Source organism: Nocardiopsis tropica (assembly GCF_042660575.1).
Classification (GTDB): Bacteria; Actinomycetota; Actinomycetes; order Streptosporangiales; family Streptosporangiaceae; genus Nocardiopsis; species Nocardiopsis tropica.
In genome coordinates this window covers 172,198-229,162 of record NZ_JBHSUF010000011.1, presented here as the reverse complement: position 1 = coordinate 229,162, position 56,965 = coordinate 172,198, and the positions used below count along the sequence as shown (strand labels likewise).

50 protein-coding genes and 1 pseudogene (2 of these 51 running past the window's edge) are annotated in these 56,965 nt (G+C 72.1%); 30 read left to right on the top strand and 21 right to left on the bottom strand.

The features are described 5' to 3' along the window. The 4 genes from ACFQBR_RS19415 to ACFQBR_RS19400 all read right to left on the bottom strand — a co-directional run. Positions 1 to 412, bottom strand: partial view of an ABC transporter permease gene (locus tag ACFQBR_RS19415; RefSeq protein WP_267948056.1) — the 5' end (the start) only. 656 nt of this gene lie to the left of the window's left edge; only the first 412 of its 1,068 coding nucleotides appear in the window; its start codon is at positions 410 to 412; its stop codon lies beyond the left edge, outside the window. Continuing rightward, positions 409 to 1,482 carry an ABC transporter permease gene (locus ACFQBR_RS19410; RefSeq protein WP_344180036.1) on the bottom strand — a complete coding sequence of 358 codons (1,074 nt, stop codon included), beginning with the start codon at positions 1,480 to 1,482 and terminating at the stop codon, positions 409 to 411. Before ACFQBR_RS19410 ends, ACFQBR_RS19415 begins: the two co-directional genes overlap by 4 nt. Beyond that, positions 1,479 to 3,191: a sugar ABC transporter ATP-binding protein gene (locus ACFQBR_RS19405; protein WP_344180102.1), complete on the bottom strand. Its 1,713-nt coding sequence runs from the start codon at positions 3,189 to 3,191 to the stop codon at positions 1,479 to 1,481. The genes ACFQBR_RS19410 and ACFQBR_RS19405 overlap by 4 nt, the downstream gene beginning before the upstream one ends. Positions 3,192 to 3,262: 71 nt before the next feature. Next, the gene (locus ACFQBR_RS19400; RefSeq protein ID WP_344180104.1) at positions 3,263 to 4,405 is read right to left on the bottom strand and encodes a Gfo/Idh/MocA family protein; all 1,143 of its coding nucleotides are present in this window, start codon (positions 4,403 to 4,405) and stop codon (positions 3,263 to 3,265) included. A gap of 114 nt (positions 4,406 to 4,519) precedes the next feature. Here ACFQBR_RS19400 and ACFQBR_RS19395 point away from each other — a divergent pair, with 114 nt between their 5' ends. Further along, entirely contained in the window at positions 4,520 to 5,749 is a 1,230-nt protein-coding gene (locus ACFQBR_RS19395; RefSeq protein WP_344180038.1) for an ROK family transcriptional regulator, read from the top strand. A gap of 117 nt (positions 5,750 to 5,866) precedes the next feature. Here the strand turns inward: ACFQBR_RS19395 and ACFQBR_RS19390 are convergent, their stop codons facing one another. From ACFQBR_RS19390 to ACFQBR_RS19365, 6 genes are all read right to left on the bottom strand, one after another. Next, entirely contained in the window at positions 5,867 to 6,418 is a 552-nt protein-coding gene (locus ACFQBR_RS19390; protein WP_344180041.1) for a hypothetical protein, read from the bottom strand. 132 nt (positions 6,419 to 6,550) lie between these two features. After that, complete coding sequence (locus ACFQBR_RS19385; protein ID WP_344180044.1) at positions 6,551 to 7,315, bottom strand: immunity 49 family protein; 765 nt, start codon at positions 7,313 to 7,315, stop codon at positions 6,551 to 6,553. A 122-nt stretch (positions 7,316 to 7,437) separates the two neighbouring features. Further along, positions 7,438 to 10,740: a hypothetical protein gene (locus tag ACFQBR_RS19380; RefSeq protein WP_344180047.1), complete on the bottom strand. Its 3,303-nt coding sequence runs from the start codon at positions 10,738 to 10,740 to the stop codon at positions 7,438 to 7,440. A gap of 55 nt (positions 10,741 to 10,795) precedes the next feature. After that, on the bottom strand, positions 10,796 to 11,170 hold the full coding sequence (locus tag ACFQBR_RS19375; protein ID WP_267948061.1) for a DUF6507 family protein: 375 nt from the start codon (positions 11,168 to 11,170) through the stop codon (positions 10,796 to 10,798). Positions 11,171 to 11,189: 19 nt separating this feature from the next. After that, positions 11,190 to 11,510, bottom strand: coding sequence for a hypothetical protein (locus ACFQBR_RS19370; RefSeq protein WP_267948062.1), 321 nt, complete (start codon positions 11,508 to 11,510; stop codon positions 11,190 to 11,192). Positions 11,511 to 11,979: 469 nt separating this feature from the next. After that, entirely contained in the window at positions 11,980 to 12,708 is a 729-nt protein-coding gene (locus ACFQBR_RS19365; protein ID WP_267948063.1) for a DUF6069 family protein, read from the bottom strand. Positions 12,709 to 12,901: 193 nt separating this feature from the next. Here ACFQBR_RS19365 and alr point away from each other — a divergent pair, with 193 nt between their 5' ends. The 8 genes and pseudogenes from alr to ACFQBR_RS19325 all read left to right on the top strand — a co-directional run bounded on the left by alr (position 12,902) and on the right by ACFQBR_RS19325 (position 18,851). Next, positions 12,902 to 14,032 carry an alanine racemase gene (gene alr / locus ACFQBR_RS19360; RefSeq protein WP_267948064.1) on the top strand — a complete coding sequence of 377 codons (1,131 nt, stop codon included), beginning with the start codon at positions 12,902 to 12,904 and terminating at the stop codon, positions 14,030 to 14,032. 208 nt (positions 14,033 to 14,240) lie between these two features. Beyond that, positions 14,241 to 14,738: pseudogene (gene tsaE / locus ACFQBR_RS19355) on the top strand (tRNA (adenosine(37)-N6)-threonylcarbamoyltransferase complex ATPase subunit type 1 TsaE); the annotation flags it as partial. 135 nt (positions 14,739 to 14,873) lie between these two features. After that, positions 14,874 to 15,551 carry a tRNA (adenosine(37)-N6)-threonylcarbamoyltransferase complex dimerization subunit type 1 TsaB gene (gene tsaB / locus ACFQBR_RS19350; RefSeq protein WP_267948065.1) on the top strand — a complete coding sequence of 226 codons (678 nt, stop codon included), beginning with the start codon at positions 14,874 to 14,876 and terminating at the stop codon, positions 15,549 to 15,551. Between the two features lie 59 nt (positions 15,552 to 15,610). Next, positions 15,611 to 16,045: a ribosomal protein S18-alanine N-acetyltransferase gene (rimI, locus tag ACFQBR_RS19345; RefSeq protein ID WP_267950241.1), complete on the top strand. Its 435-nt coding sequence runs from the start codon at positions 15,611 to 15,613 to the stop codon at positions 16,043 to 16,045. After that, complete coding sequence (gene tsaD / locus ACFQBR_RS19340; protein ID WP_344180053.1) at positions 16,038 to 17,072, top strand: tRNA (adenosine(37)-N6)-threonylcarbamoyltransferase complex transferase subunit TsaD; 1,035 nt, start codon at positions 16,038 to 16,040, stop codon at positions 17,070 to 17,072. The genes rimI and tsaD overlap by 8 nt, the downstream gene beginning before the upstream one ends. 164 nt (positions 17,073 to 17,236) lie before the next feature. Further along, entirely contained in the window at positions 17,237 to 17,488 is a 252-nt protein-coding gene (locus ACFQBR_RS19335) for a type II toxin-antitoxin system prevent-host-death family antitoxin (RefSeq protein ID WP_344180055.1), read from the top strand. Then, positions 17,485 to 17,745 (top strand): Txe/YoeB family addiction module toxin, encoded by a 261-nt coding sequence (locus tag ACFQBR_RS19330; RefSeq protein ID WP_330156675.1) that lies wholly within the window; start codon positions 17,485 to 17,487, stop codon positions 17,743 to 17,745. The genes ACFQBR_RS19335 and ACFQBR_RS19330 overlap by 4 nt, the downstream gene beginning before the upstream one ends. A 275-nt stretch (positions 17,746 to 18,020) precedes the next feature. Beyond that, positions 18,021 to 18,851: an SDR family NAD(P)-dependent oxidoreductase gene (locus tag ACFQBR_RS19325; RefSeq protein ID WP_344180058.1), complete on the top strand. Its 831-nt coding sequence runs from the start codon at positions 18,021 to 18,023 to the stop codon at positions 18,849 to 18,851. 225 nt (positions 18,852 to 19,076) lie between these two features. On the opposite strand, the gene ACFQBR_RS19320 is transcribed toward ACFQBR_RS19325, so the two are convergent. The 4 genes from ACFQBR_RS19320 to ACFQBR_RS19305 form a co-directional block, all read right to left on the bottom strand. Further along, positions 19,077 to 19,556: an ATP-binding protein gene (locus ACFQBR_RS19320; protein WP_344180061.1), complete on the bottom strand. Its 480-nt coding sequence runs from the start codon at positions 19,554 to 19,556 to the stop codon at positions 19,077 to 19,079. Next, complete coding sequence (locus tag ACFQBR_RS19315) at positions 19,553 to 20,101, bottom strand: hypothetical protein (protein WP_344180063.1); 549 nt, start codon at positions 20,099 to 20,101, stop codon at positions 19,553 to 19,555. Before ACFQBR_RS19315 ends, ACFQBR_RS19320 begins: the two co-directional genes overlap by 4 nt. A 304-nt stretch (positions 20,102 to 20,405) precedes the next feature. Beyond that, the gene (locus ACFQBR_RS19310) at positions 20,406 to 20,588 is read right to left on the bottom strand and encodes a DUF397 domain-containing protein (protein WP_267948070.1); all 183 of its coding nucleotides are present in this window, start codon (positions 20,586 to 20,588) and stop codon (positions 20,406 to 20,408) included. Next, a complete protein-coding gene (locus ACFQBR_RS19305) occupies positions 20,585 to 21,391 on the bottom strand; it encodes a helix-turn-helix domain-containing protein (RefSeq protein WP_344180066.1) in 807 nt (268 codons plus the stop codon). Before ACFQBR_RS19305 ends, ACFQBR_RS19310 begins: the two co-directional genes overlap by 4 nt. Before the next feature lie 190 nt (positions 21,392 to 21,581). Between ACFQBR_RS19305 and ACFQBR_RS19300 the strand changes: the two genes are divergently transcribed. From ACFQBR_RS19300 to ACFQBR_RS19270, 7 genes are all read left to right on the top strand, one after another. Then, positions 21,582 to 22,133, top strand: coding sequence for an ATP-binding protein (locus tag ACFQBR_RS19300; protein ID WP_344180068.1), 552 nt, complete (start codon positions 21,582 to 21,584; stop codon positions 22,131 to 22,133). A 295-nt stretch (positions 22,134 to 22,428) separates the two neighbouring features. After that, complete coding sequence (locus tag ACFQBR_RS19295) at positions 22,429 to 22,731, top strand: hypothetical protein (RefSeq protein ID WP_352984205.1); 303 nt, start codon at positions 22,429 to 22,431, stop codon at positions 22,729 to 22,731. A gap of 98 nt (positions 22,732 to 22,829) precedes the next feature. Beyond that, positions 22,830 to 25,250 carry a TPR repeat domain-containing protein gene (locus ACFQBR_RS19290; RefSeq protein WP_344180072.1) on the top strand — a complete coding sequence of 807 codons (2,421 nt, stop codon included), beginning with the start codon at positions 22,830 to 22,832 and terminating at the stop codon, positions 25,248 to 25,250. Between the two features lie 150 nt (positions 25,251 to 25,400). Then, entirely contained in the window at positions 25,401 to 26,567 is a 1,167-nt protein-coding gene (locus ACFQBR_RS19285) for an outer membrane protein assembly factor BamB family protein (RefSeq protein WP_344180074.1), read from the top strand. Between the two features lie 185 nt (positions 26,568 to 26,752). Continuing rightward, a complete protein-coding gene (locus tag ACFQBR_RS19280) occupies positions 26,753 to 27,832 on the top strand; it encodes an outer membrane protein assembly factor BamB family protein (protein ID WP_344180076.1) in 1,080 nt (359 codons plus the stop codon). Positions 27,833 to 27,954: 122 nt separating this feature from the next. Beyond that, positions 27,955 to 29,202, top strand: a complete 1,248-nt coding sequence (locus ACFQBR_RS19275) for a PQQ-binding-like beta-propeller repeat protein (protein WP_344180078.1) — start codon at positions 27,955 to 27,957, stop codon at positions 29,200 to 29,202. A gap of 85 nt (positions 29,203 to 29,287) precedes the next feature. Continuing rightward, the gene (locus ACFQBR_RS19270; RefSeq protein WP_344180080.1) at positions 29,288 to 30,574 is read left to right on the top strand and encodes a PQQ-binding-like beta-propeller repeat protein; all 1,287 of its coding nucleotides are present in this window, start codon (positions 29,288 to 29,290) and stop codon (positions 30,572 to 30,574) included. A gap of 64 nt (positions 30,575 to 30,638) precedes the next feature. Here ACFQBR_RS19270 and ACFQBR_RS19265 read toward each other — a convergent pair whose 3' ends face one another. The 3 genes from ACFQBR_RS19265 to ACFQBR_RS19255 form a co-directional block, all read right to left on the bottom strand. Next, complete coding sequence (locus tag ACFQBR_RS19265; RefSeq protein WP_344180081.1) at positions 30,639 to 31,544, bottom strand: 5'-methylthioadenosine/S-adenosylhomocysteine nucleosidase family protein; 906 nt, start codon at positions 31,542 to 31,544, stop codon at positions 30,639 to 30,641. 140 nt (positions 31,545 to 31,684) lie between these two features. After that, positions 31,685 to 33,667 carry a hypothetical protein gene (locus ACFQBR_RS19260; protein WP_344180083.1) on the bottom strand — a complete coding sequence of 661 codons (1,983 nt, stop codon included), beginning with the start codon at positions 33,665 to 33,667 and terminating at the stop codon, positions 31,685 to 31,687. A gap of 109 nt (positions 33,668 to 33,776) precedes the next feature. Beyond that, entirely contained in the window at positions 33,777 to 34,559 is a 783-nt protein-coding gene (locus ACFQBR_RS19255) for a hypothetical protein (RefSeq protein WP_267948081.1), read from the bottom strand. 116 nt (positions 34,560 to 34,675) lie between these two features. On the opposite strand from ACFQBR_RS19255, the gene ACFQBR_RS19250 reads away from it, so the two are divergent. From ACFQBR_RS19250 to ACFQBR_RS19240, 3 genes are all read left to right on the top strand, one after another. After that, positions 34,676 to 35,428: an NUDIX hydrolase gene (locus tag ACFQBR_RS19250; RefSeq protein WP_344180084.1), complete on the top strand. Its 753-nt coding sequence runs from the start codon at positions 34,676 to 34,678 to the stop codon at positions 35,426 to 35,428. Between the two features lie 150 nt (positions 35,429 to 35,578). Next, positions 35,579 to 36,547, top strand: coding sequence for a zinc-binding dehydrogenase (locus tag ACFQBR_RS19245; protein ID WP_344180086.1), 969 nt, complete (start codon positions 35,579 to 35,581; stop codon positions 36,545 to 36,547). Positions 36,548 to 36,782: 235 nt separating this feature from the next. Next, a complete protein-coding gene (locus ACFQBR_RS19240) occupies positions 36,783 to 37,196 on the top strand; it encodes a VOC family protein (RefSeq protein ID WP_465264166.1) in 414 nt (137 codons plus the stop codon). A gap of 201 nt (positions 37,197 to 37,397) precedes the next feature. On the opposite strand, the gene ACFQBR_RS19235 is transcribed toward ACFQBR_RS19240, so the two are convergent. Both ACFQBR_RS19235 and ACFQBR_RS19230 read right to left on the bottom strand, forming a co-directional pair. Continuing rightward, entirely contained in the window at positions 37,398 to 39,635 is a 2,238-nt protein-coding gene (locus ACFQBR_RS19235) for a coiled-coil domain-containing protein (RefSeq protein WP_344180090.1), read from the bottom strand. A 381-nt stretch (positions 39,636 to 40,016) separates the two neighbouring features. Beyond that, positions 40,017 to 41,291 (bottom strand): class I SAM-dependent methyltransferase, encoded by a 1,275-nt coding sequence (locus ACFQBR_RS19230; protein WP_344180092.1) that lies wholly within the window; start codon positions 41,289 to 41,291, stop codon positions 40,017 to 40,019. A gap of 293 nt (positions 41,292 to 41,584) precedes the next feature. Here ACFQBR_RS19230 and groES point away from each other — a divergent pair, with 293 nt between their 5' ends. From groES to ACFQBR_RS19200, 6 genes are all read left to right on the top strand, one after another. Further along, positions 41,585 to 41,896 (top strand): co-chaperone GroES, encoded by a 312-nt coding sequence (groES, locus tag ACFQBR_RS19225; protein ID WP_267948087.1) that lies wholly within the window; start codon positions 41,585 to 41,587, stop codon positions 41,894 to 41,896. A gap of 114 nt (positions 41,897 to 42,010) precedes the next feature. Further along, the gene (gene groL, locus ACFQBR_RS19220; RefSeq protein WP_267948088.1) at positions 42,011 to 43,618 is read left to right on the top strand and encodes a chaperonin GroEL; all 1,608 of its coding nucleotides are present in this window, start codon (positions 42,011 to 42,013) and stop codon (positions 43,616 to 43,618) included. Between the two features lie 207 nt (positions 43,619 to 43,825). Next, a complete protein-coding gene (locus tag ACFQBR_RS19215; RefSeq protein WP_378553997.1) occupies positions 43,826 to 44,467 on the top strand; it encodes a sigma-70 family RNA polymerase sigma factor in 642 nt (213 codons plus the stop codon). A gap of 484 nt (positions 44,468 to 44,951) precedes the next feature. Continuing rightward, positions 44,952 to 46,442 (top strand): IMP dehydrogenase, encoded by a 1,491-nt coding sequence (guaB, locus tag ACFQBR_RS19210; RefSeq protein ID WP_344180094.1) that lies wholly within the window; start codon positions 44,952 to 44,954, stop codon positions 46,440 to 46,442. A gap of 365 nt (positions 46,443 to 46,807) precedes the next feature. Next, positions 46,808 to 47,914 (top strand): GuaB3 family IMP dehydrogenase-related protein, encoded by a 1,107-nt coding sequence (locus ACFQBR_RS19205; RefSeq protein ID WP_267950243.1) that lies wholly within the window; start codon positions 46,808 to 46,810, stop codon positions 47,912 to 47,914. A 296-nt stretch (positions 47,915 to 48,210) separates the two neighbouring features. Continuing rightward, positions 48,211 to 49,089: a lytic transglycosylase domain-containing protein gene (locus ACFQBR_RS19200; RefSeq protein WP_344180096.1), complete on the top strand. Its 879-nt coding sequence runs from the start codon at positions 48,211 to 48,213 to the stop codon at positions 49,087 to 49,089. 107 nt (positions 49,090 to 49,196) lie between these two features. Here ACFQBR_RS19200 and ACFQBR_RS19195 read toward each other — a convergent pair whose 3' ends face one another. Beyond that, on the bottom strand, positions 49,197 to 49,790 hold the full coding sequence (locus ACFQBR_RS19195) for a MarR family winged helix-turn-helix transcriptional regulator (protein WP_344180098.1): 594 nt from the start codon (positions 49,788 to 49,790) through the stop codon (positions 49,197 to 49,199). A gap of 106 nt (positions 49,791 to 49,896) precedes the next feature. Here ACFQBR_RS19195 and ACFQBR_RS19190 point away from each other — a divergent pair, with 106 nt between their 5' ends. The 4 genes from ACFQBR_RS19190 (at position 49,897) to ACFQBR_RS19175 (ending at position 55,691) form a co-directional block, all read left to right on the top strand. Continuing rightward, positions 49,897 to 51,399, top strand: a complete 1,503-nt coding sequence (locus ACFQBR_RS19190) for an MFS transporter (RefSeq protein WP_344180100.1) — start codon at positions 49,897 to 49,899, stop codon at positions 51,397 to 51,399. A 200-nt stretch (positions 51,400 to 51,599) separates the two neighbouring features. Then, positions 51,600 to 53,321, top strand: a complete 1,722-nt coding sequence (locus ACFQBR_RS19185; protein ID WP_267948093.1) for a glycerol-3-phosphate dehydrogenase/oxidase — start codon at positions 51,600 to 51,602, stop codon at positions 53,319 to 53,321. Between the two features lie 147 nt (positions 53,322 to 53,468). Continuing rightward, positions 53,469 to 54,251, top strand: coding sequence for a response regulator transcription factor (locus ACFQBR_RS19180; RefSeq protein ID WP_378553993.1), 783 nt, complete (start codon positions 53,469 to 53,471; stop codon positions 54,249 to 54,251). A gap of 30 nt (positions 54,252 to 54,281) precedes the next feature. Next, positions 54,282 to 55,691, top strand: coding sequence for a sensor histidine kinase (locus tag ACFQBR_RS19175; RefSeq protein WP_344186094.1), 1,410 nt, complete (start codon positions 54,282 to 54,284; stop codon positions 55,689 to 55,691). Here the strand turns inward: ACFQBR_RS19175 and ACFQBR_RS19170 are convergent. Beyond that, a complete protein-coding gene (locus tag ACFQBR_RS19170) occupies positions 55,603 to 56,730 on the bottom strand; it encodes a TAXI family TRAP transporter solute-binding subunit (protein ID WP_344186093.1) in 1,128 nt (375 codons plus the stop codon). The two genes, ACFQBR_RS19175 and ACFQBR_RS19170, sit on opposite strands and share 89 nt — an antisense overlap. 203 nt (positions 56,731 to 56,933) lie before the next feature. Here ACFQBR_RS19170 and ACFQBR_RS19165 point away from each other — a divergent pair, with 203 nt between their 5' ends. After that, positions 56,934 to 56,965: the 5' portion of a TAXI family TRAP transporter solute-binding subunit gene (locus tag ACFQBR_RS19165; RefSeq protein WP_267948097.1), read on the top strand. It continues 994 nt past the right edge of the window; the window shows 32 of its 1,026 coding nt (coding positions 1–32); the start codon lies at positions 56,934 to 56,936; its stop codon lies off the right edge, out of view.

Sequence of the window (56,965 nt, the reverse complement as noted above, 5' to 3'; positions counted from 1 at the left end):
TGATGATCGAGGGCACCCTCAGCAGGGTCGTGACGAGGCCGTTGACCAGGCCGACCAGCAGGCCGAAGGCCAGCATCACGCCGATCACCGGCAGGGTCATGGCCTCCTCCCCGTCGATGAGGCGGGCCGCGATCACCACCTGGGCCCCGACCAGCGAGCCGACCGAGAGGTCGAACTCGCCGGAGACGATCACGAGGTACTGGCCGATCGCGAGGATCACCAGCGGTGCGGCCTTCTTGGCGAACGCCATCAGCGGCGGGCCCTCGAAGAACGACGGGTTCTGGGTGGCGATGACCGCGAAGATCAGCGCCAGCAGCAGGGCGACGGTCGGGGCGCCTCCCCGGCCCAGCGCCGCGAGCGCGCCCGGGACGCGTCCGCGGGGTGCGGGGGGAGCGGTCGTGGGCGAGGTCATCGGCGGCCTCCCAGGGGTTCCGGCTCGGGTCGGGGCCCGGGATCGGGGGCGGGCGGCGGCGGGGCGCCGCCGGAGGGGAAGCGGACCCGGACGGCGGCACGCGAGTGCCTGCCCCGGGCGTAGACGGCGACGGCGGCGATGACGATCACGCCGCGCATCACGTCCTTGACGAACGGGTCGACGCCCAGGACGTTGAACACCGTGTCGAGCGTGGCGAGGATGAACACCCCGGCGATCGTCCCGGCCACGCCTCCCCGCCCGCCGAGCAGGTAGGTGCCGCCCAGGACGACGGCGGCGATGGCCTCCAGCTCGTAGCCGTTGCCGTAGACGGTGGCGCTGCCCGTGCCGAACCTGGCGGCCAGCAGCAGGCCCGCCACCCCGGCGGTGACGGAGCACACCACGTGCGCGGTGACGGTGGGGATCCCGGCGCGGACGCCGGAGAGCCGCGCGACCTCGGCGTCGCCGCCGACCGCGTACATGTGGTAGCCCGTGCGGGTGCGGTGCAGGAACAGCACGGCGGCCGCGGCGAGGCCCAGCATGACGAGGGTGGAGACCGGCAGGACGCCGATCCGCGTGTAGCCGAAGGTCTGGAAGGCGGCGGGGATCGCCCCGGCGGGGCCCTGGAAGTTGGTGTCCAGGTAGCCCTTGATGATCAACCCCATCCCCAGCGTGGTGATGAACGGGTTGACCCGCAGCCGGGTCACCACGAGGCCGTTGGCCAGGCCGATCAGCGCGGCCAGGCCCAGGGCCGCCCCGACGCCGAGCAGGATCCGGGAGGGGTCGCCCGCCATGGTGGTCGCCGCGACCACCGTGGAGAGCGCGGCGACGTAGCCGACCGACAGGTCGAGGGACCGGCACAGGATGACGAGGGTCTGGCCGATGGCCAGGAACCCGAGCAGGCTGCTGCGGGTGAACAGGTCGACCGTGTTGGCGGTGGTGAACAGGTTGCCGCCGCGCGTGGCGACGTAGACGGCGCTCGCCGCGAGCAGCAGCACCAGGGCCAGGTAGACCGGGCCCGTGGTGCCGAGCCGGGACCACAGGCCCCGGACGGAGGTGGTGGCGCGTGTCACGGTGCGGCCTCCTCGTGCCGTGCGGGGGAGCCGCCGCCGCTGTCGGGGCCGGGACCGCTGCCGCTGTCGGTGTGGCGCACGGCGCCGGGGGGAGGGCCGGAGCCGAGGTCGTTCTCGGGGCGGCGGCCGGGGCCGGCGGCCCGGCCGGCACCGTCGCCGGAGCGGGGATCGGCCGCGGCGCCGCCGGAGAGCGGGGCCGCGACGCGGGGGTCCCCGGCGGCCGGGGCGTCCGACCGCGGGTCGCCGTGGGAACCGGTGGCCATGGCCATCACGGCCTCCTCGGTCGACCCCCCGGGGAGCTCGCCCGCGATCCGCCCGTCCGCCAGGACGACCAGCCGGTCGGCCATCCCGATCAGCTCGGGGAGTTCGGAGGAGATCAGCAAGATCGCCGCCCCGGACGCCGCGAGCTCGCGCATCAGCCGGTAGACGGCCTGCTTGGCGCCCACGTCGATGCCGCGGGTGGGCTCGTCGAGGACGATCACGCCGGGTTCGGTGGCCAGCCACTTGGCCAGGACCACCTTCTGCTGGTTGCCCCCCGACAGGTACCGGACCTCCTGGTCGTTGCCGCCGCGCGTCACCAGCTCCAGGGAGGAGAGGATGCCGGGCAGCCGCCGGACCCGGCGGGCCGACCCGAACGGCAGGACCGCGTCCAGGACGAGGCGGCCGTTGGCGGTGACGGACTGGTTCAGCGCCAGTCCCTGCGCCTTGCGGTCCTCGGTCACCAGGACCAGCCCGGCGCGCACCGCCCGGCGCGGGGAGCGGGGATCGATCCGCCTGCCGTCCACGGCGACCTCGCCGCGGGTGAAGCGGGCGATGCCGAACAGGGCGTGGGCGACCTCGGTGCGGCCGCTGCCCTGGAGGCCCCCGAGCCCCAGGATCTCCCCGCCGCGCACCTCGAACCCGATCCCGTCCAGCTGGCTGTTGCCCCCGCCCCTGACCGAGAGCCTGACCTCGCCGACGCGGTCGCCGCGGGGCTCCAGGCGCTCGGGGAAGACCGACGACACCGGTCGGCCGACCATCCGGCGCACCAGCTCCGCGGGCCCGATCCCCTCCGCCGGGACCGTCTCCACCAGGTCGCCGTCCTTGAGGACGGTGATGGTGGCGGCCAGGTCGAAGATCTCCTTCATGCGGTGCGACACGTAGAGGACCGCCACGCCGCGCTCGCGCAGGCGGCCGATGATCCGGTACAGGACCTCCACCTCGTGGTCGGCCAGCGCCGCCGTCGGCTCGTCCATCGAGATGATGCGCGCGTCGTGCGACAGCGCCTTGACGATCTCCACGATCTGCTGCTCGGCCACCGACAGGGACCGGACCCTGGTCCAGGGGGCGATGCCCTCCAGGTCGAGGTCGGCGAGCAGCGCGGCGGTGGCCCGCTCCATGGCGCGGCCGTCCACGAGGCCCCTGCGGCGAGGCTCGCGGCCGAGGAACACGTTCTCGGCGACGGTGCGCTCGGGGAGGAGGTTGAACTCCTGGAAGACCGTGGCCACCCCGGCGCGCTGGGCCTGCACGGGGTGCTCGAAGGAGACGCGCGACCCGGCCAGCTCGACGGTGCCCGAGTCCGCCCGGTGCACCCCGGCCAGCACCTTCATCAGGGTGGACTTGCCGGCGCCGTTCTCCCCGACGAGGGCGTGCACCTCCCCCGGGTACAGGTCCAGGTCGATGCCGTGCAGCACGCGCACGCCGAGGAAGGACTTGGTGATCCCCCGCATCCGCAGGAGGGGTTCCGCGGGGGCCGGGGGAGGTGGAGCGGGGGACGCGGGGCCGGGCGGCGGGGAGGCGGTCATACCGCGTCCACCTCCGGGACGTCGACCCAGCGGCGCTCCCGCGCGGAGGCCATGACGGCCTCGGCGATGACGGCGGCGCGCAGGCCGTCGGCGAACACGGGAAGGCCCTCCGGGGCCTGCCCCGCGATGGCCGCGCCCGTGTCGCGGACGAGCGCGTTGAAGCAGTCCTGGTAGCCCTGGGGGTGGCCGACCGGGACGGTGACCAGGCGGGCGGCGTCGGCGCTCAGCGCCGGGTCGTCGCGGGTGATGGTCCCCGTGCGGCCGCGGCTGCCCGCCCAGAGGGTCTCCGGCCGCTCCTGGTCGAAGGCCAGGGAGCCCTCGGTGCCGGAGACCTCCAGGACCAGCTGGTTCTTGCGGCCGGGGGAGACCTGGCTGATCACCGCGCTGCCGATGGTGCCGCCGGCCGTGGAGAACTGGAAGGACACCAGGTCCTCGGTGGCGACGGGGCGGCCGTCCCGGGTGTCGTTGACGCGGGAGGTCTGGGCGCACACGGTCGCGATGCGGTCGCCGGTGACGAACTCCAGCATGTCGCACCAGTGCGAACCGATGTCGCCGAAGGCCCTGGTGGGCCCGCCGATCTCCGGGTCGACCCGCCAGTTGTCCTCCTCCGGGTAGAGGAGCCAGTCCTGGAGGTAGCCGCCGTGGGCGAGGCTGACGCGGCCGATCGACCCGGAGGCGACCAGGGCGCGGGCCTCGCGGGCCATGGGGTGGAAGCGGTAGGTGAAGGGCACCACGGCGACCCGGTCGGCCTCCCGCGCGGCGGCCACGAGGCTCTTCGCGGTGTCGGCGTCGGTGGCGAGGGGCTTCTCGCAGACGACGTGCTTCCCGGCGGCGAGGGCCGCCAGGCTCAGCGGGGCGTGGAGGTGGTTGGGGGTGCAGACGTGGACGACGTCCACGTCCTCGCGGTGGATGAGTTCGAGGGCGTCGGCGTGCGCGTGGGCGATGCCGTTGGCGAGCCGGAACCCCTCCGCCTTGGCCGGCGAGGAGCCCGCGACCCCGACGACCTCGCCGCCGGAGGCACGGACGGCGTGGGAGTGGACCCGTCCCATGAAGCCGGTGCCGATCACCGCGGCGCGGTAGGCGTTGGGCGTGGTCGTACCGGGTTCGACTGTCTCACCCAGGCTTGTGACCTTTCTCACTGACATGCGGCGAACAGTACGCCCGACTTATGTCGATCGTCAAGCAGAAGTTGACTGACGTGGGAACATTAGAGTCGGTCCGGGTGGCCCGGAGTCCTGTGCTTCACTGTTCGCATGACGGAAGACGCGCTCACTGACCCGGGGAGTCGAGGCGTGACGGACCTGCTCGCCGCTGCCGCCCCGACCGCCGCACCCGGTGCGGGAACCCTGCTCCGGCTCCTGCGGGACGGCCGGCCGCGCACCCGCTCGGAACTGGCCTCGGTGACCGGCCTGGCCCGCTCGACCGTCACCCAGCGCGTGGACGCCCTGCTCGCCAGCGGGCTCATCGGCCCCGCGGGCGAGGCCGTCTCGACCGGCGGCCGGCCCCCGACGACCTTCTCGTTCCGACCCGGGGCCCGCGTCGTCCTCGCCGCCGACCTCGGCGCCACCCACGCCCGCCTCGCGCTCACGGACATGTCGGGGACCGTGCTGGCCGAGGAGCGCGCCGACCTGGACATAGCGCTGGGGCCCGAGACCGTCCTGGACTGGGTCGTCGGCAACGGCAGGGACCTGCTCGAGGGGGCGGGCCGCGGGGTCGGCGAACTCCTCGGCCTGGGGATCGGCCTGCCCGGCCCCGTCCAGCACTCCACCGGGCGCGCCGTCAACCCGCCGATCATGCCGGGCTGGGACAACTTCGACGTGCCCGGCCACGTGCGCGGCCGGCTCGACGTGCCGGTCCTGGTGGACAACGACGTCAACATCATGGCGATCGGCGAGCACCACACCGCCTGGCCGGACGCCAGCCACCTCATGTTCGTCAAGGTCGCCACCGGCATCGGCTGCGGCATCGTCAGCGAGGGCAGCGTCTACCGGGGCGCACAGGGGGCCGCCGGGGACATGGGGCACATCCACGTGCCCAGCGGCGGCGACAAGCCCTGCCGCTGCGGCAACACCGGCTGCCTGGAGGCCGTCGCCAGCGGCGCGGCCCTGGCCGCCGCGCTCACCGGGGCGGGCGTCCCGGCGTCGGGGGCCCGCGACGTCGTGGAGCTCTCCCGCAACGGGTCGGTCCCCGCACTGCGCGCCCTGCGCCAGGCCGGGCGCGACATCGGAGAGGTCCTCGCCGCCTCCGTCAACATGTTCAACCCGTCGGTCATCGTGATCGGCGGCGCGCTCGCCCTCGCGGGCGACCACCTCCTCGCCGGGGTCCGCGAGATCATCTACCAGCGCTCACTGCCCCTGGCCACCGAGCACCTGAGCATCGTCTCCTCCCGGGCCGGGGAGGGCGCGGGCGTGGTCGGCGCGGCCGTCATGGTCATCGAGCACTGCCTGAGCCCCCGCCACGCCGACACCCTCGTCAACGGCTGACCGGAGGCCCGGCTCCGGGACGGGGATCGGTCCGGAGACGCCCGCAGCCGGTACGGGGGATCGTTCGGACGGTCGGGAGGAAATCTGTCCAGGTCCGGCCAAGAGCCTGGTCGGAGGTCAGCGCTGGGGCGGCTGTGCCGCGCGATCCGGCCAACCTTTTTCGTCTATCTCCTGGAGCGTTTTTTCGTCAAGGGAGGCCAGAGGTTTCCTCGTTGCGGCTTTTTCGACGCTCCCGAGGCGGAAGGAAAGGCCGTCGACCTCGATGAAGCCGGTCGAGTCCCGGTTGACCATCCCTCCCCTCGTGTACATGAGGAGGAGTGGAGTGAAGGGGTCGGGGATCTTGGTCGTGTCGAGCCCGTGGTCCTTCAGTGCGGAGAAGTGAAGCGACCACTTGACCGTGTGCAGCACAAAGTAGTTTCCTGCCCCTGACATGCTTTCGACGACTTCGTCAACAAGGGGCTCGGGGGCGCGAATGTCCGGATTGATGCGGTCTGCGATGTCGTAGAAGGGCCAGGGACCCGTCCGGAGCTCCAGGGTCCAGAGCGCTGATCGCCTAAGGTACTCCTGGACAAGACGGGCCTGTGATCTTCTTTCTGTACTCGAATTGCTCCATTGGATGAGCTTGATGGAATGTGATCGCTGTTCCAGGTTGCGCTTTTTCCTTGGCATCCGTCAGTGGGTGTCCGCTTTATCGGTTAATGATTGGTAACAGTTCGCGCCCGATGCGGGCGGGAATTGTCTGCGCAGGAGTGATGGCAGGGCTGTCCGAGCGGAGGCCATGTCCACGTGGTGTACAAGACTCTACGTGGGGAACTCGCCGTACCAGCTGCGCTGGACGAGGTGCTTGGGCAGGTACCCGGACTCGACCTCGAGCCGGAAGTCGGGGTCCTGTTCCGCGGTGTCGTAGGCCAGGCACGCCATGGCCAGGAGGCCGAGGGGGACCACGCCCTCGATGTCCTCGGCCCGTTCTGCGTCGGCCGTGTAGTAATCACCGTGCAGTGCCAGACCTTGGGCCAGGGCTTCGTTGAACTTGGCGCTGTCACGCTCCACCAGGCGGAGGAGGGCGTTCATGGGGGGGAAGACAAGTTTGTCGAGGCTCTCCGTGTCGCCGAAGTCGACCCGTTCGGGGGTGGACAGTTCCATGGCGGCCATGAGTTCTTCTCCCAGGCCAGGACGGTTAAGGACGAAATTCTGGAGAGCGGAGATCCAGTGGTAGGTGAAGGGGTTGTACCGGGTGCCCTTTCTCTCGCCTGCTTCACGAAGCAGGTCGACCGGTATCTCGCACAGTTCCCGGTAGCGCTTCTGGTCGCGGCACACCACGGCGAGGAAGAAGGCAGTCGTCCAATTGCTCGCATTTGTAGAGGTCTTGGGGCCGGTCGCCCTGGTCCGCCGAAGCCTATGGTTGACCATCAGCTCGAGTTCGGTGTCTCTAGGGTTGGTTTGCACTGCGAACAGGGCGTGGTGCATCTGCATGTCGGCGGTCCAGGTTTCCCAGGTCTCCAGGAGTGAGACCTCGGGGTCGACCGCGGTACTGAACATCACGTCGATGTGCAAGGTTCCCACCATGACGTCGACACCTGATGGTTTCGACTCGAGGAACAAAGAATACTTCTCACGTGTTGCTTTGCTTCTTTCCCGATGGCCTGGATCTGTTCGATGGGAGAGATCGTGGCTGGGGATGTGCACGGTCATTCTTCTTCCTCTCGGATGTCAAAGAATCTCATAGAATTCCCCCTGTATTTCCCGGATTTATCTGGATCGCCCTTCGCTTCTACATAGTGGAGTTTTTCCGGGCTCTCGATCATCATGTCCTGGATCTCCAGGGCGAGCTCTAGCTCCTCGCCTCCTCGTTTGATCATTCTCTTCAGGATATCGTTGAAGTACTCCCGCGTCCCCTGTTGGACCCGCTTGGGTCCGTCGGCAGTTTTGATGGTTCGTTCGTTGAGACCGGTGTCGAGGCTGCTCTTGGCCTCCACGATAACGAGCCCGCCGTCGGCGGTTCGCCAGATCTGGTCGAACTGGTGGTTGCCGTTCTTGGGGGCGTTATCGCTGACTGGAATGGGGTTCGGCCTTCCGGGCTTGCTTTCTGCCAGTTCCGGAAGAGTGCCCCGCCACGTGGTGGTGACCGCCTTGCCCTCGGAGTCCTTGACAGGTTTCCCGTCTGGATTCCTCAAGGGTTCTTCAAAAGTTACCTCGGATCCGTTGAAGGTGTCTCTCACCGCCTGTTCGGCGGACTTGTCGCCGAACCTCTCAGTGAGGCGGGTCCTCATCCTCCCCATGGGCTTCCGGATTTCACGAGCCCTTGCGAGTTCCTGGTTGACGGAACTTGAAGGGGTGTTCGCATACTTCGCCTTGAGTCCCTGGACGATCCTGTTCAGAGGGTTGTAAGCATCCAGGGAAATTTGACGGAGATTGGCAAACCTGTCCAGGTTCCGAAGGACTTGGATCGTTATGCCTGCTCGGGTGCCCTTAATCTCTCCAGGGAGATAGAAGGGAGGCTCGGGCGGAGGAAGGGCGTCCCTGGCGATCCATGGATCACCTGTGTCGGCCCTTGTGAGACTGGGGATCGGCTGCCCATTGATGCTGAGACCCTCCCTGTACCTGTGGCCGAGGGTGTTGTAGAAGGCCCTTTCCAGAAGCGCTCCGTACTTCTTGTCGTTGACGAGGTCGACGAAGTTGTCCCTGAAGTCGGTACCGGTGCCGAGGTCCATGGTGCCGAGGATCTCGCGGGCCCTCGCCTGTGCCTCCTCCCGTGTCTTGGGTACGGGAAGCGGCTCTTCCTGCCGACCATCCGGCCCATTATCAGCGGAGGACGAGCGTGAATCGGCATCGTTGCTGCCGTCGCTGCCGTCGCTGCCGTCGCGTTGGGGATCGGGAGAGTCGGGACCGGAGGCCGGGCGGGCGGACACACCGTCGTGCCCGTCGTTGTGCGTCCTGGAATCCGAGGACGACCCGTCCGTGTCGCTCCTGCCGCTCGGGTCCAGGGGGGACGTCCGGGCATCGATACGGGCGTCGACACGGTCCCCGCCGGAGGGGGTGCGCCTGGGCGGGTCGCCGCCGTCGGCGCTGTTGCGGACGTCCGGGGTCCGGTCCCGCATGTCGGCCCCGTGCCGGTCGTTCGGCGCGTCGCGCCGGTCCTCGGGGCCGTCCCCGTGCAGGTTCCGCGCATCCTGGTCGGTACGCGGGTCCCGTTCCCCCACCCGGTCGCCGTCGGATCCGCGGCCGGTGCTGTCGGCCAGGTTCACCGTCCGGTCGGGGGGCGACACGGGGACGTCGCGCCCGGCGGTCAGGGTGTCGTCGCCCCGCCCTCCCACACCGGCGGGGACCCGGTCGCCGGCGCCCTCGGGGCCGTCGAAGAGCTCGGCCGCGGTCCAGTGACCCTCCTCGGAGCCCCTGGGGCCGTTCGGGTCGGTCTGGGAATCCCGCGCGACCTCCACGATCCGCTGCCGGTTGTCCCGATCGGCCGCGCGGTCGACCTCGGCCAGCTCCGGCTGCTCCACGATGTCGAAGAACGCCTCGCTGTCGGCCAGCTGCTGGGCGGTGGGATCGACCGGCGGGGCCGGGTCCTGCCCGTCGCGGTCGTTCCTCGGCTGCGCGGGACGGCCCGGCGCACCGGGACGGCCGCCGGTCTCCGAGGACTCCCCGCCGCTGTCGGAGGCGGACGCCCACCGGTCCAGGTGGGTCTGGAGCTCCGTCCACTGCGCCGGGCTGTAGTCGCCCCGGTCGAAGGAGCTCGCGTCCAGGCTCGCGATCGGGGAGTGCGCGCCCCCGTAGTTGGGGATCCCTGGGGGCAGGTCCACGTCCACGTCCGTGCCCGAACCGGAGTCCGCGCCGCCGCCGCGTCCACCCATCCCGTCGACGATGGCCATACCGCGCCAGGCCATCAGCGGCACGCCCACGACCGAGCCCACGCCCGTCGCGGTCAGGGCGGCGCCGCCGACCATCGCGACGATGTTGAGCGCGGCGGTGCCGATGACGTACCCGGGGCGCTCACCCCACTCCTCCCAGGGCACCACCGAGTGGGCCAGGTCCTTCCACGCCGAGCCGAGCGCGTCCCCGCCGGCCCAGCCCCAGCTGTCGGACTCGCCGTCGTACATGCCCACCAGGGAGGCCACGGACTGGACGTTGCCCTCGTGGTACTCCCACAGGGCGTCGCCCCAGGACGCCTGGAACCACCCCTCGGAGCTGTGCATGCCCAGCATCGCCCCGGTGCCCTCGACCGCTCCGACCCCGAAGTCCCACACCGCTGCCCCGGCGTCGACCCACCAGTGCTCGTCGGTGGTGGCCCCGCCCATGTCCCACTCGGTGGCCAGGTCCGACAGGCTGTCCTCGTACCCGTGGTAGAACACGTCGGGGTCCAGCTCGCCGCCGCCGGAGGGCATCGCCTCGAACCCGGTGCGGTCGGGGACGTAGTGGTTGATCTGGTTGGCGCAGTCGCGCTCGGCCGCCTCGTAGTCCTCGATGATGCCGGTGCCCTCGCTGATGAGGCGGCTGTTCTCCTCCACGTCGGGGCTCTCGCCGATGCCGAAGAAACCGGCCACGCCTTCGGCGTCGCGCCAGTCGTCGCCCTTGGCGTCGATGCGGGCCCGGAACGCGTAGGCCTCGGTGCGCAGGGAGTTCCAGCGCCTCTTGATGCCGCGCAGGTCCTCGGCGAAGTTCTCCAGCGCGTTCGCGGCGTTGTTCAGACCGGTCAGGACATCGTCGCCGTCACGGGCCACGGGGCCCAGGACCGTGTAGAGCTCGTCCGCCTCGGGGGCCTTGTAGCTGGACGTGAGCGCGCCCCAGGACGAGTCGATGTCGTTCCCGGTGTCGGCCACCGACTGGCCGGCGGTGCGGAGGGCGGCGGCGAGGGTCTCGATGTAGCCGGGGGAGGCGGTGGGGACGGGGAAGGTCGCGGGGCTGATCTTGTCGTCCCCGTCCGTGAGCATGCTGACCTGCTCATCGGTGGTCAGGGGCGTGGTCGAGGTCGGCACGTCTGGTGCTGGGGGCACAGGTGTACTCCGGGGGAGGGGGTTCCGGGGAGGGGGAGGGCGGGACGGGTCGGGGTCAGACGAGCTGGGCGTTCCCCGGACCGGGCGGGGGCGGCGGCGGGTCGGGCACGACGCCCGCGTTCTGCTGGGCCTCCAGCGCCATCGTCCGGTTCCCCTCGACGTAGGCGGTGGTGGCCTCGCTGGTCTGCCGGACGGCGTTGGAGGTCAGGGCGAGCATGTCGCCCATGAGGCCGAAGTAGTGTCCGGCGAACTCGCCCAGGGCGATCCCGATGGGGGCGCTGTTGATGTGTGTGCTGAGGGAGGTGACACGCTGCTCGATCGTCTCCATGTCACCGAACAGGCCCTCGCCCCCTCCCTCCTCGCCGAGGTAGGACATGGTGGTGGTGAGCACGGCGCCGACCTCTGCCGGCTGAATGTTCCAAGCGGTCACGGTGTCCTCCGGTCACTGGTCACGGGGGCGGGGTCTGCGGGCGGGGACGGAAGCTCTCGGGACGGAACACCTCCGCGTCGGCGGCGTCGCCGGGGCCGGGCGGAGGGGCGGCCTGGGCCTGGGCGGCCTCGACGGCGTGGAGCAGCCGGTTCAGCGCCGGGCGGGTCCGCGCGAGGTCGGTGCGGGCGCGCAGGCGCATGTACTCGGAGGTCCGTTGGAGCCCGAGGACGTGGAGCGGTGCGGAGGGTTCCGCGGCCGGATCCTCGTCCCCTTCCCGTTCCCGTGCGCCCGGGGACGGCGTCCCGCCGTCGTGGTCGGGGGACACATGGGCGAACTTCACCGGGGTCCCCCTCCCGGAGGCGCCGCGACGACGGACACGGGCGGGTTGCGCGGGCTCCGGGGCGTCGGGAACGTCGTGCGTCTCACGGGGCGGTCGCCTCTCTCCAGGTGTGGGACAGCCTTCTCGCGGACCGGTCCGGCCACTGCGGTGAGCCTTCACCGTTCGACAGATGCGACGTACGGAATGTAGGCATAGTTCCTTTTTAGCGTGCTCCACCGACACCCGGGGGAGCGGGCGGGAGGGGACGATTCGCCCACGGATACGGGGTTGAGGGAACCCGGCCGGCATCGGCTCTGGTCAGGCGGGGGCCGACCGGCGGAAACCGGCCCGGGGACCCTCCTGGGACTGTGTCCCGGGCCACGCCGGTGTGGCCGGGAGCGGCCACGCGGAAGGGGCGGAGCCGGTCGGCTCCGCCCCTCGCGCACTGCTCGTCACCTGCGTGCCACACGTCCCTCTCGGGAGGAGGCGCCTACAGGGTCCTCGGGTCCTGGCGGGCCCGTTCCTCCCTGATCTGCTCCACCCTGGCCTGCTCCTCCTCCGCGTCCTGGTCCTGAGCACGCACCTGGGTGCGGTGGTACTCCTCCTGGCTCACGGAGGGCAGGATGCCCTCGTGCTTCAGGGCAGGCTCCTCGGGGTGGGCGGGAACCACGTGTTCCTGGTCCTCGCGGGGTCGCGGCGGGGTCTCCCCGATGGGGCTGACGGTCGCCCCGGGCGTCTGCGCGGCCTGCATGCTCTGGGCCGTCGTGGGCGCGCCGGGCCGTCGCCTGTTGAGCGTGGAGGTGCGCCCCACGCTCCGCAGCAGGGTGATGATCACGACGCCGGTGACCAGGTTGATCACCGCCGTCCCGCCCTGGCTGGCGGTCTCGTCGCCCTGGCTGAACGGGGCCACGGCCGCGATCGCGGTCGCCAGACCGACGATCCAGGCGAAGAAGGTCCCCGCCTTCGGGGCCGAGAGCAGCAGCAGGTGCATCAGAGCGGTGGCGAGCAGGGCCGCGACAGCGGCCATGAGCGCGTATGCGACGGTGCTCGCGTCGCCCAGGTTCCCCGCCTCCTCCGGTGCGAGCACCGGTACGTCGAACACCCCGCGGAAAACCAGGGCGCCCGCGAAGATCACCAGAGCCGCGACGACCGCGGTGGCGAGGCCACCCGACCAGAGACGCGTGGTGTTGACGGGTCGTTCTCTTCCGAACTCGGTCATGCCGGTACCCCCTGATACGGCTTCGAGGCCGGTCATACCCCGCATTCCCCCGTTTACTACGAGTGACCATGAAAAACGGCAAGTTACCTGGTCAACCGGCATGAATCAGCCTGCGGCCGAGGCGCCCGGCCCCGGGCGCGGACCACATACCCGCAGCTCCACACGGGTCTCCCACACGTGGAACACTGGGGACATGGCTCACTTCGCGCACGCCCGCGTCGACCTGGACGCGCTCACCTCCAACGCCCGCCTGCTCCGCGAGCACGCGGGCGGCACCCCGTTGATGGGTGTGGTCAAGGCCGACGGCTACGGGCACGGGATGCTCCCCGCCGCGCGGGCCCTGATCGCGGGCGGCGCGTCCTGGCTGGGCACGGCCCTCATCGGCGAGGCCCTCCAGCTCCGCCGGGCCGGGATCACCGTCCCGGTCCTGGCCTGGATCATCCCCCCGGGCGAACCCGTCGGAGAGGCCGTCGGTGCCGACATCGACCTCGGGGTGAGCGACCGCGCGGTCCTGGACGAGGTCGTCTCCGAGGCCCGCCGCCTCGGCCGCACCGCCCGCGTCCAGCTCAAGATCGACACCGGCCTCAACCGGGGCGGCGTGAGCGCGGCGGACTGGGCGGAGCTGACCGAGGCCGCGGCCCGCGCCGAGGACGACGGACACCTGCGCGTCTCCGGGATCTGGTCGCACTTCGCCTGCGCGGACGAGCCCGGCCACCCGTCGATCGGCCTCCAGCTCTCCAACTTCCACGAGGCGCTGGAGATCGCCGACAAGGTCGGCCTGGCCCCCGAGGTCCGGCACATCGCGAACTCGGCCGCGCTGCTCACCCTGCCCGAGACGCGCTTCGATCTCGTGCGCGGCGGGATCGCGAGTTACGGCCTGTCCCCAATCCCCGATTTCTCCTTGCCCGGATTGCGGCCCGCCATGACCCTGCGCTCCCGCGTCGCCCTCACCAAGCGCGTGGGGGCGGGGAGCGGGGTCTCCTACGGCCACCGCTACGTCACCGACCGCGAGACCACCCTGGCCCTGGTGCCGCTCGGCTACGCCGACGGGGTCCCCCGGGCCGCCACCAACAAGGGCCCCGTGCTCCTCGGGGACCGCGTCCGCACCATCGCGGGAACAGTCTGCATGGACCAGTTCGTTCTCGATGTGGGGGACGACAGGGTGGAGGCCGGCGAGTACGCGGTACTGTTCGGCGACCCGGGGGAGACCCCGGGGGTCCCGACGGCCCAGGACTGGGCCGCGGTCCTGGACACGATCCCGTACGAGATCGTCACCAGGGTGGGCGCCCGGGTTCCGCGCGAGTACGTCGGCGCGGGATCCTGACCGGTCGCCGAGAACCGGTCACAGACGCCCCCCACCCCGCCTAACCTGGGTGAAGAGGTCACTTCCGGCACGCCCCGACGCAGGGGCGCCCCGGCGGTCCCGAACCCGTGCGGGCGGCGCCCGCGGGCCGACACGTCCCCGGCGTGACGCCCCGGCCCGGCGCGCCCGGCCACCGACCGACCACATCCCACGACGAGCAGCGAGCCCGATGACAGACGTGACAGCAACCACCGTGTCCACCGTCCGCGAGGTCACCGCCGCCACGGACGACGCCATGCGCGCCCTGGGCCGCGACCTCGCGGCCCTCACACGCCCCGGCGACCTGCTGATCCTGTCCGGGCCGCTCGGAGCGGGGAAGACCACCCTCACCCAGGGCCTCGGCGCGGGCCTCGGCGTGCGCGGGTCGGTCACCTCCCCGACCTTCGTCATCTCCCGCGTCCACCCGTCCCTGGTGGGCGGCCCCGCCCTCGTGCACGTGGACGCCTACCGGCTCGGCGGGCCGGACGAGATCGACGACATCGACCTCGACATGACCCTGCCCGACTCCGTCACCGTGATCGAGTGGGGCGAGGGCGTCGCCGAGGAGCTGTCCGAGGACCGGCTGGAGATCCGGATCGAGCGGCACCGCGACGACTCCCGCACCGTGCACCTGCGCGCCGTCGGCCACCGGTGGGCCGGGGTCGAACTGCCCCGCGGGGAGGGCTCCGGTCCGACCCCCGCCCACGACGGGTCCCCCGGAGCCGCGGCTGCCGACGGCGCCGGCTCCGAGGAGGACACCCCGGCCGACGCTCCCATCGACCTGCCCGGCTCCGACGCCGGGCTCGGATAGGCGGAAAAACCCGTGCTGCTCCTGGCCTTCGACACCGCCACCCCGGCGGTCACCGCCGCGATCGGGGAGAGCGCCCCCGACGGGGCGTTCACCCTGCGTGCCGGCGCCTCCTCCGTGGACGCCCGCCGCCACGGTGAACTCCTCAGCCCCACCGTCCAGCGGCTGACCGAGGAGGCCGGGGTCACCCTGGCCGACCTCGACGCCATCGCGGTCGGCATCGGCCCCGGCCCCTACACGGGGCTGCGGGTCGGGCTGGCCACCGCGCACGCCCTGGCCGACGCCCTCGGCGTCCCCTGCCACGGCGTCACCACGCTGGACGCGCTCGCGTTCGCGACCGGGCGCACCGAGCCGTTCCTCGCGATGACCGACGCCCGCCGCAAGGAGGTGTTCTGGGCGCGCTACGACGACCGCCTCACCCGCGTGGGAGAGGTCGGGGTCGCCAGGCCCGCCGAACTGGACACCGGCGGCCTCCCTCTGGTCGGCGACGGGGCCCGGATGTACGCGGAGGTCCTCGGCGCGGGCACGGCCGACCCCGCGCCGCTCCACCCGGACGCCGCCGCCATGGCCGAACTGGCCCTGCTGCGCCTGTCCCGGGGCGTCGAGCTCCCCGCGCCCAACCCCCTCTACCTGCGCCGTCCGGACGCGGTCGTGCCCGGAGCCCCGAAGAAGGTGCGCCAGTGGGTGAAGTGAACGACGGCGCCGGCCGGGCCCCGAAAGCCGCGGGCCCGTCCGCCGTGCGCCTGCGCGCCATGACCGCCGACGACGTCCCGGCGGTCATCACGCTGGAGCGCGCCCTGTTCCCGCTCGACGCCTGGAGCGAGGACATGCTCCGCGACGAGCTGGCCGAGCCCACCCGCCACTACGTGGTCGCCGAGAGCGGCGACACCGTGGTGGGCTACGCGGGGCTGAGGTCCGTCCCGCCCGAGGGCGACGTGCAGACCATGGCCGTGTCCGAGCAGGTCTGGGGCCGGGGGATCGGGAGCGCGCTGCTCACCGAACTCCTCGACCGGGCCGCCGCCCGCGGCGTCACCCACATGTTCCTGGAGGTCCGCTCGGACAACCCGCGCGCCCAGGACCTGTACAAGAGGTTCGGCTTCGTGCAGATCGGTGTCCGCCGGGGCTATTACAACGGGGCCGACGCGTTCGTCATGCGACGCGTCGCGGAGAAGGGGACCCATGAGTGACCTGCCGCTGATCCTGGGGATCGAGTCGTCCTGCGACGAGACGGGCGTGGCCCTCGTCCGCGGCTGCGAACTGCTCGGCGACTCGGTCGCCTCCAGCGTGGACCAGCACGTCCGCTTCGGCGGGGTCGTGCCCGAGGTGGCCAGCCGCGCGCACCTGGAGGCGATGACCCCGACCGTCCGCCGGGCGCTGGACAGCGCCGGGGCCAAGCTGTCCGACGTGGACGCGATCGCGGTCACCGCGGGCCCCGGCCTGGCCGGAGCCCTGCTCGTGGGCGTGTCCGCCGCCAAGGCCTACTCGATGGCGCTCGGCAAGCCGCTCTACGGCGTCAACCACCTGGTGGGCCACGTGGCCGTGGACCAGCTGGAGCACGGGCCGCTGCCCAAGCCCGCCATCGCCCTGCTCGTCTCCGGCGGCCACACCTCGCTGCTGCTGGTCAACGACCTGGCCACCGACGTGGTGTCCCTCGGGGACACCGTGGACGACGCCGCGGGCGAGGCCTACGACAAGGTCGCGCGGCTCCTCGAACTGCCCTACCCCGGCGGCCCGCCCATCGACAAGGCCGCCCAGAGGGGCAACGCCAAGGCCATGCGGTTCCCGCGCGGCAAGTGGGGCGACGGCACCTACGACTTCTCGTTCTCCGGCCTCAAGACCGCCGTGGCCCGCCACGTCGAGGACGCCGACCGCCAGGGCCTGCCCCTGGTGGTCGCGGACATCGCCGCGGCCTTCCAGGAGTCGGTGGTGGACGTGCTGACCCGCAAGGCCGTGGACGCCTGCGTCGAGCACGGGGTGAGCACCCTGGTCATCAGCGGCGGCGTGGCGGCCAACTCCGCCCTGCGCGCGCTCGCGGAGCAGCGCTGCCGGGACGCCGGGATCGAGCTGCGCGTCCCGCGCCCCCGCCTGTGCACGGACAACGGCGCGATGATCGCCGCCCTGGGCGCGGAGGTGGTGGCCGCCGGGCTGCCGCCGTCGGCGCTCGACCTGGCCACGGACACGTCCCTGCCGGTGGAGTCCCCGCTGGCGACGTAGGCGGCCGGACGCATATCCGATCGCACATGGGGGGCGGGACGCACACGCGTCCCGTCCCCACGCATGTGCCGAGCTCCGGGAGAGGTTCTCCGTCCCTCGCCATTGCGTACGTGATTCTGTACAATGAGCTTTCGAGTACGTTGCACCGCCGGGAGGTTCGAACGATGAGAACGATGAGCTATTCGGAGTCCCGTGCCAACTACGCGGCAACGCTCGACTCCGTCGTGGACGACCGTGAAGAGGTGGTCATCACCCGAGCGGGGCACGAGCCCGTGGTGATGATGGCGCTGTCGGAGTACGAAACCCTCAGGGAGACCGCTTACCTGCTTCGCAGCCCGGAGAACGCGCGGCGCCTGGTCGATGCGATCGAGGAGTTGGAGTCCGACAGGGGTATCGAGAGGGAGCTGGCCGAGTGAGGCTGGTCTGGGCGCAGAGTGCGTGGGAGGACTACGTCTGGTGGCAGGGACAGGACCGCAAGATCCTGAAACGCATCAATGTCCTGCTCAAGGACGTCGAACGCAACGGGAACGACGGTATGGGCAAGCCGGAGCCCCTGAGGCACGGCTTCCAGGGCTACTGGTCGCGCCGCATCACCGACGAGCACCGTCTTGTGTACAAGATCAGCGGTGACGAGATTCGAATCGCCGCCTGTCGGTACCATTACGGGAAGTGATCACGGTCCCTGTGCCACCTCGGTGGAACAGGGACTTTCTGTTTCGGGAAGGGCCTCCTCCCTTGCGGTTGAAGGTACAGGGAGGCACGGACCGGGCGGAGAGGTGCGGACTCCCAGCGCGGGGGCGACAGCTCTCGATATTGGGTTCGATGCCTTATGGTGTCGCCTTGTGGGCACACGGCGGTCCGGGAGACGGCCCCGCCGACGAACGCACCGCCGTCCCCGCGCAGACGCCCCGCCCCCGCCGGTACCGCCAGCGAATCAGGAGATCCGCAGTGACCCGTTCCAGCACCGTCCTCATCACCGGCGCCACCGACGGCCTCGGCCTCGGCCTGGCCGAAGACCTGGCGGCCGACGGCGTCGACCTCGTCCTCCACGGGCGCAGCCGGGAGAGACTCGACCGGATCGCGGACCGGATCGGGTCGGGCGGCGCGGCCAGGCCGCGCACGGTGGTCGCGGACATGGCCGACCTCGGCCAGGTCCGCCGCATGGCCGCCGAGATCCGCGCGACGGAGAGCCGCCTCGACGTCCTGGTGAGCAACGCCGGTATCGGGTCCGGGGAGCCGGACGGGCGCGACCGCCGCACCAGCTCCGACGGACACGAGCTGCGCTTCGCCGTCAACTACCTCTCCGGTTTCCTGCTCACGCTCGAACTCCTGCCGCTGCTGCGCGCCTCCGCCCCGGCCCGTGTCGTCAACGTCGCCTCCCTCGGCCAGACCCCGCTCGACTTCGACGACCTGATGCTGGAGCGCGACTACACCGGGACCCGGGCGTACCGCCAGAGCAAGCTCGCCCAGATCATGTCCGGCTTCGCGCTGGCCGCGCGGCTGCCCGCCGACGAGGTCACGGTCAACAGCCTGCACCCCGCGACCTTCATGCCGACCAAGATCGTCCGGGACATGACCGACCACAGCGTCGACACCCTGGAGCAGGGGGTGGCCGCCACCCGCCGGCTCGTCACCGACCCGGAGCTGTCCGGGACCACGGGACTCTTCTTCAACGGCACCGAGGAGATGCGCGCCAACGGCCAGGCGTACGACGAGCAGGCCGTCCAGGACCTGTGGAAGGCGAGCCTGGAGCTGACCGGGGCCGAGAGCCCCTTCTGAGGGGCTGACCGGAACCGTTGCGTGTGGGGAGCGTGAGCCCCTTGCCCCCGATGATCTTGTACTTATAGCCGATCTCGACGCCGAACCTCGCTATAGGTACAAGATCACGGCGGAGGGGGCGGGGAGGAGGGACGGGGGCTGCGCACCCTTTCGGTCGGGCGGTCGCGGGGCCACTGCCCGCGACCGGGCCGGGCGGGGGCGCGCTCCCGCCCGGCCCGGAGCACGTCAGTCGCGGGTGAAGACGTAGGGGCGCAGGCCGGACGGGACGGCGTCCGGGTCCGCGTCGAACTCGGCCCACACACCGGTGCCCAGGTCGCCCCACGGCCCGAGCGGGTGGTGTCCCCACCTCCGCGACAGGTTCTCCACGAGCAGCAGGCCCCGCTGCCCCTCGGCCAGGCCCCACTCGTCGTCGCTGCGCCCGACCGGGATGCGCGGGACGCCGCCACCGCCGCCGGAGTCGCTGACGGAGAGGCGCAGCGTGGCGCGGTCGGGCATGGACAGGGCGCGCAGGACCTCCCCGTGCACGGTGCCGGAGTCGGTGTACTTGAGGGTGTTCGCGAACAGCTCCGACAGGCACAGCTGGAGGGTCCCGACCAGGTCCGGGTCGAACCCGGCGAGGTCGTGGGCGAGGTGCGCCCGGACCAGGGGGAGTTCGCGGAAGTCGCCGGAGTACATGCGGTGCTCCCAGTGGACGAGGGGCCTCATGCCGCCACGTCCTTGCGGGCCTGCTGGTCGAGCCAGACGCGGGTCAGGCGGGCGAAGGCGCGCCAGTCGTCGGGGTCCTCGCAGGCGGCCAGGGGCGCGCGCGGCGCGGGGACCGCGACCGGGGCCGGGACCGGGGCGAAGGGGGCCGTGGCGAGCAGGTCCCCGGGCGGAGGAGCGGCCCTGGCGGTCCAGCGGCGCAGGCGCGCGGCGGCCTCCTCCCGGACACGGTCGAGTGCGCGCTCGTGGGCATCGAAGTAGGGCCGGACGGGGGCGAGCTCGTCGGCGGGGAGCCGCTCGGGCGGAGGCGTCAGGCGGGGCGCGGGGAGGAGCGGATCCGAGGACCCGGCGACCGGGACGGCCTGCGGAGGCGAGACGGCCCCGACCGTCGCGGGGGCGGGAGCGGGGACGGGCGCGTAGCGGCGGACGCGGGTGGAGCGGCGGCGACGGCGCGCGGCGGCAGCGGAGTGGCGTCCGCGCGGGGGTGTGAGGAGGGCCGTGAGCGGGCCGAGGGCACGGCTCAGAAGGGCAGCGCTAAACTGGCGCATGCTGGCAATCCTTGTCTGTAAAAGTGTTGAAGTTGCTGGCCACGGCCCCGGGCGGTTCTATCCGTCGCGGGGCCATTTGTGGGTTGAGTTGTGTGTTCGAGGTCAGATTAGAGGGGGGTGGGGTGGGGGTGGGGGCTTTTCAGGGAAGAAAGGCGGGGGAAGTTGGCGGGGGGAATGTTATCCCAGGTGGGGGCGGGCGACAGAGCATTTCTCGCGAAAGTGGCGAATGGGTCTCTTGGGGTGTTGAACGCACAACGGCCCCCGTTCCCCGGAGGGAGCGGAGGCCGTCGTCGTGCGGGGTCGGCTAGCGGTCGCCCTTGACGGTCGCGAGGAACCCGGACCAGACGGGGCTGCCGAAGCTGAGGTGCCCGAGGTCGCGGTTCTGGGTGTCGCGGACCAGGGTGGCGGCCGGGCCCTCGGCGACCTCCACGCAGTTCTGGTGCGAGCCTCCGCTGTAGCTGCTCTTGTGCCACTGGACGTCACTCATGGCGGGAATCCCTCAATCGTCTCTTCGACCAGCCGCAGCGACCGCGTCGGGGACAACGCCGCTGCCTGCAGGCGGTGGAACCTCAGTTTGAACTCTCCCACGGCGTCGGCGTCGTGCACGAACTGGCCCTTGTGGGCCGACTCCGCGTACACGATCTCCCGGTCGGGGGAGGGGTCGAGCACGGTGAACGGGCCGACCAGCCCGGGATGCAGGGGTTCGTCCGTGATCTGCAAGGTTATCCGCTCGCTTCCGGCGAGAGCGTGGATGTGCTGGAGCTGCTCGCGCATGATCGGCCCGGCATCGACGGGCTCCATCAGAACCGCCCGGCCGATCACCACCATCATCACGGGGGTCTCCGCACTCTGGAAGCGCTCGCCCCGGGCGATGCGGTCACGCACGCTCGCCTCGGTCCTGGCCGGCGGCTCCCACGGCGTGACGGCGCGCATGACCGCCGTCGCGTAGCGCGTCGTCTGGAGCAGCGAGGGCACCAGGAACGGGTGGAACTCCAGGATGGAGGCGGCCTTCTTCTCCAGGTCCTCCATCTGGCCCAGCCACGGGATCTTGCCCGCCCTGGACAGGTCGTCCCACAGCCTCGCCAGCTCGTCACCCGTGCCCAGGGCCTCGTCCAGCGTCGCGAGGACGTCCTCGGTCGGGGAGGTCCGGCCGCACTCCAGGTTGGACACCGCCGAACCCTTCACGCCCAGGGCCCGGCCCAGCGTCTCCTGGGTCAGTCTGGCGGCGTCGCGACGCTCCTTGAGGATCGCGCCCCACCGCTCGCGGACATCCGTGATCGCCTTCGTCATGCCTGATATTTGCACACAAGAAAGGGACAAAACGGTACTACCGTGATTTCCGTTCACCCGATGGAGTTTCGCAAGAACTCCATCCGCGCGAATGGACTTTCGCGGAAACGCCACGGGAGGAGGCGGAGGACACGGCCCCTCGCCAAGCTGACCAAGGACGGCGAAGCCCAGGTCAAAAGGAGTGACGGCGATGAACAGCGGGCACGGGCGCGGCGGGGACCGGTGGCGGGCGGAACTCCCCCGGAGGATCGCGCCCCGCGTTCCGGGCGTCCGCACGGTCAGCTGGGGGCCGCTGCCGGAACAGGTGGCCTCCGCGCGCGCCTGGTGCCGGAACGGGACCAGGCTCAGCCACGACCGCGCCTACCCGCTGATGGCCGTCCTCTCCGAACTCCACACGAACGCCCTGCGACACAGCGCCTCGGGGCGGCCGTGCGGGCGGGTGCGCATGGAGATGTCGGAGAGCCGGGGCGTGTTCCGAGTCGCCGTGACCGACGACGGCGCCCCCGCGGGCGCGCCGCACAGCGTCCCCGAGGTGGGCGGCGGCTTCGGCCTGCGCCTGGTGGAACGGCTGGCCGCCGACTGGGGGTGGACCGGCGAACCCGGACACCCGCTCACCGTGTGGGCGCTCGTCGACCCGCGGGTTCCCCTTCCGGTGGACGAGGTGGAGGGGGCGGGGCCGCAGGGCACTCCGGGGGTAGGCGGACGCGCCGCCGGGGTTTCGGCCCGGCGCGGAGTCGGCTGACCACGGCCCGAGGACACCTGTGGGAGGGGAAGAGGAGACGGAGGGGAGGGCCGTGAGGGCGGCCCTCCCCTTCCGTGCTTGCACGCGACACGGGCCCCCACCATCCCCGTGGCCACTTCCGGCCACACCGTCAACCACGCCTCCGAACAGGGGACCGACCGCCCGAACCGCCTTCGGGGCTGGATATCTTGGGTTCCGATTATCGGCTGAATACGGCTGATACCTCCGGTTGTGCCGGAGCTTCTTCGCAAGTCAGAACAGGGAAGTGGGTGAGCCTGTGTCCGGTGGCACTGGTGTGAACGCGGACGACGCCTATGCGGGCGGCTCTGCCTCGGCGGACGCGGCGGCCCGGCTCAGGGATCTGCCGACCGACTTCGACGAGGCGGTCCAGGCGGCCAAGAGCGCGGTGAGCCCCGCGCCGGGGATCACGGGGTGGGGCTCCTTCGGGGAGGAGCACGCGCAGCACATGGTCGACGTCAAGGAGCACGCGAGGACCCTCGCCGAGAACATCCAGGACGGCGCCTACGAAGCCGCCGTGACGGACCTCGAAGCGGCCGAGGAGTACCACATCCCGATCAACGGAGCCCAGTTCTACTAGAAGCTCCGCGCCCCCGACCTCCGCTCCCCCTGTCCCCGGGGTTCCTCGGCCCCCCGTACCCCACATCCCTCCCGTACCCCCATCTCTTGGAGTCCCCCTTGTCCGCGCTCAGCTACACCGAATGCGAGATCGACCGAGGCGTCGTCGCGTCGGCCAGAAGCACCTTCGAGGAGTTGCACGCCACGATCAGCGGCCGATCCGGCGAGTACAACACCATCACCCAGCCGGTGAAGGGCGAGTTCTCCGACCAGATCGGCCAAGGCCTGAGCGATGCCGCCGAGGCGAACCATTCCGCCTGGAGCAGCTCCATGATGGCGTGCATCCACGCCTACGGCGTGCTCGACAAGATCAGCACGGACGTCCAGTGGTACGAGGACAGGATCGAGGAGATCAAGGGAAACCTCTCGACCGCGCTGGGCAACAACGCTGAGCCGGACAACCTGAACATCGTTCAGCAGATCGTCGACTCCCACAACCTGGAGGCCGAGCGCGCGTGGCGGGACCTGGAGACCCGCTGCGACGAGACCGAGGAAAGGCTGCGCGGCGGCCCGACCCCCGAGAACATCCGTGCCCTGGCCGAGGGCGGGCACCTCGGGGAAGACGGGCTCGTCGGCTTCTACACCACCAACGACCTGAACTACTTCTACGTCGACGAGGACAATGCCGAGGAGATCGCGAGCCACATCCGGGACGCGGTCCTGAGCGGTGACCGCGCAAGCATCGAGAAGCTGGAGGAGAATCCCGAGTTCCTCGCCCTCATCGGGAACGTGGTCGCGCGGGGGCAGACCGCCCAGCAGAACGGCGACCAGCTCATGGACGGCGAGATCGAGTTCCTGGAGACGCTTTTCGGGGACCTCAGCGCCGTCGACAGCGACGACCCCGGTTTCCTCGCCTTCATGGACCAGGTGAACTCCAGCGAGCACATCAGCGACTCGTTGCGCGGCGACATCAGCCGCAACCTGGCGAACTCCATGCTCGTGCTCTCCGACGAGAACATCGGCGGCGGCATGGACCGGCTTCCCCAGGACGTCGTCGACGTCCTGGACGTGCCGGACTTCCCCGATGTGAACACCCTCCACCACGACTCGGAACTCCCCGGCTTCATGGACGCCTACAGCGACTGGGGGAAGCCCTTCACGACGCTGAGCAACTTCCTCGACAGCGCCGGACCCGGGATGCAGGGCGGAACGGAGTTCTCCACCACGCTGATGGGGACCGTGGCCGCCACGCTCGACGTCCCCTACTTCGCCGCCGGCGAGCCCGGGGACGAGCACTTCCAGAACGTCATCGAGGTCGCCTCCCGCAACGACGAGGCGAACTACATCGTCCTGACGGGCGAGGACTTCGAGGGCAACGAGTTCCAGCACCACGAGAGCCACGGGGACCTCACCCCGGAGAAGATCCTGGAGACCTTCTACACCCACAACTGGCCGGACGACGGCGCCGCGGTGAGCGGCATCACCGACTGGATCGGCCAGAGCAGGGGCGTGGACGTCGGCGGGGTCACAGACGAGATCCGGGGGACCGCCCTCGCGAGCCTGATGGCGACGATGGAGGACCCCGCATTCCAGGAAGCCATCTTCGCGACCGGACATAACCTCGAAGAAATCGTCGGCGAGGGGGACTCCGAGGAGGAAGTTCTCTGGATGGACGTATCAGCTGGTTACCTGAACGGAGAACTAGCTGACGGGTTCGGGGATATCTTTATTTCCTATATGGATGAATTCTCGGATTCGGATGGGCTTCCGGGAAATAAGGATGTCTCTCATGGTTGGAATGACGAGCTTGATCGCGTTGAACTCTCGGCGGAGAGTCGATTGGCGTTCACTCAGTTCATCATGGGCGATCCGGATGCGGCTGCGCGGGTGTACGGAGAGGTTTCCATGCACACGGCGGAGCGGATGGAAGACTATGCCAACAGTAGTGGTGAGAGGGATCATACGCCCACGGTGCTCGCCGGGAGCCTGCAGGGGCTCGTCGATAATGCGCTCATGAACGAAAGCGCAATTCGTTCGGACGTCCACAATGATGCTGCTGCTTACCATAACAAGGTGACGGGTGCGGCAGTGGATGTCATTGGCGGCCTGGCTGGGGATGGAAATGTTTCCGGTTTCGTTGTGGAGATGGCAAAGTTTGCCGCCAAGGAGTCCCTGTCGATTCCTGAGAATCCGGAGGGGACCAGGGTTCCCGTTATTGAAGACTGGGCTCATGATGAGAAGCTGATGGGGTTTGCCATCTCCGCTGCGGCAAACGCTGATCCCGATCTCATGGACGAGCTAGTGGAGGCGGGAGCGGTTCAGGAGGACGATGGAGGGAACCGGTACGTTCCTCTAGACCATGCGCAGTGGGAGGGGAAGAATACAGACGGCACATTCCAGACTGTGTTCGACAGCTTGGACGAGCGACCCTGGCTGGACGGTGAGGGGAGTATGGCGAATGCGGTCCACAACTATCTGAGTGCGTTTGACAGGACTGGTGACAAATGGGAGTCGGTTTCTGTGTGGAGACCTGAAAACTGAGTGGATCAAGACATGGCTTGGCTTTATCGACCTGGAAGTTCCGTGCGAATTCGATTCTCTATTTTCTTTCTCCCGGTTTTCCTTGTCGGGTGTTCTTCTCAAGGGCATGAAGTCACGGAATCCGTCGTAGAGCTGGATCACCGGCCGGCCGTGAGCGAGGTCGCGTGGGACTGGACCGCGCCGGACGGCTCACGGTCGGCGGTGTTCCCGGTGCCCGGTGGTGTGGCGGTTCTGCAAGCAGCCGGAGTAGTCGTCCTGTCCGGTGAGACCGGTGAGGAGCTCTGGCAGTACCGGGTCTCCGAGGGGGAGGTTTCGGGAAACGTCTCCGACGACGGCCGCCACGTCGTGCTCCGGTCGGAGGGTGACACCGGGGCGGGCACGGGAGGGACGGAACTGACCGTTCTCGACTCGGGCACCGGCGAGATCGTGCACGAGTTCGACTCCAGCGGCGTCGAGGCTGTCGAACGCGTCGGCTTCGCCCCGCAGATCGGAGAGTCCCTCAGCGGTGTCACGGGCGACATCTGGGCCGTCCAGGACGAGGCCGGTGTGACCGCCCACCAGTGGGAGGACGGCGAAATCCTGTGGTCGTCGGCCACGGCAGATCTGGCGCGGTGCACGGACGTCGGCTCCGTCGACGACCTCGCGGTCCTCGACGACGTCGTGGTCGCCGCCTTCACCTGTTACGAGCAGCCAGAAGGTGAGGACCCGGTCGACATGACGGAGGGGCAGGAGTTCGTCTCAGGTCTGGTGGGGCTCGATCCCACCACCGGTGAGGAGCTGTGGCGGTCCGAGGACCAGCTCGGATTGTTCCCGGCAGACTCACACGGCAGGGTCCTGACGGTTCAGGACAGCGGTTTGATCGTCGTCGAATACCCCTACGCAGAGGTCCACCAGCTGGTCGACCCCTCCACCGGTGACGTGACGGATCTCGGGCGGAACGACGTCCTGTGGTCGAGTTCCGACGGCTCCACACTGGGGGTCTGGCACGCCGAGTCCAGGGACTACCGACACGAGGATCGTTCCGGTGAGGCTCTCACGAGCCTCGTGGAGGAGACCGGGGCCGTGCCCGAGCCCACCGTCAGCGGCGGTGGGTTCCTCGGTCTGGAGGACGGAGTCCTGTACCTGGCGGAGGAGGTCGCAGGAGGGGCGGATGCGCCGGTGCTGGCCTACTTCACCGGCTTCCAGGGTGCTTCCGAGATCACGATCGACCGGGACGCGCAGATGACGGAGGTCCACGACGCCGTGTCCGTACCGGGTGCCGTCGCGGTCTCCTACACCGACGACGAAGGACGGAGCGGTGTCATCGGACTGCGTTAGAGGACGGTCGAGGCGCTTGTGCCCTTGGAGCCAGATCTGCCTCAGCGGCCGTGCTCGCGGGCGTTGTCAGTGAGACCTGAGGTGAAGGCGTGACGCAGGTGCGACTGGTGGACCGGTGGGGATATGCGGCTGCCGGGCTTGCTGTGGTTCTGCTCGGAGCGGGGTGTGCGGCTCAGGGTGAGACGGTGGCGGATGCCGAGGTGGCCGACGACGCGCGAGGCGCGTTCACCATGGCCGAGGTGGGGGCGGTGGAGGAGTTCCTGGCGGACGATCCGCGAGGCCCTGCCACGGAGTTGCTGGCCACCGGCTCCGGTGTGCTCGCCCTGTTCGACGACCAGGTCGTCTCCTTCGGGGTGGACCCGGTGGCGGAGGCCTGGCGGCACGAGATCCCCGAGCCTGTGAGCGACGTTTCCGTGGAGAGCACCGGAGAGACCGTACTGGTGAGGTACGGGGCCGACGTGGGGCCCGTGTCCGGCGAGCAGGTCACTGTGCTGGACGCAGAGCGCGGCCGGGTCCTGGAGTCCTACACCGCCCGGGGCGAGGCGGTCCCGGGTGAGGGCCGATTGCTGGGTGATGTATGGGTGACGGCCGGCCCCGGGGGGACACTGACGGCCAGGCGGACCGCTGACGGCGAGGTCGCGTGGGAGCACAGCCTCACCGGTACGTGCTCCGGCGGGGACGCGGAGGACATCGATGTCGCTGCTGCCGGGATCCAGCTGCTGGTGGCCTATGCCTGCGGGGAGGACGGCACGGCGCACGCCGCGATGCTCGACGGCAGTACCGGGGAACCGTTCTGGGAGCAGACCTGGACGGGAGCCGAGGCGCCCCGGGTGAACGTGGTGCATGAGCACACGGTCCCGGGAGGCCCGGAGGACCCGGTCTTCCGGATGTTCGACGAAGAACTGAGCGGTGAGTTCCTCTTCGTGCACGGGAGCGAGACCAATGGCGTCGAGCCGTTCGTGCCCGAGCCCTGGCGGAGCGCGCCGGGGGTGGGCGAGTACGCGGCCCAACCCCTGGAGGACTTCGAGGCGGCCCCTCGAGAGCTCGTCCTGCACTCGGCCCCGCGGGGAAACATGCACGATCATGTGCTCCTGAGCGCGGTCGGATGGTTGGCCGAGGAGGACGGCGTTCCCTTCTCCGTGGAGGACATCGACGAATCTCTGTTGGTCGACGGCGAGGTCGTGCAGAACAGCCGCCAGTGGACGGTGGGGGCACCCGGTTATGTCTCGGCTCTGCTGGTCGAGGTCGAGGAGGCTTTCTCCTAGCGGTCTCGTGCCCTCGTGCTGTGCCAAAAATGCTCTTCGCGGAGAAAGGATGATCGGTGTCCCGTGGTGTGAATACGGTTTCCTCAGGCAGGAGGCCCTTTTTCGCCTCAGCCGCTGGCCCTGTGCTGATCTCCTTTTCTCTGCTCACCTGCTCCTGCTCCTTCCCCGGTGAAGCGGGCGGCGCGGAGGAGGTCTCAGAACCCTCGGCCGTCGCGTCGGTGAGCGGAATCGGCTGGGAGTGGGAGGCCCCCGAGGGCCGCACGATCGAGAGGGTGGAGCCGGTTCCGACCGGTGCTGCTGTCGTGCTGGACACCGGGATCGTGGTCCTGCACGGACAGAACGGCGAGGAGGTCTGGAGCCGTCTCGCCGCGGAGGGGGAGAGGTTCACGACCACCCGCACCGTGGACGGCTCGGCCTTCCTGGTCGCGCACGGTGCCGAGGACGCCGAGGTGCCGGAGGAGAGCCTGGTGCTCGACGCCGCCACCGGGGCGGAGGAAGGGGAGTTCCAGGTCCTGGAGGAGGCGGCCCCCTGGGGCCTGTGGCGCGTCAGCCGTGATGAGCGGGTGTCCCGCCCCGCCCGCGAGTCGGAGTCGTTCCGCCCGATCTCGGTCGCCGAGGTGGGAAGCGGTGAGCTCCGCTGGGAGCAGGAGGAGCCGCTGGAGTGCGAGGCCGCGCCAGGGCTTCCTGCCCAGCAGGTCGACGCGCTTCTTCACGAGTCGGTGCTCGCGGTCCTGGTCACGTGCAGTCCTGAGCGGTTCGAGGAGTCCATGGAGGTGACGACCGCGGTCGTCGGCCTGGACCTCGCGGACGGCGGAGAGCTCTGGCGAGAGGAGTTCACCCACGAGGCCTCGAGCCCCTTTCCCGCAGCCTCCGTCTCCCTCGACGGAGACATGATCGTCCTCCAGGGTGTCGAGCTTCCCGAGGCGCACGTCCTCAACGCCTCCGACGGGGATGTCGTCGCCAGTACGCCGCAGAACGTGGCGGGGGTGTTCGACGGCAGCGTCCTGGCGTGGGACGCAAGTGCCGGGGGTCGTCGCTATGACCTGCTCGGGATGGACCTGGAGACCGCGGAGTCCGTCGAGCTTTCCGAGCGTTCGGGCGGGTCGCTGCTGAGCGAAGAGGACGTTCTCCCTCTCGGTGACGGCCTGGTGAGCGTGGAGGTTCTGGAGGAGGACGGCGCCGCCTCCGGGCTGGCTCTGGGTTTCACACCGTGGGGTGGTGCTGAGACCGAGGTGCTCGACCCCGGTTTCCCGATCGAGGCCGGCGACTACTTCGACAGGTTCACGGGGCAGGTGGTCGAGGTTCCCGGCGCGGTGGTGCTGGTGGACGGAAGGTCCCCGGAGCCCACGCAGCTGGTCGCCTACCAGTGAGCGCACCCGATCGACCGTGCCGGGGACCGGCACAGGGAACCGGCCCTGCACCTGTGACATGAGAACTCCGAAAGGACACCCCTCCGTGAGATACGGGGCAGCCGTCGCCGTGGCGACCACTTTTCTCCTCACGTCCTGCGGTTCGGGCGACCCGGCCGGGACGGGCGGCGCGGAGGAGATACGGGACCTCGACCGTCCGGGCTCCGTCAGCGGTGTGGCGTGGACGTGGGAGGCGCCCGAGGGCGTCGCCGACCTCGCCGGCGTCCACGCGGTTCCCGGCGGAGTCGCCGCCCTCGTGGACGACGGGGTGATCGGGCTTTCCGGGGAGAACGGCGGAGTCATGTGGGAGCACCGGGTGCCTGGAAGCGAGGTGTTCGGTGCGGTGGCGGGCCAGGGGCGGTACTTCGTGCTCCAGGTCCTGGACCCCGACGACACGGAGGCGCCGCCGAGGATGGTCGTCGTCGACCTCTCCACGGGTGAGTCCGTCCACGACTACGAACTGCGGGACGGGGACAGCTCGTCCGGTCCGGTCAGGGGAGGCCTGGCCGGCGTCACCGGTGAGCACTGGATCACGGTGGAGGGCGACGAGGACCTGGTCGCCCATGAGCTGGGCAGCGACGAGCCCGCATGGTCCGTCCAGGGCGTCGCCGGGTGCGACGACGTCGGCAGCGTCGACCGGACCGCCGCGACGGACGACGTCCTGGTGGCTGCCTTCACGTGCTACGAGCAGCCCGAGGGCGAGGACCCGGTCGAGATGACCGAGGGGCAGGAGTTCGTGTCGGGTTTCGCGGGTTTCGATCCGGCGACGGGGGACGAGCTGTGGCGCAAGGAGGCGCCGGCGGGGATATTCCCCGGAGACGCCCACGAGCGCGACCTCACCGTGCACGAGAGCGGGATCGTCACCGCCTACTACCCCTATGAGCAGGTCGGACAGGTCGTCGACGCCGCCACGGGTGACGTCGAGGCACTGGAAGGGGGGGAAGTCCTCTGGGCCAGTGAGGACGGCTCCCTCGTGGGGGTGTGGGACGGGCGTACGCGCGGATACCGGATCCAGGAGATCGGCGCGGACGTGAGGGAGAGCCTGGGGGACGAGCGGGTCGGTGAGGGAACGGCGATCGTCAACGCGCTCCGGGGTGACGTCGAGACGGTCGGGCTGGAGGGCGGTGTACTCCACATGGGCGACCTCTTCGAAGGCGGGGCGGGGGAGACGGAACTGGCCGCCTTCGAGGGTTTCGAGGAGACCGTTCCGGTCATGTTCTCGTGGGACGCGGAAGCCTCGATGGAGGTGGACCAGACCGTCGTCGTGCCGGGAGCCGTCGCCGTCTCCTACATCGACCACTCCGGGAGCAGCGGGGTCATGGGCCTGCAGTAGGCCTGCCCGGCCCGGAACCGCCGGGCGCGGGGCGTGCACCCCGCACCCCGGCGTCGGGAGGGGCCTACCCCTCGGACCGGAAGAGGTCGAGGAACGCGGCGGCGAAGGCCGCCGCGTGGGCGGCGGCGACGGGCTGCCACCGGGTGTCGGAGTCCTCGTCCTTGCCGCTGAGCAGGTCGGAGACGCCCCGGATCACCAGGGAGTCGGTGCCCGAGGACAGGTAGGCGCTGCGCAGGAAGCCGTAGCCCTCCATCTCCACCGCGACCGCGTCCCCGCAGTGCTCGCGCAGCCGTTCGGCGGTGAGCGCGTCCCGGTCCGCGACGACCTTGTTCCCCGAGGCCACCGGCTTGACGAAGGCCCGGGGCGGCTGCGGGAGGCGGTCCGTCAGCACCCGCTCCGGCCACTCCTGCCGGAACACCACGTCCATGGCCCGCTGCACGGCGGCGTGGGACGGGGCCGCCGTCTTCGCCCTCGAACGGAAGTCCTCCGCGTCCTCCTTGCCCGTCTCGTAGTCGTAGATCGCGTCGGCCACCACCACGTCGCCGAGCCGCACGTCCTTGACGCCGCCGGCCACACCGACGAACAGGACGACCTCCGGCGCGAAGGCCGTGCGCGCCCTCTCCAGCGACACACCCGCGTCCACGTTGCCCGGCCCGACCTGGGCCAGGGCGACCCGGCGCGACCGCCGCTCCCCGCCGAGCGTGCCGATCCGGTAGAGGGTGCCGCTCTCGCCGTGCTCCTCGAACGGGCCGGTCAGGTGCGCCGCCACCGCCGCGTACTCGCTCGCGATGGCGGTGATCACCACCGCGTCCGCGAGCGTGCCGCGCCGGGCGTGCCGACCGGCGGACGGCGCCGCCGACGGTTCGGGGGCGGCGGGTCCCTTGTTGACGGTGGTGCTGCCGGGGCCGAAGTTCATGCCGTCGGCATTCTGCGTCCCGAACACCTGGTTGCCGTGGTTCGTGCCGTCCATGTCCTGCCTCCACACCTTCGTCCGTTGCCATGCCCTGCGCATGCGTCCGGGCCGCCGGGCCGCCGGACGGGCCGCGCGCCCGTGTCGCCGGGACCGCGACCGGGTCCTGCCCGGGGGCGACCGCCAGCGGCCCCGCGCGCCTACTTTCGGCCGGAGCCGTCCCCACCGGACCCGGCCCCGGCCCCCGGGCCGGTGGCGGGCACCGTGCTCCGGCCGCTCCCGCTCCCCGTTCCGGTTCCCTTGTCGACGGTGGTGCTGCCGGGGCCGAAGTTCATGCCGTCGGCGTTCTGCGTGCCGAACACCTGGTTGCCGTAGTTGTTGTTGACGTTGTTGATGATGCGGCGCACCTGTTCGGTGTCGTAGCCCGCCTCCCGCAACACGTCCCGGACGCAGATGAGCACCTTCTCCGGGATGGCGCGGGTGACGCGCTCGACGTCGTGGGCCTGGAACAGCTGCCTCAGGTCGGGTGCGGCGGACCGGTGCCGGACGCCCATCGTGGGGGAGTAGTCGAAGAACTCCCGGTTCGCCCGGGCCCAGGAGTACAGCCTCCTGTTCTCCAGGGCGGCGCTCCGGGACCTGACCGCGGCCACAGCCTCCGCCGGGTTCACCCTGAGGTCCTCCAGGACCCCGGTGAACGCCGCCCACAACAGCTGCGCGACCTCCGCCGGGTCGGAGCCGACCGGAAGGGGGCCCTCGGGGACCTGGTGGGCGGGGGAGACCGGAGGCATGACCAGCGTCTCGCCCTCGATGTTGAGCAGCCCGCCCTGGGTGGTCAGCCGGACGAAGAAGGTCACCACCACCTGGCTCTCCCACATGCTGACGCCGATCTCCACGAAGTGGCGGGCGCGCTCGTGGAAGGCGTCGATGAAGCCGCCCACCCACTCCTCCCGCAGCCGCCACCTCTGCTTGTCGATCAGTACCGGGGCCAACCGGGTGATGTCGTCCTGGCGCCGACCCGGCAGGAACACGCAGTCGGCCACCTCGACCTCGCGGCGTGTGCTCGTCCCCATGCCCTCGGTGCCGGTGAGCTGGGGGACCTCCGTGCGCAGCCGGTCATAGAGGCGTTCGATCAGCGCCGAGCCCGCCACGGCCGGGACGGCGTCCTCCGCCCCCGGACCGTTCCCCGGACCGGCCTCGGCGTCCGCGCCGGCGGGCACGCCCTCCGCGGACGCGTGCGCGGCGCCCGCCCCACCCGCCGCCCGGCTGACCGGGCGGCCGTCGGCAGCAGCCGCGGCACCCCCGGCGCCGTGCTCCGCCGCCTCCGCCCCGCCCCGGTCGGGGAAGAGCTTGAGCGTCACGGGCCAGGAGGCGTAGGGCTCGCCCACGCCGACGAAGGGGGTGCTGTCGTTGTAGAAGGCCACCGGCACGGTGCCCACACCGCTGTCCCTGCGCGGGTGCTCCGCCCGCATGCGGATGGCGTGGAGGGCGGCGTTGGTCCTCCGCCGGACCCAGAACCCGATGCCGACGGCGGCGCCGAGAAGGATCAGCAGCGCCGCCCAGAGGGGGAGGACGTCGCCGAGCCCGCCCGGGTCGGAGATCTGCGTCGGGCCTGAGCCGTACGGGTCCAGCCCCAGGAGGAACGCCGACTCGCTCAGGAGGAGGACCGGCAGGACGACGGTCACCAGGAGGAGCACGGTCACCGCGGTGGCCAGGAGGACCAGGCACCCCCCGCGTCGCCGCGAGGCGTCCTCGCCCTCACGGCGGCGGCGCGCAGCGGCGGCCAGGGCCCCGACCAGGACGAGGGCGGTGAGCGAGGCCAGGACGTTGAAGAGGGAGAGGACGGCGACGGAGCTCAGGAACAGCGCCCCCGCGGCGGCCCGGACGCGGCGGGCCCTCCGGCACTCCTCGGCGACGCGCACCGCGTCCAGGCCCGGCTCCCGTGGCACGGCGCGGTAGGGGTTCTCCACCCGCTCGCGCAGGACGTCGGCACGGAAGGCCGGGTCGTGCCAGGCCGCGGAGCTCAGGCGGGCGGTGGAGTCGTACTCGGGGGCGCCCGCCGCGTGCTCGACGCTCCACACGGCGGGGGCCGCGGCGAAGGGGGCGGCCGGGGCCGCTGTCGGCGGAGGGGGGACGCGGCCGGCGGGCCGACCGCTCCGGGTGTGCTGATCGCTCTGTTCGGTCACGACGAGCTCCTACTGATCGCGGACGCCCCGGGTCTCGGCGTCCGTTCTCGGATGGGGGACTGGCGGCGCGAAGGGCCGGGCGGGGGCTGCGGGTCTCTCCGGGGGCTCCCTACAGGTCGGGTGTCGTGGCGGGGGCGCCGCCGGGGACCCTGGCGGACTCCCACGCGGTGTCGAAGATCCGCAGCGCGAAGTCGTACAGGGCCCCGGACCGGTGGGCGACCACGCAGGGGGAGTGCCGCCCGTGCGCGTCGCCCTGGTACAGCGTGAGGAAGACGAGGTTGTCGGTGGCGATGACACGGTAGAGGTTCGGGAGGTCGTAGAAGCGGATTTCCGTGTTCTTCCGGTCCCGGGTGGCCTCGGACAGGTAGTGGAAGTTGGCCAGCACCTGCTCGGTGAGCAGGCCGCGGCCGAAACCGGGGTCGAGGGAGATGAGCTCCTCCTCCCTCCGCTCCAGCCAGGAACCCCCGCCCCCGGGGGCGCGGCCCGGGGCGGACCCGGCCCGGCTCCCGGCCGGGAGCCCCGCCGGACCCTCCCCCTCCGCCTCCGGGGAGGCGGTGGGGGAGGACCGGTCGGAGCCCGGGTCGGGCAGGAGCACCCGGACGAAGTCCGGCGGCCGTCCTCCGCCGTTCCACAGCGGCGCGAAGCCGTCCCGGGTGAGTTCGTTCCCCCGCCCGACCATGACGCGGAGCCAGCGCGCCCGGCTGATCTCGCCGGACAGCTCGGCCCTCGCGTCGTCCTGGTGCCGGTGGACCCGCAGCACTCCGAGCCCGCTCAGGCGGGCGACCGCTGCCAGGAGCCACCAGCGCAGACGTCGGGACAGCAGGCCCCCGAGCCCGACGGTGACGGCCGTGGCGGCCAGCGAACTGGTGACCCCGAGCATGAATTCCGTCAACGTGGGCTCCTCGTGGGGGTTCCGGACCGGCCCGACTCGGCAGGAGACTTTCTAGTCACCCTGACCATAATGGGTGATCTGTTTCAGGTCAAGGGGACCTTTAGTAGATTGGCCGGATGACGCACAGCGCTCCACCAGCGGTTCCCCGGTTCCCCGTCTCGGTGACGGTCGACCTCGTCATCTTCACGGTCCGGGACGACGCCCTCCACGTGCTCCTCGTCGAGCGGGGCAAGGAGCCCTTCCTCGGCGGCAGCGCCCTTCCCGGCGGCTACGTCCGCCCCGACGAGGGGCTGGACGAGGCCGCGCTGCGCGAACTGCGGGAGGAGACCGGTCTGGACGGCGGACGGCTCCACCTGGAGCAGCTGCGGTCCTACGGAGACCCCGGCCGCGATCCGAGGGGGCGCGTCATCACCGTCGCCTACCTGGCGCTGGGACCGGACCTCCCCGCTCCCGTGGCGGGGACCGACGCCGCCCGCGCCTTCTGGGCACCGGTGGGGGAGGCCCTGCGCGCGGACTTCGGCCTCTCCTTCGACCACGGGGCGATCCTGGCCGACGCGGTCGAGCGGGCCCGCTCCAAGCTGGAGTACACCACGGTGGCCACGAGCTTCTGCCGGGAGCCCTTCACGGTCAGCGACCTGCGGCACGTCTACGAGGTGATCTGGGGGATCGCGCTGGACCCCAGCAACTTCCGCCGCAAGGTCACGAGGACGGCGGGCTTCCTCGAACCCACCGGGGAGCGCCGGACCTCGGAGACCGGCCGCCCGGCCGCCCTGTACCGGTTCGGCGGGGCCGCCGTGATGTCCCCGCCGCTCCTGCGCTCCGGTGACATCGCCGGCCGGGGCGCCGGGGGCGGTTCCGGCCGCGGGTGAGGCGGACGGCGCGTCGTGCGACACCCGCGGCCGGGGGAGCGGCGCCCGGCGCCCCCGGAGCGGGCGGGGCGGGGGCCCGGGTCCCGACGCGCCAGGGTCCGCCCGGGCCCGGGGTGGAACGGGAAACGGACACCGTGGTTGGCTACGGACATGTTCGCTATCACCGCAGCACGCATCTCACCCGAGGACCCGCTCTCCGGCCTGGAGGCGGGTGAACGCCCCGACCCCGAACCCCGCGAGGGGTGGACCGTGGTCGACGTCAGGGCCGCCGCCCTCAACCACCACGACCTGTGGAGCCTGCGGGGCACGGCGCTCAGCGAGAAGCACCTGCCGATGGTCCTGGGCACCGACGCGGCCGGCACCGACGAGGACGGCAACGAGGTCATCGTGCACGGCGTCGTCGGCGACCCCGCGGCGGGCGGCGGCGACGAGACCCTCGACCCGCGCCGGTCGCTGTTCTCGGAGGTCTACGACGGCTGCCTCGCGGAGAAGATCGCCGTCCCGAGGCGCAACCTGGTGCCCAAGCCGCCGGAGCTGAGCTTCGAGGAGGCCGCCTGCCTGCCCACCGCGTGGCTCACCGCCTACAGCATGCTCTTCGGCAAGGCCGACCTCCGGCCCGGTTCCGCGGTGCTCGTGCAGGGCGCGGGCGGCGGGGTGTCGGCGGCCCTCATCCGGCTGGCGTCCCACGTGGGGCACCGCGTCTACACCACCAGCAGGAGCGGGGCCAAGAGGGAGCGGGCGCTCGCCCTGGGCGCCCACGCGGCGCTGCCCACGGGCGAGCGGCTGCCGGAGAGGGTCGACGCCGTCTTCGACTCGGTCGGCAAGGCCACCTGGGGCCACTCCCTGCGCTCCCTCAAGCCGGGCGGCTCGGTCATCACCTGCGGCGCCACCAGCGGCGACGCCCCCTCCGCCGAACTCAACCGCGTGTTCTTCCTCCAGCTGCGGGTCATCGGCTCCACCATGGGGACCCGGGAGGAACTGGACGCCCTGGCGCGGATGTGCGCCCGCACCGGCGTGCGCCCCGAGATCGACCGGGTGCTGCCCCTGGACCGGGCCCGGGAGGGGTTCCGGGCGATGCTCGACGGGGACCACTTCGGCAAGATCGTCTTCACGGTCTGACCCGCGTCCGCCGGCTCCGCCCGGGGCGGCGCGTGCCGTGGCCGTCCCGGGGGCCGCGCCCCCGGAGTCCCGTCCGGCGGGACCCTCCGCCGGACGGACCGCCCGACCGGTCCCGGGTCCCGGCGAGGGGTTGCGGAGTCGAGGACAGAGGATGACCGCCTCTTCCCGTAGCTTCGTCCCGGAGGCGCCGGGCGGGGTCCGGCCGAGGACACGGAGGCACACCATGCTGCGCGGAATGAGCACCATCAGCCTGTGGGCGGACGACGTCACCGAGGCCGTCGACTGGTACACGGAGGTCCTGGGCGTCGAACCGTACTTCGAGCGCCCGGGACAGGGGCTGCCGCCCGCCTACGTCGAGTTCCGGATCGGCGACCACCAGCACGAACTGGGCATCATCGACCGCAGGTACGCCCCGGCCCCCGCGAGGCCGGGCCCGGGCGGAGCGGTGGTGTTCTGGCACGTGGACGACGTGGAGGGAGCCGTCGGGCGCCTGCTCGGACTGGGCGCGACCGAGTACGAGCCGATCACGGAACGGGGCCCGGGTTTCGTCACCGCGTCGGTGGTCGACCCGTTCGGCAACGTGCTGGGGGTCATGTACAACTCCCACTACCTGGAGATGCTCGACGCGCGCCGAACCCCGGGCCCGTGACGGACGGGGCACGGTGCGCCCCGCGGCACCCGCATGCCCCGCGGCTCCCGCGCCCCGGGAGGCGTGGGAGCCGATCCACCGCACGCCCCGCGGCGCCCGCGCGCCCCGGGAACGCCGGAGGGCCGGGACGCCCGCGGCGTCCCGGCCCTCCCGGGGGCGGTCAGGGGGCGGACGGCGCGTCCGCCGCCCCCGTCCCGCCCGCTACTCGTCGTCCTCGTCCTCATCGCGGCGGCGCTTCTTCTTGCCGTCCCTGCCCGGGCGCAGCAGCGCCTCGGCCAGGGCGAGCACCGTCTCCTCCAGGGAGGAGAACCGCTTGGTGATGTCGTCGTGCGAGTTCTCGACCGCCTCGGTGACGGTCTCCTCCAGCTCGTGGCGGTCCGGACGCTGCTTGAGCTCGCGCAGCACCGGGGCCACCGCCGAGGTGACGTGCTCGTCGATCTCGTCCAGCTTGCCGGAGTGGTCCAGCTGCGGACGGTCCACCAGGTCGGTCAGGCGGCGGTGCAGCTCGCTGACCTCCATGGTCTGCGGAAGCTGGTTGAGCCGCTGGTTGAGCGCCTCCAGCCGGTCGTCGATGGCCTCCATACGGCCGTCCACGCCCTCGAAGTGCCCGCTGACGCCCTCGAACTGGCCCTCGACGCCGTTGATCCGGCCGTCCACGCCGTCCAGGCGGCCGTTGACGCCGTCCATCCGGCCGTCGATGCGGTCGATCTTGCCCTCGACGGACTCGAAGCTTCCCTCGAAGTGCCCCTCGAAGGTGTCGAAGCGGTCGGTGAGGCGGCCCAGCTCGTGGTCCACCTTGCCGGTGATCTGCGAGAGGTGGTTGTCGACCTTGCCGGTCAGCGCCTCGCGCTGCCGCTCCAGGCGCTCGTCCAGCGCGCCGCGGTGGGCCTCGACCTGTTCGGTGAGTGCCTCGGCCAGCGTCCGGTGCCGCTCCTCGGACTCCGTGGAGAGCCTGTCGCCGGACTCCCGGACGGACTCGCGCAGCTCCGCGAAGCCCGCGGTGACCCGCTCGGAGTCCTCGGAGATCCGGGCGCCCAGGGCGTCGGTGCGCTCGGCCAGGGCCTCGCGCAGCCGCTCCGACGTGGACTCGGCGTGCTCCCGGGTCTCGGTACGGCCCAGCTCCATCTCCTCGCCGAGCTCGGCCAGGCGCTGGCGCAGGTGGGTGCGCAGCTCGGTGAGCGACGACTCGTGGTTCTCCCGCAGCTTGGCGAGCGACCCCGTGACGTCGGCGACGGCGGCGGTCGCCTCGGCGTGGTTCTCCTCGGCCTGCGTGCTGAGGTAGCCGACGCTCTCCGCGACCTTGGCGGCCAGGGCCTCGTGCTTGCCGGTGAGGGCCTCGTGGCGCTCGCCGGACGCGGTCGCCAGGGCGGTGAGCTCCCCGGCCAGGGCGGTGGTGCGCTCGCCCAGCTCGCCGGTGTTCTCCTGGAGGCGGGCCAGCAGGGCCTCGTGCTGCTGCGCGGTGCGCTCCTCCAGGGCGGTGCGCAGCTCGGCCGTGCGCTCCTCCAGGGCGGCGCGCAGCTCGGCCGTGCGCTCCCCGCCCTCGGTGCGGAGCTCGGCGGCCCGCTCCTCGACGGAGGCCCGGAGGTCGCCGGCGCGCTCCTCCACGAGGGTCCGCAGCTCGCCGGAGGCCTCTTCGACCTTGGCGGTGACGGTCTCGCCCAGGGCGGCGCCCGCGGCGGTGAGGGCCTCGCGGCTCTCGGCGACGACGCCCGCCAGGCTCTCGCGCCCGGCCTCGACGGCGCCGGTGATCTCGGTCCGCCCGGCGGCCAGCGCCTCGGCCAGCTCGGTGCGCCCCTCGGCGAGGGAGTCGGAGAGCTCGGTGCGGCTCTCGGCCAGAGCGGTGACGACGGCCCCGTGCCGCTCGCCGGAGACCTCGGAGAGGGCGGACAGCGACGCCTCGACGGCGTCGGCCTTGGCGGTGAGCGCGGCGAGGGCGGTGTCGAGGGAGTCCAGGCGGGCGCCCACGGTCTCGCTCAGCCCGTTCAGGCGCTCACCGAGCTCGGTGACCTGGTCGGCCGTCCGGTCGCCGGTCTCGGCCATCCGCTGGAGGCGGGTGAGCACGGTGTCCAGGTGTCCGGCGATGCGCTGGGTGTCGGCCCGAAGGGAGGGCATGTCCGACAGCGGCTTGACCTGCTGGCCGACGACCTCGATGTGCTCGGCGAGGGTCTCGGCCCATTCCGGCGGGCGGGCGAGGAAGTCGTCGATGCGCCCGTTGACCGTGGTGACGGACTCGGCGAGGGAGGTGAGCTCGCGCTCGCGCAGTTCGCGGAGCAGCCACTCCATCCCCTCGAGGCGCTGGCGCATCTCCTCGCTGACGGCGCCCTGCGACTTCTGCTCGGAGACGTGCTCCTGGGCGGCCTGGGAGAGCAGGTCACGCATCCGGTCGGAGACACCGGACTGGCCTCCCCCGTTGAGGAAGTTGTGATTGGTCTGTTCCACCGAGGTGCTCCTTTGGTTCTGGCGCTCCCGTACCCGTACGGGGGAGTGGACGGTTCCGGACGGGTCGGGTTCTCGATGGTCCCCGGGCGGGCGGCGCTCCCGCGATGGTTACCGCCCCATCGTGACTGGAGTGTGACTGTCCGTATATATACGGCGCAAGGCCCGAGATCCGACCGCATCGCGGGGCGGGCCGCTCACACGAGTCTTCCGGGTGAATCCATGAGAAGGGAAGGACTGCAGCGGTCGTCAGTTTAACGACCTGGGTCCCTTCGCCCCCAGGGGACGGCGGAAGATCTGGGTGAGAGAGGTAACGATCTGGGGTCCGCGCCCCCGCCGCCGGGCGTGCCGGGGCCCGGGCGCCGACGGGCCGCCGACCGGGGGTCACCCCGGGGAGGGGGTCCCGACCTCGCGGCACAGCAGGCAGAAGGGCCGGTCGCCGATCCTGGTGAGGACCACGGTCACCGACCCGGGGCCCGACGCCCGCAGATCACGGCGCAGCTTCTCCGTGTCCACGGCCGATCCGCGTTTCTTGATCGTTACCGTCCCGGCGTCCAGCGCCCGCACCGCAGACCTCAGGCGCTTCAGGGAGAACGGCAGCATCTCCACCACCTCCAGCACCCGCCACAGCGGCGACATGGCCGCCGTGTCCGCGGTGAAGTAGGCGATCCGCTCGTCCAGCAGCGCGCCGTCCACCCGCGCCGCCGCCTCCGCCACCAGGTGCGACCGCACCACGGCCGGGTCCGGGTCGTACAGGTAGCGCCGGGCCGGGGCCACGGGCGCCGGGCCCGCCCCGGGGTCGGCGTCCAGGTGCGCGGCCGCCCCCTCCCGGGCCAGCAGGCCCTCGCGCTCGTGCAGGACGGTGGCGCGCCGCCGGGCCCCCGTGCCCTCCGCCAGGGCGCCGAACCACAGGGCCGTCTCCTTGAGCTCCCCGTCCACCGAGATCCACTCGGCGGAGGCGTCCTCGGGCAGTGCCTCGTGCGGGATGCCCGGAGCCGCCTTCAGGCAGGCGGCCTCCGCGGCCCCGGCCAGCCCCGTCGCCACGTCCCACGGGGGGGAGTAGGCGGCCGGGTCGAACACCCGGCCGCGCCCGCCGCGCCTGGCCGGGTCGCAGAACAGCAGCGGGTAGCGGCCGACCGCCGACGCGCCGACCTCGCCCTCGCGGACCCGCGCCAGGTCCGACAGCCCGAGGGCCCCGATGTTGGCGCGGGCGACCGCCACCGTCAGCGGGTCGGAGTCCACGCCCTCCACGGGGACGCCGCGCCCGGCCAGCGCCAGCAGGTCCGCGCCGATCCCGCAGCACAGGTCGCCCGCGGAGCCGCCCGCCGGCACCGCACCCGCGACCGCGGCGGTCCGCCCCGCCCGGTACTCGGCCACGACGCGCCGGGTGGACTGCTCCAGGCCGTTCGGGGTGAAGAACATCCGCCCCGCCGCGTCGCCGAACTTGGCCCGGCCGCGCTCGCGGAGGGAGACCTGGGTCAGGAGCGCGTTGACCAGCTCCGAGACGGGTAGATCAGGGTCCAGGGCCGCCACGCGCGGGTCGGACCGCAGCAGGGACGCCGTGCCGAGCTGGTCCCGGACCGCGCTCCCCGGATCGACGCCCTCCAGCACCTCCCGGCCCGCGTCGGAGAGCAGCGCCTCGAAGGCGGGCACGCGCATGGGGTTCACCTCGGACGTCGAAGGGCGGTCTGTGTCGGCGGACCCGGACGCCCCGCGCGTCGTGGGGCCGCCGCGGCGCGGGCAGGATGCCCGGCTCCTCACGGAAGTCCCCGACCGGGGGTCACGGTCGCATTTCCATTCTGGCACTCTCAGGGGTAGAGTGCTAATCGCGACGACGCCGGTCTGGCACCCGCGACGACAGGCCGCCTCTGTCGCCCCTTTTTCGCAGTCGGTCCGCGTGCCAGCGCGGACCGGAGCCAGTACACCGAAACTTTGAAGGGGGAGGTCACACCGTGTCGACCGCCACCAAGACCGTGCTGAAGCCGCTCGAGGACCGCGTCGTGGTCAGGACGCTGGAGGCCGAGCAGACCACCGCTTCCGGTCTGGTCATCCCGGACACCGCCAAGGAGAAGCCCCAGGAGGGCGAGATCCTCGCCGTGGGCCCCGGCCGTTGGGACGACGAGGGCGACAAGCGCATCCCGCTGGACGTGAAGGTCGGCGACGTCGTCCTCTACAGCAAGTACGGCGGCACCGAGGTCAAGTACGACGGCCAGGAGTACCTGGTCCTCTCCGCCCGCGACCTGCTCGCGGTCGTCGAGAAGTAGGTCTCGACGGGGCCCGGTCCACCGGGCTCGGAGCCAGGCATCCCGCACCGGTCGGCATAACGCCGGGCGGGGCGGGATGCTCGTTTTATACGAGCCTCAAGAGGAAGCACCCACATGCCGAAGATCCTGGAGTTCGAGGACGACGCCCGCCGCGCCCTCGAGCGGGGCGTCGACCGCCTCGCCAACGCCGTCAAGGTGACGCTCGGCCCGCGCGGCCGCAACGTCGTCATCGACAAGAAGTTCGGCGCCCCCACCATCACGAACGACGGCGTGACCGTCGCCCGTGAGATCGAGCTGGACGACCCGTACGAGAACCTGGGCGCCCAGCTGGTCAAGGAGGTCGCCACCAAGACCAACGACGCCGCCGGTGACGGCACCACCACCGCGACCGTCCTGGCCCAGGCCCTGGTCCGCGAGGGTCTGCGCAGCGTCACCTCCGGCGCCTCCCCGCTCGCCCTCAAGAGGGGCATCGACGCCGCGGCCGCCCGCGTCTCCGAGATCCTCCTGGAGCGCGCCCGCCCCGTCGAGGAGCGCGAGGACATCGCCTACGTGGCGACCAACTCCGCCCAGGACGCCCAGATCGGCGACCTGATCGCCGAGGCGTTCGACAAGGTCGGCAAGGACGGCGTCATCACGGTGGAGGAGGCCCCCACCTTCGGGATGGACCTCGACTTCACCGAGGGGCTCCAGTTCGACAAGGGCTACGTCTCGCCCTACTTCGTCACCGACGGCGACCGCCAGGAGGCGGTGCTGGAGGACGCCCTCATCCTCATCAACCAGGGGAAGATCAGCAGCCTCAACGAGCTGCTGCCCCTGCTGGAGAAGGTCGTCCAGAGCAAGAAGCCGCTCCTGATCATCGCCGAGGACATCGACGGCGACGCGCTGGGCGCCCTGGTGCTCAACAAGATCCGGGGCACGCTCAACGTCGCCGCCGTCAAGGCGCCCGGCTTCGGCGAGCGCCGCAAGGCCATGCTCCAGGACATCGCCGTCCTCACCGGCGGCCAGGTCATCGCCGAGGAGGTCGGCCTGACCCTGGAGAACGCCGAACTCGACGCGCTGGGCAGCGCCCGCCGCACCGTCATCACGAAGGACGCGACGACCATCGTCGACGGCGCGGGCGAGCAGTCCGAGATCGACGACCGCGTGCGCCAGATCCGCAAGGAGATCGAGGCGAGCGACTCCGACTGGGACCGCGAGAAGCTCCAGGAGCGCCTGGCCAAGCTCGCGGGCGGCGTGTCCGTCCTGCGCGTCGGCGCCGCCACCGAGGTGGAGCTCAAGGAGAAGAAGCACCGCCTGGAGGACGCCATCTCGGCGACCCGCGCGGCCATCGAGGAGGGCATCGTCGCCGGCGGCGGGGCCTCCCTGGTGCACGCGGCGTCCGCCCTGGACGACCTCGGGCTGACCGGCGACGAGGCCACCGGTGTGGCGATCGTGCGCCGCGCCCTGGTCGAGCCCGCCCGGTGGATCGCGGAGAACGCGGGCGCCGAGGGCTACGTCGTGACCCACCGGATCTCCGAGCTGGAGGTCGGTCACGGTTACAACGCCGCCAAGGGCACCTACGGCGACCTGACCGCCCAGGGCATCCTCGACCCGGTCAAGGTCTCCCGCTCCGCCGTCCAGAACGCCGCGTCCATCGCGGGCATGCTCCTGACCACCGAGGTCCTGGTGGCGGACAAGCCCGAGGAGGAGGCGGACGACCACGGCCACGGCCACGGTCACTGACCCCACGCCCCGGACCCGGTGACGGGTCGGGTGTGAATCCGGCCCGGGGGCGGGACACGTCGGTGTCCCGCCCCCGCGCACTACCACGTGAGCCCCTCTTTTCCCTCTGGAGTGTGTGGCGTTTTCGGACGTTTTTCCCAAAACGTGACCATTCCGTAGTTGGCGATTGGAGCGGTTGGGTCCCGCAGTGGGGGCATCATTCCTAACGTGACGGATGCAGGCGCCCGGGGGGGCGCTACCGCGCAGCGGCCAGGGACACACGGGCAGGCGGACTCCGCCGCCCGCGACACAGGGTTGAACCATCTGGGCTCGCTCGCCGTCCGGGGGGACGACGGGGCCATGGACTCGCTGTTGCGCGCGGTCCGGCCCATGGTGGTCAGGTACTGCCACGCACGCCTCGCCCGGGTCTCGGGCCTGGCCCACTACTCCGACGACGTGGCGCAGGAAGTCTGCATCGCGCTGCTCTCGGCCGTACCGCGCTACCAGGACCGGGGCCGCCCCTTCGCGGCCTTCGTGTTCGGCATCGCCGCCCACAAGGTCGCCGACACCCTGCGCGTCGCGGGCAGGGTGGAGACGGTGCCCACCGACGCGGTGCCCGAGCAGCCGGACGACGACCCGGGACCGGAGGAGTCGGCGGTGCGGGTGATCGAGGCCCAGCGCGCCAGGGAGCTCCTGGACGAGCTGCCGGAACAGCAGCGCAAGCTCCTGGTCATGAGGGTGATCGCAGGACTGACAGCGGATGAGACGGGACATGTACTGGGAATGTCGGCGGGCGCGGTACGGGTCGCCCAGCACCGAGCTATCGCTCGGCTTCGGCAGGTGGCCGTGGCGAACCGCCTCCTCCCCTGAACACGGCGGACGCCCCCGTCCCGGGCGCCGTGTGTGCCCCGACCGCCCGCGGGTCCACGGCCGCTGCCGCTACCCCGGCCAGGCCGGACGCCGCAGTTCCGGCTGGCACTGAGCGCGTCGCACCGCGCGCCGGCCCCGCCCTCCGGCGACCGGCCGCCCGTGACCCCCGGCCGCTCCGGCGACCGGCCCCTTCGTGCTGCCCGGCCGCTCCGGCGACCGGCCGCCCGTGGACGCTCCGGTCCCGTGGCGCACGGCCCCTCCGACCCTCCCGAGGGAAGCCCGGGGCGCCGACCGGTGTTGTCCGGAGGCAGGGGCGGGCAGGTCCGTCCGTGCACGGCCCCCAAACCGTGATACCGCTCACTTTCGGGTCGGGGTGACGGGTCAAACACCTCATTCCACCGGGGCCGCACAGGGCGACGACCTAGGATGAGACGACACGCGGGGGCGAACCGCGCAGGTGTGCCGGGATAGCGGAGGTTGTGTCATGGGCCAGGAGTACAGCGACTACGGGGACAAACTGCTGCCGCCGGGGTTGACCTACGACGACGTGCTCCTCGTACCGGCCTACTCCGACCTCCAGCCGGGCGAGGTGGACACCACCACCCGCCTGTCCCGCAACATCACCCTGAGCATCCCCCTGCTGTCCGCGGCGATGGACACCGTCACCGAGGCCCGGATGGCCGTGGCCATGGCGCGCCAGGGCGGCGCCGGCGTCCTGCACCGCAACCTCTCCGCCGAGGACCAGGCCAGCCAGATCGACCTGGTCAAGCGCTCCGAGGCCGGGATGGTCACCGACCCCGTCACCTGCAAGCCGGAGGACGACCTCGCCGAGGTCGAGCGCCTGTGCGCCCACTACCGGATCTCCGGCGTCCCCGTCACCGACGCCGGCGGCTCCCTCGTCGGCATCGTCACCAACAGGGACATGCGCTTCGAGAGCGACCGTACCCGGCTGGTCCGCGACGTCATGACCACCGAGAACCTGGTCACCGCCCCCGTCGGCGTGAGCCGCGAGCAGGCCTTCGAGCTGCTCCGCAGGCACAAGGTCGAGAAGCTGCCCCTGGTCGACGCGCAGAACCGCCTGCGCGGCCTGATCACCGTCAAGGACTTCATCAAGAGCGAGCAGTTCCCCGACGCCACCAAGGACGCCGACGGGCGCCTGGTCGTCGGCGGCGCCGTCGGCGTCGGACCCGAGGCCGAGGAGCGGGCCAAGCTGCTCGTCGAGGCCGGGGTCGACTTCGTCGTCGTGGACACCGCGCACGGCCACTCCGCCGGACTCGCCGACATGATCGCCAAGCTCAAGGCCAACTCCCGCGCCGACATCGTCGCGGGCAACGTGGCCACGCGGGCCGGCGCCCAGCTGCTCGTCGACGCCGGGGCCGACGCCGTCAAGGTCGGCGTGGGACCGGGCTCCATCTGCACCACCCGCGTCGTCGCCGGCGTCGGCGCGCCGCAGCTCACCGCCATCCTGGAGGCCTCCAGGGCCTGTGGTCCGGCGGGCGTCCCGCTCATCGCGGACGGCGGGCTCCAGTACTCCGGCGAGATCGCCAAGGCCATCGCCGCGGGCGCCAGCACGGTCATGCTCGGCAGCCTGCTCGCGGGTGTCGAGGAGAGCCCGGGAGAGCTGATCTTCATCAACGGCAAGCAGTTCAAGGCCTACCGGGGCATGGGCTCGCTCGGCGCCATGCGGGGCCGCTCCTTCTCCAAGGACCGCTACGCCCAGGCCGACGTCGCCTCCGAGGACAAGCTGGTCCCCGAGGGCATCGAGGGCCAGGTGCCCTTCCGCGGCCCGCTCCAGGCGGTCGCCCACCAGCTGGTCGGGGGCCTCCACCAGTCCATGTGGTACGCGGGGACCCGTACCGTGCCCGAGCTCCGCGAGCGCGGCCAGCTGATGCGGATCACCAGCGCCGGACTGCGGGAGAGCCACCCGCACGACATCAAGATGACCGTCGAGGCGCCCAACTACAACGCGCGCTGACCCGTCCCGCGCGCCGGTCCGCCGGCGCGTCGGCGGTGCGGGCCGTCCGGGAGACCCCTCCCGGGCGGCCCTTCCTCGTCTTCCCCCTTCCGCTCCCGGCCCCCGGCGGCCCCGCGGGCGGCTCCGACGCCCGGATGTCCGAGGAACCCGTGACCGTCGGGGACCCGGTCGCCCACGGGGACGGGTGCGACCGCCGGGGCCTGCCCGGCCGGTGGGGCGGCGACCCGGTCGGCCGCGCTGCACGAGTCCAGGCGGAGCGGGTCAAACCCGGTCCAACTTTTGGGCGGATAGACTCTCGGCGGCAGGAAAGACGCCGGTAGACGAGCCGGTGCCGCACGTCAGAGGGGATCGAAACGTTGGCGCAGGTGGAGATCGGGCTGGGCAAGAACGGGCGCCGGGCCTATGAGCTCGACGAGATCGGGATCGTGCCTGCCCGACGCACGAGGGACCCGGAGGAGGTGTCGATCGCCTGGCAGATCGACGCCTACCGGTTCGAGACGCCGCTGGTGGTCAGCCCCATGGACAGCGTCGCCTCCCCCAAGACGGTCGTGGCCGTCGGGGAGCAGGGCGGTCTGGGCGTGCTCGACCTGGAGGGCCTCTGGACCCGCTACGAGGACCCGGAACCGCTGCTCCAGGAGATCCGCGAGCTCGACGACGTCGCGGCCACCAGGCGGCTCCAGGAGATCTACGCCGCCCCCATCCAGGAGGAGCTGATCGGCCGCCGGATCGAGGAGATCCGCGACGCCGGCCTGGTCACCGCGGCACGGCTGTCTCCGCAGCGCACCGCCCAGTACCACAAGGCCGTCGTCGACGCCGGCGTGGACATCTTCGTGATCCGCGGCACCACGGTGTCCGCCGAGCACGTGTCCGGACGCGCCGAGCCGCTCAACCTCAAGCAGTTCATCTACGACCTGGACGTCCCGGTCGTGGTGGGCGGCTGTGCCACCTACACCGCGGCCCTGCACCTGATGCGGACCGGCGCGGCCGGCGTGCTGGTGGGCTTCGGCGGCGGTTCCGGGCACACCACGCGGTCCGTGCTCGGCGTGGCCGTGCCGATGGCGAGCGCCATCGGCGACGTGGCCGCCGCGCGCCGCGACTACCTGGACGAGTCCGGGGGCCGCTACGTGCACGTCATCGCGGACGGCGGCATGACCGGCAGCGGTGACATCGCCAAGGCCCTGGCCTGCGGCGCCGACGCCGTCATGGTGGGTTCGCCGCTGGCGCGGGCCACGGAGGCCCCCGGCGGCGGCTACCACTGGGGCAGCGAGGCCCACCACGAGGAGCTGCCGCGCGGCGAGCGGGTCAGGGTGGGCACCATCGGCGACCTCAAGTCGATCCTGCACGGCCCGGCCGACACCAGCGACGGTTCCATGAACCTCATGGGCGCCCTGCGCCGCACGATGGCCACCTCCGGCTACACGGACCTCAAGGAGTTCCAGCGGGTCGAGGTCGTCGTCAACCCGCACCGCTAGGCGTACGCGTCCCGAGCGGGTCGAGGGGGCCGTGCCGTCCGGCACGGCCCCCTCGCGTCGCGGCCCCCCGCGGCCGCGCGTCCGGACAGGCCCGGGACCCGGGGCCGGACAGGCCCGCCGCACGGCCCCGCGGGCGGCCCGGTGGCCGGGCCGGCGCTGCCCGGGGGCCGGTCCCACGTCCCTGAACTGGGCGAACAAGGGCGGGGGTGGGATCGATGAGCACCGACTGTCCCTGGTCGCGTACTTTGGTGACGCGTGATGTGCAGTTGACCTTTTCTTGACGAGCGGGGAGCCAGATGGGCAGGCGACGGGCCACCGGTACCGGGAGGCGTCGAAGTCGTGGTCCGGTGATCGTCGTCTGTGTGACGCTCTCACTGTGCCTGTTGGTGACAGGGGGAGTGTTCTACCTGGTGGGACGGGTTTCCGACGCCCTCAACGAGTGGTCCCCGCCCGCCGGGCAGACCGCCGAACCCCAGGCCGGCACCATCGAGACGCCGCCGCACGACCAGCTCACGGGGCCGCCGGACCTCTCCGAGCTGACGGCGGCCGCGGCGGACCCGGATGCCTCCGGGGAGCCGGGCGCCGACGAGCGGCACACGCCGGAGCCGACCGCCCCGCGCGCCGAGGGCGCCTGGGTGGAGCGGGTGGCCGAGGCGACGACCATCCCGAGCCGGGCCCTGGAGGGGTACGCGAGCGCGCAGCTGGTGATGGCCGAGGACCAGCCGTCCTGCCAGCTGTCCTGGCCCACCCTGGCCGGGATCGGCATGGTGGAGTCGATCCACGGCACCTACGCCGGGGGCGAGCTCGGACCGGACGGCACCACGACCGTGGACATCATCGGCATCCCGCTCGACGGCACCAACAACACCCGCGCGATCCCCGACACCGACGGCGGCCGGTACGACGGCGACACCGAGTGGGACCGGGCGATCGGCCCGATGCAGTTCATCCCGACGACGTGGGGGCGCTGGGGCGCCTCGCTGGAGGGCGGCGACCCCGACCCGCACAACATCGACGACGCGGCGCTGGCCGCCGCCCGGTACCTGTGCGCGGAGGGCCGCGACCTGACCGACGCGGCCGACTGGGAGGCCGCGATCCTGGAGTACAACCGGTCCAGGGAGTACGTCAACGACGTCCTCGCCTACGCGCACGCCTACGCCGACGCGTCCGCCTGAGCGGCTTTCGTCCACAGGCCCCGGCGGGGGCCTCCCGCGGAGCGGTTCCGCGTGGTTCCCTGGAATCGGGGGGTCCCCGGGCCCGCTCCGCGCAGCCGTGCCCGCACTCACCCGCGCGCCCCGGCCCCCTCCCGGGTGCCGGTCCCCGCCCCGCCGCCCGTGCCGGCCCCGGTCCCGCCCGCGCCCTCCCGCGCGAGCGCGTCGCTCTCCTCCCGGGTGGGGACGCCCTCCCGGGCGAGCGCGCTCTCGGGGGCGAGCCGCGCGAGCAGCGTCCGGCTGATGTCGAGCAGCTGGTCGCGCTGCTCGGCGCTGAGCACGTCGAACAGGTTCTCCCGCATGCTGACCACGTGCCTCGCGCCGGCGTCCCGCAGGACCCCGCGGGCCTTGTCGGTGAGGACGGCGAACCAGCTGCGGCGGTCCTCCTCGCAGTGCACGCGGTCCACGAGGCCCGCCTCGGCCAGCTTCCGCACCGCGTGCGAGATCCGGCTGGCCCTGGTGTGGGTCAGCTCGGCCAGGTCGCTCATCCGCAGTGACCCGTGCTCGCTCTTCGAGAGCAGGACGAGCAGCTCGTAGTAGGTCAGGGGGAGGTCCACCTCCTGCTGGACGTCGCGCTCCACGCGCTGGTCCAGCAGCCGGAAGGCCAGTGTGGCGGCGTCCCAGGTCCGCTCCTCGGACGTGCTGATCCCGCAGTGTTCGCTCATGGGCAGATGCTACCAGTCTGGAATGTTGCGCACTGAAGCTTTCTGTCTTACTCTCGTGCTGAATAGTTCAGTGCTGGATAAAAACCCTCCCAGAGAGCCGGGTCCCATGAACCCCACCGAATCCGCAGCCCCCACCGGCGCCGGGACGCCCGCCCGTCCCGCGGGCCCGGCGGAGCCCCCGCCCACCGCCGGACCCGCGAGGCCCGTCGCCCCCGGACCCTCACCGCGGTCCGGACCGGACGCCCCCGGGCGCCCCCGCCGGGCCGTCCTCGCGCTCGCCGTCCTGGCGCTGGCCCACTTCACCATCTCGGTCGACTTCAACATCGTCTACATCGCGCTGCCGCAGATCGGCGCGGACCTCGGCTTCGGCCCCGCCTCGCTCCAGTGGGTGGTCACCGCCTTCTCGCTCGGCTACGGCGGCTTCCTCCTCCTCGGCGGCCGGGCCGCCGACCGGCTCGGCGCGCGCCGCATGCTCGTGGCCGGCGCCGCCCTCATGGGGGCGGCCTCCGTCGCGGGAGCCCTGGCCCAGGACCCCGGGGTCCTGATCGCCGCCCGCGCGCTCCAGGGGCTCGGCGCCGCGGCGCTCTTCCCCGCCACCCTCTCCCTGCTCAACAACACCTTCCGGAAGGGGCCCGAACGCACGCGCGCCCTGGCGGTGTGGGGGACCGCCGGCGCTTTCGGCGCCCTGGCCGGAGGCGCGGTCGGAGGCATCCTCACCAGCGTGTTCGGCTGGCCCTCGGTGTTCTGGGCGCTCGTCCCGGCCACCCTCGCGGTCGTGGTGGCGGCCCCCGGCGTGCTCCCCGCCGACGTGCGCCGCCCCGCACGGGCCGGGTTCGACCTGCCCGGAGCGGTCGCGGTCACCGCCGGTTCCCTCCTGGTGGTCCTCGGCATCTCCCTCGGGCAGAGCGTCGGGTGGGCCTCCTGGCAGAGCGCCGGGGCGATGGTCCTCGGCCTGCTGACCCTGGGAGCGCTGCTGCTCCTCGAGCGCCGCGCCGCGGACCCCCTGCTGCCGGTGAGCCTGCTCACCAACCGCCCCCTGCTGGTCACCATGGCGCTGGTCTTCGTGCTCATGGGCACCGTGAACACGCTGCACTACGTGTACACGACGCACGTCCAGGACACCCTCGGGCTCGGCCCGCTCGCGGCGGGGCTCGGCTTCCTCCCGCAGGGGCTGGCCGCCATGCTCGGCTCGGCCCTGCTCCTGCCCACGCTGCTCGACCGGTGGGGCGTCCGCCGCGCCCTCGTGGCCGGCATGGCCGGCTCCGGCGCCACCGCGGCCCTCTTCGCCGTGGCCGTCGCCGCCGACTCCTACTGGGCGATGCTCCCGGCGGTCGTCCTGCTCGGGGTGACGGCGGGGACCACCTACCCGGTGCTGTTCGCCGCCGCCGCGTCGGGCGTCGCCGCCGACGAACAGGGGGTCGGTTCGGCGATGGTGTCCACCGCCCAGCAGATCGGCGCCGCCGTCGGCCTGGCGTCGCTGGTCGCCGTCGCCGACGCCGCCTCGGGGCCCGCCTCCTCCGGGCTCGGCGCCGCCTCCCTCGCGGGCGGTCTGGCCACCGCGGCCGCGGCCCTCCTCGCCCTGGCGCTGCGGAGCCGTCCGGCGGGATGAGCCGCCGGGCCGGAGCCCGCGCCGCCCCGGCGGCAGGCGCGGGCCGGGGCCGCCGCGCGGAGGACACGCCGGTCCGGGCGCGGGCGCACGGCGCGCCCGCCCCCGGGCGGCTAGCCTGGTTCCCTCTGATCGCCCCGATGGACACGGGCCCCGGGTGGGTATGCGCCTGGGAGGAACACCATCGAGACGGAGGACCACGGATGGCTACCACCTGGCTGGGACCGAAGGGGCGCGCCGAGGCGCTCGCGTCGATGAAGGACGAGGAACTCGACGTCCTCGTGGTCGGGGGAGGCATCGTCGGGGCCGGTATCGCCCTGGACGCGGTCTCGCGCGGGCTGTCCACGGGACTCGTCGAGGCACGCGACTTCGCCTCGGGCACCTCCAGCAGATCCAGCAAACTCATCCACGGCGGACTGCGCTACCTGGAGCAGTTCGACTTCGAGCTCGTGCGCGAGGCGCTGCACGAACGGGGTCTGCTCCTCACCACCATCGCGCCGCACCTGGTCCGCCCGGTGCCCTTCCTGTTCCCGTTCGCGCGGCAGTGGGAGCGCGCCTACATCGGCGCGGGAGTCACGCTGTACGACGCCCTGGCGATGTCCTCCCGCAACAACCGGGGGCTCCCCTCGCACCGGCACCTGAGCCGGAACGGCGCGCTGAAGGTCTTCCCGGCCCTCAAGCGCAGCGCCCTGGCGGGGGCGATCCAGTACTGGGACTGCCAGGTGGACGACGCCCGGCTCGTCACCAGTGTGCTGCGCACCGCCGCCGGGCTGGGGGCCAGGATCGCGTCCCGGGTCCAGGCGGTCGGGTTCCTGCGCGAGGGCGAACACGTCGTCGGCGCCAACGTCGCCGACCTGGAGACCGGCGACGAGCTGCGCATCCGCGCCCGCCAGGTGGTCAACGCCGCGGGGGTGTGGACCGACGACATCCAGGAGATGGTCGGAGGTCGCGGACAGATCCACGTCAGCGCCTCCAAGGGCATCCACCTGGTCGTCCCGCGCGACCGCATCCAGGCCTCCTCCGGCATGATCCTGCGCACGGAGAAGAGCGTCCTGTTCGTCATCCCGTGGGGCCGCCACTGGATCATCGGCACCACCGACACCGCCTGGGACCTGGACAAGGAGAACCCGGCGGCGAGCCGCGCCGACATCGACTACGTGCTGGACCACGTCAACCAGGTCCTGCGCACGCCCCTGGGCAGGGACGACGTCGAGGGCGTGTACGCGGGGCTGCGGCCCCTGCTGACGGGCGAGTCCGAGGAGACGTCCAAGCTCTCCCGGGAGCACACGGTCGCCCACCCGGTGCCGGGCCTGGTCCTCATCGCCGGGGGCAAGTACACCACCTACCGGGTGATGGCCAAGGACGCGGTGGACGCGGTCGCCCACGGCCTGGGCAGCAGCGTCCCGCAGTCGGTCACCGACCGGCTGCCGCTGGTGGGCGCGGACGGCTACGCCGCGCTCTACAACCAGCGGTACCGGCTCGCCCGCGACTCGGGCCTGCACGTCTCCCGGATCACCCACCTGCTCCGCCGCCACGGCTCCGGCGTGCACGACCTGCTCGACCTCGTCAGGGAGCGCCCCGACCTGGGACGCCCGCTCGCGGCGGCCGACGACTACCTGCGCGCGGAGATCGTCTACGCCGCGGAGGCGGAGGGGGCGCGCCACCTGGAGGACGTCCTCTCCCGGCGGACCCGGATCTCCTTCGAGACCTGGGACCGGGGGATCGCCGCCGCCGAGGAGGCCGCCGAACTCCTCGCCGGGCCGCTGGACTGGAGCAAGGAGCAGATCCAGCGCGAGGTGGAGTACTACCGCAAGGGGATCGAGGCGGAGCGCGCCGCGCAGGAGCAGGACACCGACCAGGAGGCCGACGCCATCCAGCACGGGGCGCCCGAGATCGTCCCGGAGGCGCGCGTCACCCGGAACTGACCGATGGGCGGGCGGGGGCTCCCCCGCCCGCCGGGACCCCGCGGGCCCGCCGTCCCCGGACGGCGGGCCCGCGCGTGTGGCCTGCGGCACACCGTCCCGCTAGGGTGCGGTAGCGACCCCTGCCCTCCCCCCGAAGGACGCGAACCCATGATCAAGGTGCTCCTCGTCGAGGACGACGTCCGGCTCGCCGACGCCCTCGCCGGCGCACTGGAGGCCAACGGCTACACGGTCGACCAGGTCCGGACGGCCGAGGGCGCGCTGGCGGCGGCCCCCGCCGACCTGGTCCTGCTCGACCTCGGCCTGCCCGACATGGACGGCATCGAGCTGTGCGGCCTCCTGCGCGAGCGCCACGACGTCGGCGACACCGCGGTCATCATGGTCACCGCGCGCGGGAGGCAGCGCGAACGCGTCCGCGGCCTGCGCTCGGGGGCCGACGACTACGTGGTCAAGCCGCTCGCCGTCGACGAGCTCTGCGCGCGGATGGAGGCGGTGCTGCGCCGCACCCGCAGGCGGGACGGGGGTCCCCTGGCGATCGGCCCCCTGCGGGTCGACCGCGCGACGCGCGCCGTCGTCCGCGACGGCGAGCGGGTGGACCTCACCCGGAAGGAGTTCGACCTCCTCCTCGCCCTGGCGGCGGAGGCGGGCGCGGTCGTGTCCCGCGAACGCCTGATCCTGAGGGTGTGGCGGACCACCTGGCCGGGGACGCTGCGCACGCTGGAGGTGCACATCGGCACCCTGCGCGCCAAGCTGGGTGTACCCGGGCTCATCGAGACCGTGCGCGGCGTCGGCTACCGGCTGGCGGAGGGCGGGCACGGCGTCCCCGCCTCCCGCCACGAGCCCGCCCGCGGGCCCGACCCGGCCGACCCGGCCGACCCGGCCGAGCGGGCCGAGGGGCCCGCCGCGGACGCCGCCCCGGCCCCGGCGGCCTGACCGGGGCCCGGCCCCGACCGGGGCGCCGCCATGCGCCGACGTGTGCTGACCGTGTACGCGACCCTCCTGGTCGCCGCCTGCCTCGGGCTGGCCCTGCCCCTGTGCGGGAGCATCGCCGCCCGGGGCACCTCCGACATGCTCCTGGACCGGATCAACGACACCGCCCGCTTCGCCGGCCTCGCCGAACCGGGTGTGCTCACGGGGGCGGCGTCGGGCCTGACGGGCGAACTGGCGGCCTACGACCGGCTGTACGGCATCACCGCCGTCGTCGTCGACCGGGACGGCGCCGTCGTCGCCTCCTCCCGCGAGGTCGCCGACCTGTCGGACCTGGAACCCGGGCGGTGGGGGCAGCACGGCGACGAGCTGCCCGAGGCGGTGCGGACCGCGCTGGCCGGCAACCGCATGGGCGCCGACAGGGTGGTCTACCCCTGGCAACGGGGACCGCTGGTCGTGGCCGAGCCCGTCGGCCGCTCGGGCGAGGTCGTCGGCGCGGCGGTCACCGCCTCGCCCACCGGCTCCCTGCGCCGCTCGACCCTCGTGCAGTGGTGCGTGGCCTGGGCGGCGGTCGCCGTCCTGATGGCCGCCGGGTTCGCCGCGGCGGGCCCCCTCACGCGCTGGGTGCTGCGCCCCATCGACGACCTGGAGGAGGCGACCCGCGCCGTGAGCGGGGGGAGCCTGGACACCAGGGTGCGGGCGGAGGAGGGGCCCGAGGAGCTGCGCCGCCTGGGGGAGTCGTTCAACCGGATGGCGGACACCATCACCTCCATGCTGGAGAGCCAGCGCACCTTCGTGTCCTACGCGGGACACCAGGTGCGCAACCCCCTGGCGGCCCTGCGGCTGCGGGTGGACTCCCTGTCGCGGCACCTCACCCCGGAGGGGGTGCGCGACCACCGGATGGCGCTGGACGAGGTGGACCGCCTCTCCCGGATCTGCGACAGCCTGCTCACCCTCGCCCGGACGGAGGACACGGAGCAGTCCCTGGTGTGGGAGGACGTCCTGGAGGTCGTCGACGACCGGCTGGCGTCCTGGGAGCCGATCGCGGAGCGCGCGGGCGCCGTGCTGGTCCGCGAGGGGGTCGAGGGGGTGCGGGTCCGCAGCGCGGAGGGGACCCTGGACCAGGCGCTGGACGCGCTCATCGACAACGCCCTGAAGTTCGGTGGGAGCGGTGTGCGGGTCACGGTGCGGGTGGAGCGGGCGGAGGCGGGCCCCGACGGGCCCGGCCACGTGGACGTGCACGTGGTGGACGACGGCCCGGGCCTGCCCGAGGCGCGGCTGGAGCAGGCGTCCCGACCGTTCTGGCGCGACGGCCACGACGGGGTGGGCGGCTCCGGGCTCGGCCTGTCCATCGTCGTCACGCTGCTGGAACTCCAGGGGGCGCACCTGTCCCTGCGGCCGGCCTCGCCGCACGGGATCGACGCGAGGATCCGCCTGCCGGCCTGAGCGCGTCCGCCGTCCCGCCGCCCACCGGTCCGTCGTAGGCGTACTTGACCTCGCGGTAGTACGCGGCCGCACCGGGGTGCAGGGGGATCGGCAGGGTCGCGATCGCCGACCGGGTGTCCAGGTGCAGCGCGACCGGGTGGATCCGGGCCAGCTGGTCCCGCCACTCGAACAGCAGGCGGGTCAGGTCCTCCGCCGAGTCGTCGGGCATGGACGCGTCGGCGACCAGCAGGCTCGGGACCCCGACGGTGCGCACCGAGGGCACGCCCGGGTAGGTGCCCGCGGGCACCGGCCGCGCGGAGAAGTACTCGCCGTACCCGGCGACCAGGGCGGGAACGTGCCCGGCCAGGTCGAGCAGCCGGACCGGGGTGCGCTCCGCCAGGTCGGCGACCGCCTGGGTGGGCAGGCCGCCGGACCAGAAGAACGCGTCGACCTCCCCGTTCTCCAGGGCCCGCGCCGAGGCCCCGATGCCCAGCCGGAGCCGGACCGTCCCGCCCTCCCGGAGGGGGCCTGCGGAGCCGGCCGGCTCCGGGCGGAGCCCGGCCAGGTCCAGGAGCCGGTCGGCCATCATCTCGGTGCCCGAGCCCCGGGCGCCCACGGACACGGTGGCCCCGGCCAGGTCGGCGACCTCTTCGTAGGGGGAGTCCGCGCGCACCACCAGGTGCGTGTGGTTGTCGTAGAGGCGGGCGATCGCCGTGATGGGCAGGGGTTCCCCGAAGGGCGGATCCCCCGCGACCGCCAGCGCGGCGACGTCGGCCAGCGTGAAGGCGGCGTCCAGGGAGCCGGAGGCCACCCGCCGGTTGTTCTCCACGCTCGCGGCGGTGGTGAGCGCGGTGATCTCGGTGTCCGGACGGGCGGTCGCGATCCGGGCGAGCCCGGAACCGTAGGCGTGGTAGACGCCCCCCTCGCCGCCCGTGCCGACGGACAGGCGCAGCGGGTCGGACACCCACGTCTGCGACCAGGTGAGGAGGGGCGCCGCGACCACGGCCGTGAGGAGGAGCCCCGCGGCCGTCGACAGCCGCTGGAAGGGGGGTCGCGCCATGGGCCGAACACTAGCAAGGACCGCGAAACCTCAGGAGAGGCTCAAATCCCTCCCGCCCCGCTACGGGTTGCGTGCGCGTGACGGCTACGTTTCAGGACAGCGGAGTGGCCTGCGCCACATCGGCCCTGTTCGGAGCGGATCCGCCTCCGCCCGGAGCCGCTCCGCCACCGCCCCCGCCTTCCCCCGAGAGGACACCCCCGACCATGCGACGCACGATGCTGTCCCTGGCCGCCAT

Bases quoted from the DNA above. Each gene is read 5' to 3' on its own strand.
- ACFQBR_RS19405 (WP_344180102.1), bottom strand. From the start codon at position 3,191: ATGCGGGGGATCACCAAGTCCTTCCTCGGCGTGCGCGTGCTGCACGGC.
- ACFQBR_RS19395 (WP_344180038.1), top strand. From the start codon at position 4,520: ATGACGGAAGACGCGCTCACTGACCCGGGGAGTCGAGGCGTGACGGAC.
- ACFQBR_RS19390 (WP_344180041.1), bottom strand. From the start codon at position 6,418: ATGCCAAGGAAAAAGCGCAACCTGGAACAGCGATCACATTCCATCAAG.
- ACFQBR_RS19385 (WP_344180044.1), bottom strand. From the start codon at position 7,315: ATGGTGGGAACCTTGCACATCGACGTGATGTTCAGTACCGCGGTCGAC.
- ACFQBR_RS19365 (WP_267948063.1), bottom strand. From the start codon at position 12,708: ATGACCGAGTTCGGAAGAGAACGACCCGTCAACACCACGCGTCTCTGG.
- alr (WP_267948064.1), top strand. From the start codon at position 12,902: ATGGCTCACTTCGCGCACGCCCGCGTCGACCTGGACGCGCTCACCTCC.
- rimI (WP_267950241.1), top strand. From the start codon at position 15,611: ATGACCGCCGACGACGTCCCGGCGGTCATCACGCTGGAGCGCGCCCTG.
- tsaD (WP_344180053.1), top strand. From the start codon at position 16,038: ATGAGTGACCTGCCGCTGATCCTGGGGATCGAGTCGTCCTGCGACGAG.
- ACFQBR_RS19335 (WP_344180055.1), top strand. From the start codon at position 17,237: ATGAGAACGATGAGCTATTCGGAGTCCCGTGCCAACTACGCGGCAACG.
- ACFQBR_RS19320 (WP_344180061.1), bottom strand. From the start codon at position 19,556: ATGAGGCCCCTCGTCCACTGGGAGCACCGCATGTACTCCGGCGACTTC.
- ACFQBR_RS19315 (WP_344180063.1), bottom strand. From the start codon at position 20,101: ATGCGCCAGTTTAGCGCTGCCCTTCTGAGCCGTGCCCTCGGCCCGCTC.
- ACFQBR_RS19310 (WP_267948070.1), bottom strand. From the start codon at position 20,588: ATGAGTGACGTCCAGTGGCACAAGAGCAGCTACAGCGGAGGCTCGCAC.
- ACFQBR_RS19305 (WP_344180066.1), bottom strand. From the start codon at position 21,391: ATGACGAAGGCGATCACGGATGTCCGCGAGCGGTGGGGCGCGATCCTC.
- ACFQBR_RS19300 (WP_344180068.1), top strand. From the start codon at position 21,582: ATGAACAGCGGGCACGGGCGCGGCGGGGACCGGTGGCGGGCGGAACTC.
- ACFQBR_RS19265 (WP_344180081.1), bottom strand. From the start codon at position 31,544: ATGGACGGCACGAACCACGGCAACCAGGTGTTCGGGACGCAGAATGCC.
- ACFQBR_RS19250 (WP_344180084.1), top strand. From the start codon at position 34,676: ATGACGCACAGCGCTCCACCAGCGGTTCCCCGGTTCCCCGTCTCGGTG.
- ACFQBR_RS19245 (WP_344180086.1), top strand. From the start codon at position 35,579: ATGTTCGCTATCACCGCAGCACGCATCTCACCCGAGGACCCGCTCTCC.
- ACFQBR_RS19240 (WP_465264166.1), top strand. From the start codon at position 36,783: ATGAGCACCATCAGCCTGTGGGCGGACGACGTCACCGAGGCCGTCGAC.
- ACFQBR_RS19230 (WP_344180092.1), bottom strand. From the start codon at position 41,291: ATGCGCGTGCCCGCCTTCGAGGCGCTGCTCTCCGACGCGGGCCGGGAG.
- groL (WP_267948088.1), top strand. From the start codon at position 42,011: ATGCCGAAGATCCTGGAGTTCGAGGACGACGCCCGCCGCGCCCTCGAG.
- guaB (WP_344180094.1), top strand. From the start codon at position 44,952: ATGGGCCAGGAGTACAGCGACTACGGGGACAAACTGCTGCCGCCGGGG.
- ACFQBR_RS19200 (WP_344180096.1), top strand. From the start codon at position 48,211: ATGGGCAGGCGACGGGCCACCGGTACCGGGAGGCGTCGAAGTCGTGGT.
- ACFQBR_RS19195 (WP_344180098.1), bottom strand. From the start codon at position 49,790: ATGAGCGAACACTGCGGGATCAGCACGTCCGAGGAGCGGACCTGGGAC.
- ACFQBR_RS19190 (WP_344180100.1), top strand. From the start codon at position 49,897: ATGAACCCCACCGAATCCGCAGCCCCCACCGGCGCCGGGACGCCCGCC.
- ACFQBR_RS19185 (WP_267948093.1), top strand. From the start codon at position 51,600: ATGGCTACCACCTGGCTGGGACCGAAGGGGCGCGCCGAGGCGCTCGCG.
- ACFQBR_RS19180 (WP_378553993.1), top strand. From the start codon at position 53,469: ATGATCAAGGTGCTCCTCGTCGAGGACGACGTCCGGCTCGCCGACGCC.
- ACFQBR_RS19175 (WP_344186094.1), top strand. From the start codon at position 54,282: ATGCGCCGACGTGTGCTGACCGTGTACGCGACCCTCCTGGTCGCCGCC.
- ACFQBR_RS19170 (WP_344186093.1), bottom strand. From the start codon at position 56,730: ATGGCGCGACCCCCCTTCCAGCGGCTGTCGACGGCCGCGGGGCTCCTC.